Consider the following 45,543-nt stretch of genomic DNA (forward strand, 5'->3'; position numbering starts at 1 on the left):
ATATGGGGGATGAGCCCCGCCGCTGGCGGTGAACCGAGTGGCCTGTACCGCATCGACGTCACCGAGGGCCCTGGAAGCAGTGTGCGAATCGTCAACCGGCCGACCCCGGCAGCCCTTCGCGAGAGCGTGCAGGTCGCCGAACAGAACCTGGTTGGCCAATCTCGTGGCCTCGTCGGGGACAAGTCACCACGAGAGCACGAGTTCAACGTTCAAGTGCGAGCGCTTGACGCGTCAAAATCAGGCGCTTCCCTTGGCCTGCCGATACTCCTCGCGCTCTGCAGTTCGCTTCTCCAGCGCAGTATCAAGGGGGGCCTAATCGCCGTCGGAAACCTCACGTTGGGCGGAGGTGTCGAAACCGTGATGAACGCCGCCGAGCTGGCCGAGCTCGCGATGGAGAAGGGAGCCGAGACACTTCTGCTGCCGGTATCCGCACGCAAGCAGCTGTTCGAGGTGAGCGACGAGGTGGCCACGAAGCTCTCCTTCGTGTTCTACTCCGACGCTGTCGACGCTCTCGTCAAGTCGCTCGCTGACTAGTCCAGCAGGCGCGGCTCGACCCGTGCCGCGGCCCGCGCTCACCTGCCTCCGAGCGGGCGCGAGCCGCGGCATCCGTCACCCCTTCAATAAGCGAGCAACCCCTCAGTCCCCCTTCACGTTCACCACCGGCCGCAGCCTATGCCGCACCCGCACGAGCGACGCGGCATCCGCCATCACCCGGTCGATCGGCTTGTACGCCGCCGGGATCTCGTCGATGAACGCGTCGGTGTCGCGGAACTCGATGCTGGCCATTGCCTCCCGCAGCTGATCCTGCGCGAGGGTCCGCCGGGCGGCGGAGCGCGAGTACGTCCGGCCCGCACCGTGCGGCGAGGAATTCAGCGACATCCGATCACGCAGGCCCTGGGACCACGTACGACACGGTGCCCATCGAACCCGGGATCGGGCCCGACCGGCCGGCATCGGCCTGGATGGCGCCCTTCCGCGACACCCACACCCGCTTGCCGAAGTGCTCCTCGCTCTCGGTGAAGTTGTGGTGGCAGTTGATCCGCTCCCGCTCCTCCACCGGCGCGCCGACCCACACCGAGGCCTGCCGGATGACCCGGTCCATCATCTCCTCCCGGTTCAGCAGCGCGAAGTGCTGCGCCCACCGCAGCTCCGCGATGTACGGCGAGACGGCGGTCGCGACGACCTTGCGGTTCGCGTGGCCGGAACGTGGCACCAGCCGCCCGAATGCGCCGTGATCTGGGGGCAGCGAGACACACCTCAAGGTGGCTACCGTGACCGAATGTCCCCTACGACACCGGACGCTGAGCGATCGCGTCGAGCCGTCACACCCCCGCCTGCACCGAAGGGGTGGTACGTCGACTGGGAAGCAGAGCAGTGGCGCTGGTGGTCCGGGAATTCGTGGACCGAGCACGTACACCCGCGTCATCCCGATGCGCTCGAGACGTACCTCCCGGAAGGTGCGACTGAGACCCGCCTGACGACGGACCTGCGCGGCCGACTCCCGGCACAATCCCTGCTCGAACACCTCGCCGCATCGGACGCCGGCACCGTCGGCACCGCCTCACCTGTGGAGGAACTCCGCTCGTGGTACACCGGCGCGGTCGGCGAGCGGCATGTCGGATGGCTGCTCGAGCAGCTCGGCCCGGAGTGGACCGTGCTCCATTCCGTACCGGTGGGCACGGACGGGAGTGACATCGATCATGTGATCGTCGGTCCGCCGGGGGCATTCACGGTCAACACGAAGCACCATGCCGGCAAGTCGATCTGGGTGGCGGGCAACGTTCTGCAGGTGAACGGCCAGTACCAGCCGTACATCCGCAACGCTGTTCACGAGGCACGGCGTGCCCGACAGCTCCTGGGTCGGGAAAGCGGGCTGACCGTGGAGGTGACGGGAATCATCGTGCTCGTCGGCGCACGTCAGCTGACGATCAAGCAGGAGCCTGATCCGAGCGACGTGCGGATCCGAGTCGTTCGCGACGCTGAACTCCTCGGCGCACTGCAGCAGCGCAGGGCGTACAGCGACGCCCAGGTGCAGCGCATCGTCGAAGCTGCCGTGCGGCCGCAGACGTGGAGTTCACGCCGGCTCGTCGCTTCCGACCCGGCGGCATTGCTCACCGCGTTCTCCTCGCTCGAGCAGCGTCTGAACCAGAGTCGTGCGACGAGCGGATCGCGGCCCCGTGTCAGGCCGGCCGCAGCCGCTCGCCCGTCGCGCACCGCACCGTCCGCCAGCAGTACGAGCCGACGCCGGAAGCTCTGGGTCGAACTCGTTCGGACCGCACTGCTCGTCAGCGCCGCGATCATCGGGCTGAACTACCTCGCGGGCAATCTCGGAGGCGGGCAGTGACATCCGAAGCCGAGGTTCCGAGCCCCGAAGAGTCGATCGCGGTGCTCCACCGTCTGCTCGGCATCTGGCACGCACGTGACGGTGGCGCGAGCATTCCGTGGCTCGATGGGACTCCGATGCCCGGCGTGGCGATCCACGTGCAGGTCGAGCACATCGCCGAACTGACCGCCTCGGTCATCGAGCTGATCCGCAGCGACATCTACCTGTCCACTGCTCCACTCATCAGGCTCAGCCTCGAGTGCGCGGTCAACGCGGTCTGGTGGGCAAGGGATCCTTCGGGGGTTCGCGCTTCGATCCATGAGGCGGCTCGCCACAGCCGTCATCTTGCGAAGGCGATGACGCGCCTGCGACCGGACGCTCCCGCGGACACGGCAGCGATCGATCGGATCCTCAGTGCCAACGCCGACTTCGTGAAGATGGAGGCCCGAGTGTTCGAGCGCCGATGCAGGGCGATTCCCGATGGTCAGCGCCTCTACACGTATTACCGAATTCTCTCCGAGGCATCCCACGGTGGCGTGCCTCTCCTCAGCGAGTACTCCAGAAAGATCCCTGCGACGGTGTCCAACCCTGAGGGCATCGCGCTCGTCCAGCGGCCGCACTACCACCACCTCGAGTTCGCGCTCGGGGCGCAGGTGATCAGCTTCGCGTTGGGGCTCGCCGCGTGGGATTCGGTGCTTCCGTCGCATCCGGATGAGACGGAGCTCTACGAGCTCGCCGACTCGATCGGGCTCGGTGGGATGTTGCGTGGAGCGACCGGGCGAGCCGCGACGGCGTAGCTCTCCGTCCGTGCGGCGATACGAATTCGTGAGTTCAAGGCTGTATATCGGTACCGGATGGTACTCTGGTACCAAGGTATTCAGATGACGACATTCACCCCGATCAAGATTGATCCGGCCACCGACCGACTGGTCAGCGACGCTGCGCACGTGCTCGGAAGAACGAAGAAGGACATCGTCGCCGTCGCCGTCCGTGAGTTCATCGAGGCGCACCAAACGGAGCTGGCTGCCGGCGTCACCGCGACGGCCGATCGCTTGGCGAGGCCCCGTACGGAGCCGCCCCGCACACGCCTCCGCACGCTGCGCTCCCGGCTCAACGCGAATCGCGAAGAACTCGTCGCCGCGCTCGAGGAGCTGGGCGCCTCGAACGTCCGCGTCTTCGGGAGCGTCGCCCGCGGTGACGAGTCGCCGACCAGCGACGTCGACCTGCTCGTCGACCTGGCCGACGACGTCGGTATGTTCGGTCTCGGCACGATGCGCAGCACGGCCGAGCGGATCCTCGACGCCCCGGTCGACATCGTCCCGGCGTCGAGCCTGAAAGCGGATGTCGCTGAGATCGTGCTGCACGAAGCGAGACCCGTGTGAGCCGCTCGTCCCGCGCGCGCCTCGGCGACATCCTGGCCGCGTGCGCCGCAATCGAGGACTACAGCGCCCGATCAGACGACGATCCGATCGTGTTCGACGCGATCCGCATCCGTCTCGTCGAGATCGGAGAAGCCGTCAAGGACCTCGGCGCTTCCGTCACCTCGGCCGAGCCCGACATCCCCTGGGCCGAGATCGTCCGAATGCGGGACCAACTCGCGCACCGCTACTTCGACACCGCGCACAGCATCGTCATGACGACCGCGCGCAGCGACATCCCTCGCCTGAAGGCTGCGGTCGAGCGTTTCCTCGGCGCCGAGCAGGGCGGATAGACCACAGGAGCGCGATCGCGTCGGCCCAGCGCAGGCGAACCGCATGGGCGCTCGCGGTGATGGCTGGGGTGATGCTCGCGGCCATCGAAGGCTACCCTGCCTGGTCGGATGCCGTGGGCGGGCTGTTCGCGGTCTGACCGTGCGAACACCCACGGTGTCGGTCGCGCCCGCGAGAATGACCGCATGACTTCGGTCGCGAACCCGTTTCCGCACCCACCCTGCCCACCCGGGCGGGAGTGGTACGGGAACGGATCGAGTACATGGCACATTCGCCTCATCGCCGCCGCAAGGGCTGCACGCTCTGCAAGCCGCACCAGTGGCGCGGGCAGGGTCAGGCGCGCAAGGCGCCCTTCGCGGTGAACCGTCGGATCGGCGCGAAGCGCCGCTGGAAGCGGCACGACACCGACGAGCGCTGATCACCGGTAGTCGCCCCGCGGACCGACGCGGGGCGACCCCCTCCGATGCGTGGGCGGATCGTCGCGAGCGCGATGCCGTCGGCCCGACGCCGACGCGTGCCTCAGAGGATCCCCTGCGCAGAATCCCCGGTGCGGCCACCGCCCGCGCCGACTAGCGTCGAGGCATGGTCGACCCGATCGTCGCGACGTTCATCATCCTGGGGCTCGCGATGCTCGGGTTCGTGAGCGGCCGGATCCCCATCGCGCTCGTCGCCGTCGGCGTGGCGCTCGCGCTATGGGCGACCGGCGTGATCACCCTCCCCCAGGCGCTCGCCGGCTTCGGCGATCCGACGGTCATCTTCATCGCGACGCTGTTCGTCGTAAGCGAGGCACTCGACGCGACGGGCGTGACCGCGTGGGCGGGCCAACAGGTGATCGGCCGGGCCGGCACCGGCCGACGGCAGCTCACCGTCGTCATCGCCCTGATGGTGGCCGTGTTGAGCGCCTTCATCAGCCTGAACGGCGCCGTGGCCGCGCTGCTGCCCGTGGTCGTCGTGGTCGCCCTCAACGCGGGCATCGCCCCGTCGCGCCTGCTCATCCCGCTCGCCTTCTCGTCTCACGCCGGATCCCTGCTCGCCCTGACCGGCACCCCGGTGAACGTGCTCGTGTCGGATGCCGCTGCAGGAGCCGGCGGCAGGGCATTCGGGTACTTCGAGTTCGCGTTGGCCGGCCTCCCGCTGCTCGCGCTCAGCATCGCGATCCTCGTCGCGTTCGGCGACCGGCTGCTGCCCGACCGGAAGGCCGACCAGCTCACCGACACCGCTCCCGCCGATCCCGACGCCATGGCTCGCGAGTTCCGCCGCAGCTACGACGTGAGCCTCGACACCGGCACCTTCTACACGCCCGACGAGGGGGTCGCCGAGGTGATGATCACCCCGCGCTCGGTGTACATCGGCCGCAAGGTGTTCCCGGGCATGACGACCCTGCGCGAGAACCTGGTGATCATCGCGGTCAAGCGGAACGGCGAACGCCATCCGACGGCAACCGAGAAGGACGACCCGGAAGCGCTGCGCGCCGGCGACTCGCTGCTCGTGCGCGGTCCGTGGGATGCCCTCGAGCGGTACGTGCGACTCCCCGGCGTCATCCCGGTCACCGAGCCGCAGTCGCTGCGCCGGGCCGTGCCGCTCGGGCGCGGCGCGCGGCGCGCCATCGCCGTGCTCGGCGCCATGGTCGTACTGCTCGCCTCGGGACTCGTGCCGCCCGTCGTCGCGGGCCTGGTCGCGGCGGGTGCGCTCGTGCTCCTGCGCGTGCTCGACCTGCCGCAGGTGTGGCGGTCGATCCAGTGGAGCACGGTCGTGCTCATCGCCGGGCTGATCCCCCTGTCGACCGCGTTCATCGAGACCGGCGCCGCCGAGCTCGTGGCCGGCGCGCTGCTCCAGCTCGTCGGCACGGCGAGTCCGCATCTCGCGCTGCTGGCGATCTGCCTGCTCACCCTCGCGCTCGGGCAGGTGATCAGCAACACCGCGACGGTGCTCGTCATGATCCCGATCGCCGTCTCGGTCGCCGCCACCCTGGATGCCTCGGTGCAGCCGTTCATGATGGCGCTGACCGTCGTCGGCGCGGCCGCCTTCTTCACGCCGATCGCGACGCCCGTGAACCTCATGGTGATGGAGCCCGGCGGGTACCGCTTCGGCGACTACTGGCGCCTCGGCATCCCGCTCGCGCTGGCCTACGTGGTCGTCGCGGTGCTGTGGGTCCCGCTCATCTGGCCGTTCTGACCCCGGGACGCCGCGCGGCCGAGCGAGTGCTCGAACCGGTCAACGGCGCACCCGATAGCGCAGGTGCAGCACCCGGTCGCCCCGGATCACCACGTCGGGATCCTCCAACAGGTGCTGCGCCTCGACCGACCCGAAGTAGCGCTTGCCGGACCCGAACACGACGGGCGCGACATCCATTCGCACCTCGTCGACCAGGCCCGCGGCAAGCACCTGGCCGCCCACGTCGCCGGCAGCCACCTCGACCACGCGGTCACCCGCGAGCTCCTGCGCCTTCGCCACGGCCGCCCCGATGCCGTCGACGAAGTGGAACGGCGCCTCGGCATCCCACGCCTCGGGCGGCGGCCGGTGCGTCACGACGATCACGTGGTCGATCCCGCTCGGCGGCGTCCCGTCCCAGCCGTCCGTCAGGTCGAAGACGTGGCGGCCGGCGATCGTCACCCCGATCTCGTCCCAGTACGGCCGGACGTAGTCGAACGATGCCTGCGACACCGTCAATACGCCGCTCTCGTCCAACGGCACGTCGCCGCTGGTCAACCAGTCGAACAGCGGACCGGGCTGGTCGTGCTCGTCCGCGATGAAGCCGTCCACCGACACCGAGGCGTACATGACCACCTTGCCCACGGGATCCTCCTCTGGTTCGGGGTGGGAGATCGATCGGGCCGACCGCACCGGGTCAGGACGCCGCAGGGAGCCGACTCTGCGAGCGGAACGCGTCGATGTCGCGCCGTGCCAGCTGCACGGCCTCGCTCGCGAGGGACGCGACCCGCTGCGCCATCGCGAGCAGCCGCGCGCCGTGGTCCGCGTCGATCGCGGCGACGGTCTCGGTGGGGCTGCCGAGGCAGTGAGCCAGGTCGATCCGGGTGCGCTCCGACTCGGCCAGACGCGCCAGGGCCTCGGCGCCGATCCAGCCGGGGTGGCCGGCGATCGCGTCGCGGGCGGCGTCGAGCCGGTGGTCGGCGTCCTCGATCGCGTGGTGCATGTGGTGCGCGCCGCGCACGGGGCGCACGGGCTGAGTCGGGCGGCTCGCGCGCTCGCGGACCGATGCCAGCGCGGCATCCAGCGCCGCCCGCGCCTCGCGCACCCGGTTCAGGTGGGCGAACGGGTCGGTGTTGACGCCGGCGCCAGGGAGGTCGGCGAGCGCCGCTTGCAGCTCGGCGATCGCCTCGGCGACCCTGCGGGCGTGCGGCTCGACGGGCGCCGCGGCAAGCTCCCGGCGCGCGCCCTCGACGGTCGTGGCCAGCGCGGCCTCCGCCCGGAGCAGCTCGACCTCGAAGTCGTCCACGGCGTCGAGCAGGGTCGCGGCGCTACGCACCGAGGCAGCGGATGCCTCGAGCGCGACGCTCGCCGGCTCGAACTGTCCGGCGGCCCGCCGCCGCACGGCGACCCCGAGGCTGTGCTCGGCGAACCCGATCAGCTGCTCGGCCTCGGCCGGGTTCGCCGCGACCGGCGCGAGCGCCTCGCGGGCGTAGCGGACGGCGAGCCGGCCGATCGTGTCGCGCGCGTGCGGGATGCGGACGCGCAGGCGCTCCGCGTCGGCCCGCACGCCGGCGAAGACCTCGGGTGCGCGCCGCACGCGTGCGACCCGGTCGGCGAGCGCGGCGGCCTGCTGGTCGAGCACCTCCTCGACCTCGGCGCACAACTCGACCACCCGCGCGGCGCGGGTGCGCACCTCGTCGGCCGTGCCGGGGACCGCGTCACCGTTGCGGCGGTTCAGCCGGAACGCCTCGTTCAGCCGAACTCGCGCGGCGACGAGCGCCTCGCCGAGCGGCGCGGTCGCGTCGGCCCCGAGCTCCGCCTCGGCGAAGGCGAGCTCCTCGGCGGCGGCGCGGATGCGCTCATCGGCGGCGAACAGGGCCGATGCGGCCCGCTTCGCCGGAGCGGCGTCGCGGACCTCGAGTTCACGCGCCTCGCGGAGGCGCCGGAACCGGAATCCGGCCATAGTCCATGGTAGGCGCGCTGATCTGGGCGCGCCATGGAAGTCGGCGTGCCGATCGCGAAGCCAGACCAGAGGCAGCGGATGCGGCGCACAGGCCACGCGGCATCCGCTCGCCGTCGACGTCAGTCGAAGATGCCGTCGAGGATGCTGCCGATGACGAGGCCGCCGAGGATGCCGCCCATCATGTCGCCGCCGCCGCCGCGACGCCCGCCGCCCCAGCCCTGACCGGGGCCGCCCCACTGGTCGGGCCCCTGCGGCCGCGACGAGTCGATGTCGCGCCGCGCGAGCTGCAGGGCCTCGCCCGCGAGGTACGCGGCACGGCGGGCCATGCCCATCGCCTGCTCGCGGTGGTCCTCGTCGATCATGGTGGCGGTCGCCGCGGGCGTGCCGAGGAAGTGGTCGAGGTCGAGGCGGATGCGCTCGGCCTCGGCGAGCCGGGTGCGGGCGTCGGCGCCGATCCATCCGCGGTGCCCGGCGATGACGTCGCGGGCGACGGCGAGCTGCCGGTCGGCGTCGTCGATGGCGTGGTGCACGTGGTCGAGCGGCGGGATGGGGCGCGCCGCGCGTTCGCGAGCGGCGGCGATCGCGGCATCCAGCCCCGAATTCGCCTCGCGCAGGCGATCGAGGTGCGTGAACGGGTCGGTGTTGACGCCCGCCGGCGGCAGGTTCGCGAGGGCCGCCTGCAGCTCGGCGATGGCCTTCGCGACGCCGGGATTGTGCGGCTCCCTCAGCGCGACGGCGATGTCGCCGCGGGAGTCCTCGACGATCGCCGCGAGCGTCGACTCGGCCCGCAGCGCCTCGACCTCGAAGGTCTCCACGGCGTCGAGCAGGGTCGCGGCGCGCCGCACCGATTCAGCGGATGCCTCGAGCGCGAGGTTCGCCTGCTCCCGCTGCCCCGCCGCACGCCGCCGCTCGGCGACGCCAACGCCGTGCTCGGCGAAGCCGAGGAGCTGCTCGGCCTCGGCCGGGTTCGCCTCGACCTGGGCGAGCGCCTCGGGCGCGTAGCGGGCCGCGAGCCGGTCGACGGTCTCGCGGGCCTGCGGGATGCGCTCGCGGAGGAGCGTGACATCCCCACGGATGCCGGCGATGATCTCGGGAGCTCGCCGGGCCCGTGCGATGCGCTCGGCGAGCGCGGAGGTCTGGTCGTCGAGCACGTCCTCGGCCCACTCGCACAGCTGCACGATGCGCGCGTTGCGCGTGCGCAGCTCTTCGCGGGTGTCGGGGATCTCGTCGTGGTTCAGCTGGTGCAGGTGGAACGCCTCGCTGAGGTGCGTGCGGACGGTCGTGAGCGCCTGGGTCAGCGGCTTCGTCGCGTCGGCGCCGAGCTCGGCCTCGGCGAACACGAGCTCGTCGGAGGTCACACGGATGCGCTCATCGGCGGCGACCAGGGCGGACCGGGCGCGCTTGGCCAGGTCGGCGTCCTGCGCGTCGAGCTCCTGCTGCTCTTCCCGTTTGCGCTTGCCCCAGAACCCGGCCATGTGACGATCCTACGGTCGGCGGAGCGGGGGCTGCTGGGAGGGCGCTGCCTGAAGCGGCGGACCGCGGCTAGACCGTGCCCTCCGGCGGCCACACCCCGATGATGAGGCCCATCACGGCCACCGTGACGAGCTCGTGCCCGATGTTCATCGTGGTGAGCGCCGAGGGCCGGCCTTCGAACGCGTCGTGCGTGATGAACCGCGCCGCGGTGAAGCCCGCCCACAGGATGAACGCGGTGAACATCGCCGCCATCAGGTAGCTGCCGCCGTAGAAGTGCCACGCGATCGTCGACGCGCCCGCGAGCACCCACGCGGTCACGAAGCTGACGAGCACGGTGACCACGATCGGGCCGACGGCGCTCGAACCCGGCCGGTCCATGTCGACGTTCGCGAGCTTCGACCAGCGCGTGCCGAACACGCCCTTCGCGTACCAGATCGTGCCGACGACCATGCTCGACAGCGTCGCCAGCAGCACCGCCCAGTAGTTGATCTCGGGAACCGTCATCTCCGCCTCCTCGCCGCGACCGAGGCCGCTTGCCCAGGCGCTGCAGTCCGCAGCGCACGAGGTGTTGCTGGCCGCGAGCGTACTCCTCCCGCGGTGCTCGTGGGGGCGCAGCGCGCCGGATGCCGCGTGCCGCGCCGTGCCGCGGCATCCGCTCTAGGCTCTGGTCAGGGGTGCCCGATGACCAGACGGATGCCGAAGGCGCTGTACGAGCGCGAACTGCGCGCCTTGCAGGCGCAGCTCGTCGACATGCAGGCGTGGGTGCAGCAGACCGGCGCCCGGGTCGTGGTGATCTTCGAGGGGCGGGATGCCGCGGGCAAGGGCTCCGCGATCAAGCGCGTCAGCGAGTACCTGAATCCGCGCGTCACCCGCATCGTCGCGCTGCCCACGCCGAGCGAGCGCGACAAGACCCGGTGGTACTTCCAGCGGTACGTGCCGCACCTGCCGGCGGCGGGCGAGATGGTGCTCATGGACCGCTCCTGGTACAACCGCGCCGGCGTCGAACGCGTCATGGGGTACTGCACGAACGAGGAGTACCAGCGGTTCCTTCGGCAGGCGCCGATCTTCGAGCGGATGCTGGTCGAAGACGGCATCATCCTGCTGAAGTACTGGTTCAGCGTGTCCGACGTGGTGCAGGAGGAGCGGTTCCGCTCGCGGCTCGAGGACCCGATGCGGCGCTGGAAGCTCAGCCCCAACGACGTGATGTCGATCACGAAGTGGGAGGACTACTCGCGCGCGAAGGACACCATGTTCGTGCACACCGACATCGCCGAGGCACCCTGGTACGAGGTCGAGAGCGACGACAAGCGCGCCTCGCGGATCAACATGATCTCCCACCTGCTCTCGAAGGTGCCGTGGGAGCCCGTCGAGTGGGAGCCGATCGTGATCCCGCCGCGGCCGCCTGCCGGTGGGTACGAGCGCCCGCCCCGGGCGTGGACGAACTCGGTGCCGGATGTCGCGGCCGAGCTCGTGCGGCGGCACGCGGCGGGCGGTGCGAGCGGCGCTGGCAGCTGACGCGCTGCCCTGCGCTGCCGCCCGCTAACGGTCCGCTTCGGCGACCGGCATCCGGCATCCGGCATCCGGCATCCGGCATCCGGCATCCGGCATCCGGCATCCGGCATCCGGCATCCGAGCAGGGTCTCGCCCGCGATCTCGGTACCGAAGTACCGAAGTACCGGACCACCGCGCCGACGCGACTCGTTCACGCGCGCTCGCGGGGCGCGCGCCGGCAGCGCCGCGATGCCCAGGCTCCCGACGGGGAGCCAGGCGAGTGCCGCGCCGACCGCGATGCCGAGGTTGAACACACCGGGATGAGCGCGCCCGCGAAGCCGCGGTGCGGTCCGAGCGGGCCGCGGCCCGCGGCTGATGTCCCGCGGCTCGGCGGCCGGAGGCGGCTGAGCACGTCGGATGGCTGCGCCCGCGAGCTCGGGATGTCGGACGCCCTCCGTAGGTTCGGACCATGACGGCTCCGGTGCCCTTCGAGATCCACGTCGACGACGAGGTGCTTGACGACCTGCGCGCTCGGCTCCGGCGTGCACGGCTGCTCGACGACTCGCCACGGCGACCGTCCTCCGGCATGACCACGGCCTACCTCCGCGAGCTCGTCGACACCTGGATCGACTGGGACTGGCGCGCCCGCGAAGCGTGGCTGAACCGGCATCCGCAGTTCATCGCGCAGATCGACGACGCGAACGTGCACTTCGTGCACCAGCGCTCGGAGCATCCGGACGCGCCCGCGCTACTCGTGATGCACGGGTGGCCCCACACGTTCGCGATGCAGCTCGACTTCGCCGACCGGCTGCCCGACGTGCACGTCGTCGTCGCGAGCCTCCCGGGATTCGCGTTCTCGGCGCCGTACGCCGACGGCCCGATGACCGAGCACCGCATCGCGGCCACCATGCACCGGCTCATGACCGAGGTGCTCGGCTACGGGCGCTACGTCACCTACGGAGAGGATGTCACCGCGAACGTCAGCGACCTCATCGCCGCCAGCTATCCCGAGCACGTCGCGGGCATCGCCGCGACGCACGCGCACTTCCCCACGATCGCCGAGCGCGAGGCGCTCACCGACCCGGCCGAGGTGGCGTTCTTCGCTGCCCTCGCCGAGAAGCACGGCACGGACGGCGCGTACGGCCACGTGCAGGCGACGCGCCCGGACACGCTCGCGGTCGCTCTGAACGACTCCCCCGCGGGCCTGCTCGCCTGGATCGCCGAGAAGCTCGTCGAGTGGAGCGACACTCCGCCCGGCGATCCGTCGGCCGTGGAACGGCGCATCTCGCGCGACCGCATCCTCACCGAGGCGATGATCTACTGGGTCACCCAGTCGATCCAGTCGTCCTTCCGTCCGTACTACGAGGGAGCCGACACCCCGGATCCGATCCCTGCGACCGACGTGCCCGCCGCGGTCTGGGTGCAGCGGCACGAGGGCGACTATCCCGAGTCGCTCGCCCGCGCGCACTACCGAGACCTGCGGTGGTTCGACCGACTCGACGAGGGCGGTCACTTCGCGGCGGCCGAAGTGCCGGAGGACCTCGCCGACCGGATGCGGCGCTTCCTCGCCATGCTCGACTGATCGGCGCCGCGCCGTGCTGGTGGCCGCGGCTCAGTCGGGGCCGGCAGTGCCGTGCGCCTCACCGGCGCGTGCGACATGCGGATGCCACGGCCGCGGCATCCGTGCTGTCAACCGCCTGCCGCCCCACCGGGCCGCGTGCGAGCGTGGAGCAAACGGAAGGAGACACCGTGACCGACATCTCGACGGGCTTCCAGGACCCGGGCGACAACAAGGACGCCGACCGCGACCGCATCCCCATGACGCAGGTGGATGACGAGGAGGTCGCCAAGCACCGCACGACGACGGATGACGCGCCCTCGGGCGAGGGCACCGGGATCGGCGGCGAGCCGACGCGGCTGCCCGCCGACGACGAGGACTGACCGATTCGCGTGAAGGGGAGGGGCATCCGCCGGATGCCCCTCCCCCTCGATCAGCCGCGAGTCCGCCGAGCGCGACCGGTCAGTCGCCCTTCACGTTGACGATCTGCCGCAGCGTGTGCCGGATCGACACCAGCGACGCGGCATCCGCCATCACCCGGTCGATCGGCTTGTACGCGGCAGGGATCTCGTCGATGAAGGCGTCGGTGTCGCGGAACTCGATGCCGACCATCGCCTCCCGCAGCTGCTCGTGCGTGAACGTCGCCCGAGCCTTCGTGCGCGAGTAGTGCCGACCCGCACCGTGCGGCGACGAGTTCAGCGACATCGGGTGCCCGAGGCCCTCCACCACGTACGACGCGGTGCCCATCGAGCCCGGGATGAGCCCCGGCCGACCTGCGTCGGCCCTGATGGCGCCCTTCCGCGACACCCACACCCGCTTGCCGAAGTGCTCTTCGCTCTCGGTGAAGTTGTGGTGGCAGTTGATCCGCTCCCGCTCCTCCACCGGCACGCCGACCCACTCCGAGACCTGCCGGATGACCCGGTCCATCATCTCCTCGCGGTTCAGCAGCGCGAAGTGCTGCGCCCACTTGAGCTCGGCGATGTACCGCGTGAACTCCGGCGTGCCCTCGACGAGGTAGGCGAGGTCACGGTCGGGCAGCTCGATCCACCACTTCCGGCACAGCTCCTGCGCGACCCGGATGTGGTGCTGGGCGATCTTGTTGCCCACGCCCCGGCTTCCGGAGTGCAGGAACAGCCACACGTCATCCGTCTCGTCGAGGGAGACCTCGATGAAGTGGTTGCCGCTGCCGAGCGAGCCGAGCTGCTGCCGCCAGTTGCCGGCGTACCGCGCGGGGTCGAACCCCTTGGCCTCGGCGAGCGCCTCGAGCTCGGCGATGCGGGGCTCGGCGGTCGCGACGACCTTGCGGTTCGCCTTGCCCGCCGACAGCGGGATAGCGCGCTCGATCTGCTCTCGGACGACCTTGCGGTCGGCGGGCAGGTCGGCGGCGGTGAACTGGGTCCTGACGGCGATCATGCCGCAGCCGATGTCGACGCCGACCGCCGCCGGCATGATGGCGCCGAGCGTCGGGATGACGGACCCCACCGTGGCGCCGAGGCCCAGGTGCGCGTCGGGCATCAGCGCGAGGTGCGGGTAGATGAACGGCATCGTCGACGAGGTGCGGGCCTGCTCGACGGTCTTCTCGTCGATCAGGCTCGCCCACGACACGAGCCGTGCGGAGAGCTTCTCCATGTTCCTTTCCTGTCTGGTTGCGTTGCGATCGATTCGGATCGCGGAGCCCGAGGGCTCCCGTCGCGCGCAGACAGAAGAACACCCCGGGCCTCGGATGGCACGGGGTGACGGGATTCGCGGCGGAAGCCGCGGCGTCAGCGTGCCGGGTCGAGCACCTGCTCGAGATTGCGAAGCAGGCCGATGACGGGGCGCTTCGCGGGCTCGATGAAGGACTGGCGATTCGTGCGCTGCAGGTACACGGCTCGTCCTTCCTCGTGCAGGTCTCCGGGATCGCTGCGCGGGATGCGCAGCCTTGCGACCCTAGCGGTCGGCCGGGATCGCCGTCAACGCGACCCGCGATCCGCGACCGGCGGCGCCGACACCGACGCGCGCGAAATGAGCTTCGTCTCGAGGGTGTGGCGCGAGCGCGGCGTGGTCTTGCCGTCGATGAGGGAGAGCAGGGTCGCCGCGGCCGTCTTGCCGAGTTCGTGCATGGGCTGCTCGATCATCGTCAGCGGCGGATCCATGACCGCGGCCCACGAGCTGTCGTCGAAGCCGATGAGCGACACGTCGGCCGGGTAAGCGAGGCCCGCGGCGCGCACCGCGCGCAGCGACCCGGTCATGGCGTCGGTCTCGGTGCAGAACACCGCGGTCGCCCGCTCGGGCAGCGCCAGCATGCGCGTCACCTCGTCGGTGGCCCGCGACTCGGTCTTCTCGCCGACCATCACCAGGTCGGGGTCGAAGGGGATCCCCGCGTCGTCGAGCGCGTCGAGGTAGCCGCGGAGGCGTTCCGCGTCGGTCCAGAGGTTGCGGGATGCCGCGGCGAGCAGCTCGCGACGGGTCGCCGGCCGCCCCTCGGTCGTGGGGCCCCAGACGAAGCCGATGCGGGTATGGCCCGCCCGGATCAGGGAATCGACGGCCTCGCGGGCCGCCTCGCGGTTGTCGATCACGACCGCATCGAGGTCGAGGTGCGAGACCTCGCGGTCGACGAGCACCACGGGGATGCCGCGCTCGATCGCCGCCGTCAGGTGCGCGACATCCGCTCGCTCGACCGCCGCCGAGGCGACGATGACGCCGTCGACGCGCTTGTCGATGAGCACGTTCATGGCGGCGATCTCCTCGCTGAGCGACTCGTGCGTGCTCAGCACGATCGTGTCGAAGCCGCGCTCCCGCGACGTGTCGGAGATGCCGCGGACCACGCCGGCGAAGAACGGGTTGCCGATGTCGGCGACGATGACGCCGAGCGTGTGCGTGACGCCCGTCGACATGCTGCGCGCGAGCGCGTTCGCCCGGTAGCCCAGCTGCTCGGCCGCGGCGAGCACGCGCTCGCGGAGCTCGGGGCTCACGTAGCCGTAGCCGCCGAGCGTGCGGGCGGCGGTCGCGCGGCCGACGCCGGCGGTCGCGGCGACCTCGGAGATGGTGGGCGGGCTGGGTGTTCGCTCGCGTTCCGCCATGCTCCCGTGCCGCCCTTTCACCCGTGCGCCTCGACTGTCGCCATGGTAGCCGCGACGGGCTCGGCGGCGAGGGTGACGGGAGGGCCGGACGGACGGGCGCGACCGAACGCGCCCTCGACGAAGCACTGGTCGTACGCGGCGTCCGCCCCGGCGGCGAGCGCGGCCGCGAGTCGGTCACGCGACGGCGGCGAGGCGCGCGTCCATCCGCTGCCGAGCAGCGAGACGACGAACCCCGCCAGGAACGCATCCCCGCAGCCCATGGTGTCGACGATCGTGGCCGGGTCCTCGACGAGCCGCGCCGGCGCGGCGACGGTCAGCGTGCCGTCGGTGACGACGGCGCCGTCCGTACCCCGGGTCGCGAGGGCGACGGATGCCCCGCGGTCGACGGCCCGCGCGAGGAGCGCCTCCGTCTCGTCGAGCCCGAGGTGCGAGCACGACAGCAGCACCAGGTCGGCGTGCGGCGCCACCAGGTCGAGGTAGGCGTCGGTCCGGAACTCGTCCTCGCTCGACAGGTCGAACGACACGAGCGCACCGGTGCCCGCGAGCTTCGGCAGCTGCGACTCGCTGCGCGAGTACACGCTCGAGTGCACGAGGTCGAAGCCCGCCGCGTAGGCGAGGAGGTCGTCGTCGAGCTCGAGCGGCGAGCGGACGGTGACGCCGCCGCCGTTCCAGCCGAGGAACGTGCGCTCGCCGTCCTCGACGCGCAGGGTCGACACCCCGCTCTCCCCCGCCCGGACGACGCACCGGCCGACGTCGACACCCTCCGCCGCGATCGCCTCCCGCAGCAGCGCGCCCGCCTCGTCGTCGCCGAAGACGCCGAGGTAGCCGGCGTCGGCGCCGAGGCGGTGGGCGAACACGGCGACGTTGACGCTGTTGCCGCCGGGGTAGTCGAGGCCGCGGTCGAGGAAGCGATCGACGATGTTGTCGCCGAAGCCGAGTACGCGCATGTGCGTCTCCTGAGGACGGGGTGGTCGAGGGGTGGTCGAGGTCGACGGATGCCTCGCGGCGCGGTCACCGGCCACGAGGCATCCGTCGGCGCGGCTCAGTAGTCGAGCACGCGGTAGTAGCGACGCAGGTCGAGGGAGTGCTCGCGCACCCGCTCGAGGTGCTTCGACACCCGGCCCATGACCGTGTCGAGCACCAGCGGCGCCAGGAGCCCGCGGAACTCGGGGCTGATGCCCTCGAGCGGGTAGTCCTTCGTGTCGAACACGGTCACGTCCTTCGAGATGCGCTTGGCGAACCGCTCGACGCGGTCGGTGAGCGCGCGGGTCTCGTCCTCGCCCTGGAAGACGATGACGCTCGTGTCCTCCTCGAGCAGCTCGAGCGAGCCGTGGAAGAACTCGGCGCTGTGCACGCGCGTGGTGCGCAGCCACTGCATCTCCTCGAGGATGCACATCGAGTAGAGGTAGGTGAAGCCCCACAGGTTCCCGCCGCCGACGAGGAAGTGGTAGTCGGTGCCGGCGTGCGCCTCGGCGAAGGCGGATGCCGCGGGCTCGGCCTGCTCGGCGACCTGCACGAGCACGTCGGGCAGCACCTGCAGCTCGTCGGCGAACCGCTCGTAGCCCTCGAACTCGCCGCGCTCCGAGAGCAGGCGGGTCATGAACAGGAGCATCTGCATGTCGAACGGCCAGGTCTTCGGCTCCGACACGAGTGCGATGTCGACCGCCTGCGCGATGGGCGACTCGGGGTAGCCCGTGAAGCCGATCGTGGTCACGCCGCGCTGCTTGCAGTACTCGATCGCGCGCAGGCTGTCGTCGGTGGTGCCCGAGACGGACGTGAAGATCGCGACGGAGTCGGCGCCGAGCGTCGCGTCGCCGGACTCGATGAGCTCGGCGGCGATGACCGCGCGCACCGGCAGCGTCGAGCTGCGGCGGGCGAGGTGCTCGTACGGCCACATCGCGGCGTACGTGCCGCCGGCGCCGATGAGGAAGAGGTTGGCGAAGCCCTCGGCGCGGAGGCGGTCGACGACCTCCTCGATCTGCGGGCGGAGCGCGACGGCGCTGGCCGTCTGCGCTCGGAAGGTGGTCTCGTCGAAGCCGAGCAGCGTGGTCTCGAGCATGGTGGTCCTTTCGATGCGGAACCGGCAGGTCGTCGTGATCTGGTACCGGTATCAGGTCGGCATCATGCTGACATACGCCGTTCGGGGCGTCAACAACATCGGCGAGTCCGGCAAGGGTCACACATCGTCGTAATCCCCTGTGATCGGCGCTTTTTATGTGCATATATCGCCCAGTCGCGCCCGCAACCCCGTTACGGCGATGTATCGATCGCGATTCGCGCGAGAAAAACTCTGGTACCGGTATCAGATTCTGTGTAAAGTCATGCCCCACCAAGCAAGTCCGCGTCACACCTCGATCCAACGGCGGGTCGCCGGAGCGTCCACCTCCGGTCTGGTCCGACCTTCGCCTCGACCAAAAGGAAGACCATGCACGCACCGAGAATCACCGCAGTCACCGCCCTCGCCGCGGCATCCGCGCTCGCTCTCGCCGGATGCGCCGGAGGCAACGCCGCCCCGGCTGCCGACATCAACGCCGAGCCGGAGTACGCCGGCACCCTCAGCATCCTCACGAAGTTCGGCGGCGACCCGCTCGGCCCGTACTTCGAGACCCTCGCGGCGGAGTACGAGGAGCTCCACCCCGACGTGACCGTCGAGCTCATCCAGGAGACCGACCAGAGCGTCAAGGACAAGACGAAGACGCTCACCGCATCCGGCGCCCTGCCCGACATCTACTTCACCTGGACCGGCAACTGGGCGCAGAACTTCATCGACGGCGGCCTCGCCGCCGACCTGACCGAGGTCATCGCCCCCGGCACCGAGTGGGGCGACACCTTCGGCGAGGCCCCGCTCAGCGCCTTCGAGGTGGACGGGAAGTACTACGGCATCCCGCTTTACAACAACGGCAAGTTCATGGGCTACAACACCGCGATCTTCGAGGAGGTCGGCATCGAGGTCCCCACCACGTTCGAGGAGCTCATCGAGAGCTGCGCGCCCCTCCGCGCCGCCGGCTACGAGCCGATCGCGTTCGGCAACAAGGACGGCTGGCCGGCCCTGCACTACCTGCAGCAGCTCTTCGCGTACAACGTGCCCGCCGACGTGCTGCAGGACGACTTCTCGCCCGCGACCGCGACCCTCGACCACCCGGGCTACGTCGCCTCGCTCGAGCAGTTCAAGACGCTCGTCGACGAGTGCACCGACACCGGCACGGGCACGAACGGCGTGCTCTACACGACCGCGCAGGAAGCGCTCGCCGGCGGTCGGGCCGCGATGTACTACCAGGAGATCCTCGAGTTCGACACCGTCACGGCCGAGGGAAACACCCTCACGCCGGAGGAGTTCGGCATCTTCCCGCTGCCCGTCCCCGAGGGCGCGGAGGGCGACCCCGAGGCGATCGAGGGTTCTCCCGAGGGCTACCTCATCAACGCCAGGTCGCCCCGCGCCGCCCTCGCGGTGGACTTCATGAAGTTCGCCACCACCCTCGAGAACGCCACGACCCTCTCGTCGCCGCCCTACGGCCAGCCGAGCACCGTGGTCGGCGCGGTCACCCCCGAGACGTCGAGCGTCGCCGTCTACGACGGCATCACCAAGGTGAACGAGGCCTCCGACCTCGTCATCTGGCTCGACACCGTGACCGTGCCCGAGGTCGCCGACGCCTGGCTCGCCGGCGGCGAGGCCCTCATCAGCGGCGGCTCGACGCCCGAGCAGATCCTCGAGAGCGTGCGGAATGCTTCTGACGCAGCCCAGTGAGCGCGTCGGCGCGGTGCCGGTGGCACAGGCCGCCGGCACCCCGCCGGGCCGCCGCGTCCGACTCCCGCGCCGCGGCATCCGTCGCCTCGCCGGCCTGGCATGGATCCTGCCGGCGCTGGTGGTCCTCGCCGTCTTCGTGTACCTGCCGCTCGTGCAGAACCTCGGGTTCTCCACGATGGAGTGGGACATCTACAGCGGCAGCCAGGAGTTCATCGGGGCCGACAACTACGCCAAGCTCGTGCGCGACCCGATCTTCTGGTCGTCGCTCGGCAACAACGTGCTCTACGCGGTGATCTCGCTCGCCTTCCAGGTGTTCGGCGCGATCGTGCTCGCCGCGATCATCGAGGGCATCCGCAGCGACCGCTGGCGCCGCAGCCTGCGCGCGATCTACTTCGTGCCGTCCGCGATCTCGCTCACCGTCGCCGGGCTCCTCTTCTACTTCATCTACGAACCCAACCTCGGGCTGCTCAACCACGTGCTCGAGCAGATCGGCCTGGCCGCGTGGGCGCAGCCGTGGCTCGGACAGGAGAGCACCGCCATGGTCGCCGTCATCGCCATGAGCCAGTGGCAGGGATTCGGCTACTCGACGCTGCTCTTCGCGGTCGCGATCCAGCGGATCCCCTCCGAGCTCTACGAGGCCGCCGCGATCGACGGCATCGGCACGATCCGCCGCTTCTTCACGATCACCCTGCCCCTCGTGCGCGAGATGACCGGGCTCATGATCATCGTCACCATCTCGGGCGCGTTCCAGGTCTTCAACGAGGTCATGGTCATGACCTCGGGCGGCCCGAACAACTCCACCCAGGTGCTCGGCACGTGGCTCTACCGCAACGGGTTCGTGCGCAACGACTTCGGCTACGCCGCGGCCACCGCGACCGTCATCTTCGTCGTCACGCTCGCGATCGCGCTCGTGCAGCTCTGGATCAACCGCCGCAGAAGGGTGGAATGGTGACCCGTCTCTCGTTCGCCGGCACGGTCGGTCGCGTCTTCGTCTGGAGCTTCCTGCTCTGCCTCGTCGTGGTCGTCGTCTACCCGCTCACCTGGATGGTGCTGAACGGCTTCAAGACCAACGCCGAGCTGTTCGGCAACCCGTTCGCGCTGCCGCTGCAGTGGGGCTGGGACAACTACGCGGCCGCATGGAACCGCGGCGTCAGCAACTACCTCACGACGAGCATCCTCGTCACGGTCACCTCGACGATCGCGACCGTGTTCATCAGCGCCTGGGCGGCCTACGGCCTCACCCGGGTGAACATCCCGCTGTCGCGGACGTGGGCGGCCGTCATCCTCGGCGGGCTCATGCTCGCCCCGACCGTCGCGCTCGTGCCGCTCGTGAAGATGTTCCAGTCGATGGGCCTGTACAACACCTTCTGGGCGCTGCTCATCCTGTACACCGCGTTCCGCATCCCGTTCACGACGTTCCTCATCCGGGCGTACATGATCGACCTCCCCCGCGAGGTCGACGAGGCGGCCGAGGTCGACGGCGCCAGCCGGTGGACCGCGTTCTGGCGCGTCATCCTGCCCATGTGCCGGCCGATCATCATCTCGGTCGTGATCCTGCACATCCTCTTCGCCTGGAACGAGTACCTGTTCGCGATGGTCTTCACGAGCGGCACCGAGATGCAGACGCTCCCGGTGGGACTCACGAGCCTCATGAGCAAGCACGGCACCGACTACCCGGTCGTGTTCGCCGGCATGGTCATCGCCGCGCTGCCCGTCGTCGTGCTGTTCTTCGCCTGCCAGCGGTACTTCATCAAGGGCCTCGCCGACGGGATCGGCAAGTGAGCGGCATCCGCCTCGACCGGATCACCGGGTCGAACTTCTCGTACCAGCACCTGCCGTTCGACCGGTTCCTCGACGACATGGTCGACCTCGGCCGCGAACGCGTCGAACTCTGGGGCATCGCGCCGCACCTGCACGTGCCGCACGTGAGCGCCGAGGAGGCCCGCGGCATCCGTCGCCGGCTCGCCGATCGCGGCCTCGCGGTGCAGTGCCTGACGCCCGAGCAGGTGATCTACCCCGTGAACGTCGCCTCGCCCGTGCCGTGGCTGCGGGCGTCGAGCATCGCGATGTTCCGCCGCGCGGCCGAGCTGTGCGGCGAACTCGGGTCGCCCATGCTGTTCCTGACGCCCGGGCGGGGCTTCGAAGACGAGTCGACGGATGTCGCGTGGCGGCGTTCGGTCGACGCGATCGGCGAGATCGCCGCCTATGCCGCCACGCTCGGGCTCGAGTGCGTGCTCGAACCGCTGCAGCGGGTCGAGTCGAACCTCGTCAACGACGCCGCCACCCTGGCGCGCATGCTCGACGAGGTCGACGCGCCCAACCTCGGGGCGGCGCTCGACACCGTCGCGATGGCCGTCGCGGGCGACACCGTCGACGACTACTTCGACGCCCTGGGCGGTCGGATCCGCCACGTGCACCTCGTCGACGGCACGCCGGCCGGGCACCTCGCCTGGGGCGACGGCGACCTGCCGCTCGGCGAGATCCTCGCCGCCCTCGCCCGCCGCGGCTACGGCGGCTTCGCCACGTTCGAGCTCTTCGGCGACGGCACCTACGCGTTCGACCCGCGACCCGCACTCGAGCAGTGCCTCGCCGCCGTGGAGCGCGAGCTCGCGGCGCGTTCCGCCGCCTGACCTCGCGGCGCCGCGCCATCCGGGCGGCACCGCCACGACCCCACCACCACGAAAGGACCACCATGCTGAACTTCGACGAGGCCCGCTTCCTCGGCATCCAGGCCGGCGCCGTCGCGCTCGCCGGCCCCATCGACGCGTTCATCCGCGAACGCCTCGACGCCGGGGCTGCGAACGTCTTCTTCCTCGGCTCGGGCGGTGCCGGGATCCTCATGCAGCCGGCGGTGCGGCTGCTGCAGACCCGGTCCACGTTCCCGACGTTCCACGAGATGCCCGCCGAGCTCGTCGAGACCGGGTCGGTGCACCTCGGCCCCGGCTCGATCGTCGTGATCCCGTCGCTCTCGGGCACGACCGCCGAGAGCATCCGCGTGCTCGAATACGCCCAGGAGCGCGGCGCCACCGTGCTCACCCTCACCGGGCACGCCGACACGCCCCTCGCCGAGCGGGCCGATCGGAACCTCACGACGTTCGCCGCCGACGACACCTCGAGCGAGACGTTCACGGTGCAGTCGCTGCTCATCGCGCTGTCGATCATGCGCGCCCGCGGCGAGTTCGACGACTACGACGCCGTGCTCGCCCAGCTCGCCACCCTGCCGGACGCGCTGCTCGGCGTGAAGCGCTCGTTCGAGCCGCGCGCGGCCGAGCTCGCGCGCGTCATCGCCGGGTCGGACTACCACGTGATCACGGGCGCCGGCGCGAGCTGGCCGGAGGCGTTCTACTACGGCATGTGCATCCTCGAGGAGATGCAGTGGATCCGCACGCGGCCCGTCCACGCCTCGGACTTCTTCCACGGCACGCTCGAGCTGCTCGAGCCGGGCGTGAGCGTCATCGCACTGAAGGGCGAGGATGCCGGCCGCGCCCTCGTCGAGCGGGTCGAGGCGTTCGTGCCGCGCATCACCGACACCCTGCAGGTGATCGACACCGCAGACTTCGAGCTGCTCGGCTTCACCCCGGAGGTGCGCGCGCTCCTGGCGCCCGCGCTGCTCGCGACCGCCCTCGAGCGGCTGAGCGCCCACCTCGAGGTGCTCCGCGACCACCCGCTCACGACGCGCCGCTACTACCGGCAGCTGCAGTACTGAGACCGACCGGGAACGCATGATGCGCGCCTCCCGCGGATCGAGCGGCCTCGTCGTCGCGACGGTCGGCGACAACACGATCGACCGGTACGTCGGCGATGAGTCCGCCCGGTTCGCGGGCGGCAACGCGTTCAACGTCGCCGCGCAGCTCGCGATGCGCGGGGGCACCGTCGCCTACTTCGGTGCCGTGGGCGCCGACGCGCACGCGCGCACGATCACGCGCGGTCTCCATCGCGCCGGGATCGACCCGGCCGGCCTCGTGACGCTGCCCGGGACGACCGCCGTCACGACCATCCGAGTGACCGACGGCGACCGCGTCTTCGAGCACGAGGACTTCGGCGTGACGGCGGACTACTTCCCGAGCGATGCGCAGCTCGAGCGGCTGGCGGGGGCCCGCTGGGTGCACGTCGGCATGCTGCCCCGAGCCGACGAGCTCCGCGCGCAGCTGCGTTGGCGGCGGGACGCCCGCGGCAGCGGGCCGATCGTCAGCCAGGACTGCGCCGTCTCCACGGGCTTCACCGAACTCGACGTCGCCTTCGGGTCGGTCGGCGAGGACGGCGATGCCCGCGCCTGGGCCATCGCCGCCCTCGAGGGCGGCGCCCGGTTCGCGGTCGTGACGCGCGGCGCCGCCGGCGCCGTCGCGACGGACGGCTCGGCGTGGTTCGCGCAGCGCGCGATGCCGACCGACGTCGTCGACACCACCGGCGCCGGCGACGCCTTCATCGCGGGCTACCTCGATGCCCGCGTGGGCGGACTGGGGCAGGAGGTCGCCCTGGAGCGCGGCGCCCGCTGGGCCGCGGCCGCCTGCCGGCACCACGGCGGCTGGCCGGGCGCCTCGGCGTCGGCCGAGAGCGCGGCGCTCGCCGACCACGCCTGAGCGAGCGCGGCGCGGCGCGGCCCGCCCGTCCGGGTCAGATCCACCCCTGCTGCCACGCGATCTCGGCGGCCTCGTGCCGCGAGGCGGCGCCGAGCTTCGTCATCGCCGACGAGAGGTAGTTGCGCACGGTGCCCGGCGCGAGGTGGAGCCGATCGGCGATCTGCACCACGCTCATCGTCGACCGGCTGAAGCGGAGCGTGTCGAGCTCGCGGTCGGTGAGCGGGCAGCGCTCGGCGGTGAGCGCGGTCGCGGCGATCTCCGGGTCGATGTAGCGGCGGCCCGCGGCCACGTCGCGGATGACGTGTGCGAGCTCCTCGGCGGGCGTCGACTTCGGCACGAACCCCGACACGCGAGCCGCGAGCGCGCGGCGCAGCACGCCCGGCCGTGCGTGCCGCGTCACGATCACGACCCGCGTCGGCACCGTCGCGAGGATGCGCGTGGCCGCCTCGATCCCGTCGGCTCCGGGCATCTCGAGGTCGAGCAGGCACACGTCGGGCCGGGTCGCCGCCGCCTGCTCGATCGCCGCGAGGCCGTTGTCGACGCTCGCGACCACCTCGATGTCCGGCTCCAGGCCGAGCAGCGCCGCGAGCGCGCCCCTGATGAGGTGCTCGTCGTCGGCGATGAGCAGACGGATGCCGCCACCCGCCGCGTCCGCGCCGGTGCTCATTCGCCCACCCCGGCCGTGGCGCCGACCGCGACCGGCACGGTCGCCCGGAGCACGAACCGCTCGCCCGTCGCCACAGGCCCCGCGTCGAGGCGTCCGCCGACCGCGGCGAGTCGCTCCCGCAGCCCGGCGAGTCCGCTGCCCGGCACCCGCCGCGCGGCATCCGTCACCGCCCCCTCGGCCGTCGCGCCGTCCCGAGCGGGGTCCGGAGCGGGGTCGGCGACGCCGTCGTTCTCGATCTCGAGCGTCACCCGGCCGTCCGCGGCCGCGAGCGCGAACCGCACGTGCGACGCCTCGCTGTGCCGCAGGATGTTCGTCGTCGCCTCGCGCACCACCGACGCGAGCACGGTCCGCGTCGCGGCATCCGTCGGCAGGTCGCCCACGTGCAGCTCGCACCGTGCCCCCGCGGCGGCGAGCACCTCGCGGGCGTTCTCGAGCTCGTCATCGAGGGCGACCTCGCGGTAGCCGGCGACGAGGCGGCGGGTCTCCTCGAGGGCCTGCTTCGCGATCAGGCGGGTCTCGTGCACGTGCTCGCGCGCGGCATCCGGATCGATCGAGAGGAGCCGCTCGGCGAGCTCGGACTTCAGCGAGATGACCTGCAGGTGGTGGCCCTGGATGTCGTGCAGGTCGGAGGCGAACCGCAGCCGCTCCTGCGCGACCGCGAGCTCGGCGGCCGCGCGGCGGTGACGGTCGAGCTCGACCACGATCTGCCACCACCAGAGGCTCGTGAGGACCATGAACGGCAGCAATGCCGAGTAGAACAGGAGCACGCCGGCGCCCGGCCCGGCGCCCGCCTCGACGCCGCGGCCGATCACTCCCGCCAGCAGCGGATGGCACGCCGTGAGCGCCGCGCCCCCGACGATCAGCGCCCAGCGCGCCGACTTCGGCAGGAGGGCCGCGACCAGGCAGATCGCGACCCACAGCGGCAGCGCGCCGAGCAGCGACCCTCCCGGGGCGACGAGGCCGATCACCCATGCGGCTCCCGCCGGCGCGAGCAGCGCCACCGTCCACCCGGTCGCGGGCAACCCGCCACCGCGGCCGACGCGCAGGAACCACGCGTACCGCACCTGCACCACGACCGACAGGAGCACCGCCACGACGAGCGCCACGGTCTCCGGATCCGCTCCGTCCGCCATCGCCTCGGCGAGCGCGAGCAGGAGGAACCCGTCGAGCAGGATGAGCACGAAGACGATCGAGCTGAGCGTGTAGAGCCAGGTGGCGTGGACTCCGCGGGCGGAGTCGCGTGGTGGAGCCATGCCGCCGAGCGTACGCCCATGACATATGTCACGGTCCTGCGTGCGCGATCGCCCGTCAACCGGTGACGCCGCGACACTGGGCAGGATCGGCGCGCGACGCGAGGCTGGAGGCATGATCGAAGCGCTCCAGGACTTCACCTCCTCCCTCCCCGTCTTCCTCCAGTGGTTCGGGGTCATGCTCGCCGCCGCCATCCCGTTCGTCGAGTCGTACGCCGGCGCCGTCATCGGCGTGCTCGCCGGCCTCAACCCGGTCGTCGCGATCATCGCGGCGATCGTCGGCAACTTCGTCTCCATGGTCGTGGTGGTGCTGAGCGCCCACCGCGTGCGCACCCGCGTCGCCGCCGGCCGCGGGGACGACCTCGACGGCGACCCGGTCGAGGAGTCGCCGCGACGCCGGCGGCTCCGCGAACGGTTCGACCGCTACGGCGTGCCCGGCGTGAGCCTGCTCGGGCAGACGATCCTGCCGAGCCAGATCACCTCCGCGGCGATGGTGTCGTTCGGCGCGTCGAAGAACGCGGTGATCCTCTGGCAGACGATCTCGATCGTCATGTGGGGCGTTGCGTTCGGCGTCCTCGCCACGCTGGGCGTGTCGGTGCTGCGCTGACCCCCGACCGGATGGCCGTCGCGCCGCGCCGTCACCCGCCGAGCGAGCGGCGGGCCACCCGGTACTTCTCGACGAGGCGGAGCTGCGTCTCGTAGTCGAGCCGACGCAGGCGCCAGCGCGCCGTGTTGTCGTCGATGTCGGCGAGCTTCACCCGCCGGGCCGCGTCGTGGGCGCGGATCCGCGCGTAGTACTCCTCGGCCGCGACTCCCGGCGAGCGCGTCAGCAGCCGGACGACCTCGATGACGTCGGGCCGGACCCCGGCCTCGAAGAGCTCCTGCGCGGTCACGGGCGTGTCCTCGAGCACGTCGTGCAGCCAGGCCGCCGCCGCCTCCAGGGGGTGCGTCGCGGGGTCGAACCGCTCGGCCATGCGACCCGGGTGGTCGATGTAGGGCGCGCCGCCCCGGTCGAGCTGCCCGCGGTGCGCGACGAACGCGATGCCCTTCGCGAGCGCGACCTGCTCGACGGCCTCCGTCCCGGCCAGTGCAGGGGGCTCCGCGACGGCGGGCTCGGGCTCGGGGTCGGCGTCGGGTGCGGTCTCGCGCTCGGTGTCGTCGACGGATGCCGCCGGCTCGGACTCGTCGACGGACGCCGCGGGGGCGGCGTGCACGAACGTCGAGCGTCGCGACTCCGAGGCGGTCGTCTCGGCGTCCTCCGTCATGGCCTCCGCGTCATCGTCTCGCTCGGGCTGCGGGTCCTCATCCACGTCGTCTCCGGCCTCCTCCTCCGCCTCCGCGATCGGGTCCCGCCCGCGGACGGGCCGCACGAACCCGAGTTCCGCCTCGAGCTCGCCGAGCTCGCGGTCGTCGAGCTCCAGCAGCGACCGGCCGCCCTCGCTGCTGCGGCGGTCGAACCAGTCGTGGTCGACCTCGTCCATCCGCACGCCGTCGCGCGTGGTGAAGTAGCGGCGGCGCGCGCCATCCGTCACCGCGATGATGACCGCGTCGAACTCGCCGCTCGGCTCGACGCTGCTGAGGAAGTACCGGCGCCGGTCGACGACCGACCGGCGGGCGGGCACGCTCGGCACCTCGATCGGCTGCGCGTGCGCGCCGGTCCGGCCTTCGGCGTGCGACGGCGTCACCGGCGCGCGCACGTCCGCGGGCGCGCCCGGTGTCGGGGCGAGGTCGTCGTCGGCGAGGTCGGTCATCCGGACTCCTGGTGGCAGCGGGGGTGTGCGGAGCGGAGGGGTGGGAAGCGGATCGGGGTGGCGGGATGGGGGCCCGCAGGAGCGATGCTACGACGTCGCGACGCGGATGTCGCGGAATGAACGCGTGCTCGCGGCATCCGCTCGCCGGCCGCTATGCTCGCCGGCAGTGACACGGGGTGCCGCCCCACCCGCCGAGCGGGATGAAGCGGCTGAGATCACACCCGTCGAACCTGATCTAGTTCGGACTAGCGAAGGGATGTCGCCATGCGCGCACGTCTGTCCATCGACCCTGCCCACCAGTCGGCCGTGCCGGCATCCGACGCGGATGCCACGGCCCACGAGACCGCGGCGGAGACCGCCGCACGCCTCCTCGGCGCCCTGCGCGAGCAGTCGCCGCTCACCCACTGCATCACCAACAGCGTGGTGACGAACGTCACCGCCAACGTGCTCCTCGCGATCGGCGCCGCCCCCGCGATGGTCGACCTCACCGGCGAGGCCGGCGCGTTCGCCCGCGTCGCGGGCGGCCTGCTCGTGAACCTCGGCACGCCGCAGCCCGAACAGCGCGACGCGGCCCGCGAGGCCGTCGCCGCCGCCGCGGAGGCGGGCACGCCGTGGGTGCTCGACCCGGTCGCGGTCGGCGCACTGCCCGTGCGGACGGCGCTGGCCCGGGAACTGCTCGCGGCACGGCCGACGGCGATCCGCGGCAATGCGTCGGAGATCCTCGCGCTCGCGGGGGCCGGCGCGGGCGGGCGCGGGGTCGACGCCGCCGACGGCACGGATGCCGCGGCCGGCGCCGCCGCGGAGCTGGCTGCGACGCACGGGTCGGTCGTGGCGGTCTCGGGGTCGGTCGACCTCATCACCGACGGCGTCCGCACCGCGCGGATCGCCAACGGCGACGCGCTGCTCACGCGCATCACGGGCGGAGGGTGCGCGCTCGGCGCGGTGACCGCGGCGTTCCTCGCGACGGCCCGCACGACCGGCGACGATGCGTTCGACGCGACCGTCGCCGCGACCGCGGTCTACACGGTCGCCGCCGAACTCGCCTCCGGGCGGGCCGACGACCACGCCCCACTGGGTCCCGGCACGTTCGGCGTCCGCTTCCTCGACGCCCTGGCCGCCGTCGACGCCGCCGACCTGCGGGCCCGCGCGCACCTCACGGTGACCCGCGCCGCCGCGCACGCCGACGCCGCGCACGCGGTCGCCGCCGTCGCGGCCGGAGCCCGCGCGTGAGCGCCCGCCGCGCGCTCGACCTGTCCCTCACCCTCGTCACGGATGCCGCGCAGTGCGGCGCCCGCGGCGTGGCATCCGTCGTCGCCGACGCCGTCGCGGGCGGCGTGCGCACGGTGCAACTGCGCGACAAGGCCGCCTCCGACGCCGAGGTGCTCCGGCAGCTCGAGGCGCTCGCCGACGCGATCGACGGCCGTGCGACGCTGCTCGTGAACGACCGGCTCGAGGTGGCCGCGGCCGCCCGCCGTGCCGGAGTGCCCGTCGACGGCGTGCACCTCGGCCAGGGCGACGTCCCGGTCCTCCGCGCACGCGACGTCCTCGGCGCCGACGCGATCGTGGGCCTGACCGCGAACACGGCCGCGCACCTCGAGGCGGTCGAGCGGATGCCGCGCGGCACCGTCGACTACCTCGGCGTCGGCGTCATCCGCCCCACCGCGACCAAGCCCGACCACCCGCCGGCACTCGGCATCGAGGGATTCGCGCGGATCGCCGCGGCCAGCCCGCTGCCCTGCGTCGCGATCGGCGGGGTGCGAGCGGACGACGTCGCGGACCTTCGGGCTGCGGGCGCGGCGGGCGTGGCCGTGGTGTCGGCCGTCTGCGCCGCCGCGGACCCGCGGGCCGCCGCGCAGAAGTTCGCGCGCGCGTGGACGAGCCTCGAGCGGCGCCCGGCTGCGTCGGGTGCGGCCCGACCACTGCAGGCGACGGTGCCGCGCGTGCTCAGCATCGCCGGCAGCGACCCCTCCGGCGGCGCCGGCATCCAGGCCGACCTCAAGGCGATCGCCGCATCGGGCGGGTACGGCATGGCCGTCATCACGGCCCTCACCGCCCAGAACACCCGCGGGGTCCGCGCCGTGCACGTGCCGCCCGCGACGTTCCTCGCCGAGCAGCTCGACGCGATCGCCGACGACATCACCGTCGACGCGGTGAAGATCGGCATGCTCGCCAACGCGGAGGTGATCCGCACGGTCGGCGACTGGCTCGCACGCACGCGCCCGCCCGTGGTCGTGCTCGACCCCGTCATGCTCGCCACGAGCGGCGACCGCCTGCTCGACGCCGACGCCGAGGCGGCGCTGCGCGACCTGCTCGCCCACGCCGACCTCGTCACGCCGAACCTCGCCGAGCTCGCCGTGCTCGCGGGCGCCGACGCGCCAGCCGGCACATGGTCGGAGGCGATCGCGCAGGCCGAGGCGCTCTCGGCGACCACCGGCGTGCGGGTGCTCGCGAAGGGCGGGCACCTGGGCGGCGCCGACGCGCCCGACGCGCTCGTCGACGCGGCATCCGCTCGCCTCGTCGAGTACCCGGGCGAGCGCATCGCGACGACCGCGACCCACGGCACGGGCTGCTCGCTGTCGTCGGCGATCGCCACGCGACGCGCCGCGACCGGCGACTGGGAGACCGCCGTTGCCGAGGCGCGCCGCTGGCTGCGCGAGTCGCTGCGCCACGGCGAGACGCTGCAGGTCGGCGGCGGCCACGGGCCCGTGCACCACTTCGCCGGGCTGTGGGCGCGCGGCGGACTCGCCACCGCCCCGACGCCCGCCGAGGTCGAGACCGACTGGTGGGAGGGCATCGCGGACGTGCGCCGCGGCATCGACGAACTGCCGTTCATCCGCGCGCTCGCCGACGGCACGCTCGAGCGCGAGCCGTTCCGGTTCTACCTCGCGCAGGACGCGCTCTACCTGCGCGACTACGCGCGCGTGCTCGCCGTGGCAGCGGGGCTGGCACCGGATGCCACGGCGCAGGCGTTCTGGGCGAGGTCGGCCGAGGGCGCCATCGCGGGCGAGCTCGAGCTGCACCGGTCCTGGCTCGGCCGGACGACCGCGCCGCCCGACCCGGCACCCGCGACAACCGCGTACCTCGACCACCTCGCTGCGGCCGGCGCGCGCGGCGACTACCCGGTGCTCATCGCCGCGCTGCTGCCGTGCTTCCAGCTGTACGCCGACCTCGGCGCGCGCCTCGCGGCCGGCGAGTTCGGCCCCGCGGCGCTCGACCCCGCGCACCCGTACGCGTCATGGCTCGCGACCTACGCCGACCCGGGCTTCGCCGTCGCGAACCGCCAGGCGATCGACCTCGTGACGGCGACCGCGGCGCGCGCGACGCCCGAGGTACGCGAGCGGATGCGGCGCGCCTACCGGCGCTCGTCGGAGCACGAACACGCGTTCTTCGCGGCGCCGCTCGCGGCGTCGGCGACCGCGCCCGGGGAGGGGGTGCCCGCATGAGCGCCACGACCGCGACCGGCGCGCCCGCGGCATCCGCTCACCCCACCGAGCCGCCGCACGACCCGGCGCGCACCCGGCGTGCGGTCACGGCCGCGTCGCTCGGCACGGTGCTCGAGTGGTACGACTTCTTCCTCTACGGCACGGCGGCGGCGCTCGTGTTCCCGGTGCTGTTCTTCCCCGGCGAGGATCCGCTCACGGGCGTGCTGCTCTCGTTCGCCGTCTACGCGACCGGGTTCGTCGCCCGGCCGCTCGGCGGGCTCGTCTCCGGGTACTTCGGCGACCGCATCGGCCGACGGCGCACCCTCATCGCCACGCTGCTCGTCATGGGGGTCGCGACCGCGCTCATCGGGCTGCTGCCCACGCACGCCCAGGTCGGGGCGCTCGCGCCCATGCTGCTCGTCGGGCTGCGGCTCGTGCAGGGCGCCGCGACCGGCGGCGAGTGGTCGGGCGCCGTGCTGCTCGCCCTCGAGCACGCCCCGAGCCGGCGGGGGCTGCGCGGCGGGTTCATCTCGAGCGCCGTGTACGTCGGGCTGGTCCTCGGCAACCTCGCGTTCGTCGTGCTCGTCGCGGTGCTCGACGAGGCGGCGCTGCTCGCGTGGGGATGGCGCGTGCCGTTCGTCGCGAGTCTCGTGCTCCTCGCCGTGGCGGCGTACCTGCGGTGGCGCGTCGACGAGTCGCCCGAGTTCGCCGCGGTCCTCCGCGACGGACGCCGCGCCCGGCGCCCGCTCGTCGAGGCCGTGCGCCGGCCCCGCAACGTGCTCGCCGTGTTCCTCGTGCGGCTCGGCCAGAACACGAGCTTCTACGTCATCTCGGTGTTCTGCCTCGGCTACGCCTCGACCGTGCTCGGCATGCCGCGATGGGTGACGCTCACCGCGCTGCTGGCGGGTGCGACGGTCGCGGCCGTGCTCTGCCCGCTGTGGGGCGCGCTCGGCGACCGCGTCGGACCGCGCCGGGTCGTGCTCGTCGCGCTCGGCGGACTCGGCGTGCTCGCCGTGCCGCTGTTCGTCGTGCTCGACACGGGTTCGGCGGCGCTCGTCATCGCCGTCGTCACGCTCGCGATCGGCTTCGTGAACGCCGCGGCGGACGGGGTGCAGCCCGCGTGGTTCGCGTCGCTGTTCGACGTGCGCGTGCGGTACTCGGGCATCACGATCGGGCGCGAGGCCGCGTCGATCGTCGGCGGCGGGCTCGCCCCGCTCGCGGCGACCGCGCTGCTCGCCGCGACCGGGCACTGGTGGCCGATCGCCGCGCTCATGCTCGGCAGCGCGGTGTTCGGCGTGCTCGGCGCCGCGCTCGCCCGGTCCGTGGCCGCTCCGCGCGCCTAGCGCGCCCGGCCACCGCCGTGGGCACCGCCCGCCAAGGGAGACGCGGCAAGCGCGGCCGTCACCGCCCGAGGAGCGCGTGCGGAGGCGTCGCGAGCCCCTCGACGACGGATGCGGCCGGGTCCTCGCCGAGCTCGACGATGCGGTTCGCCGCGTCGACGTGCACGATGCGCGGCGCGAAGCCCGCGGCATCCGTCGACTCGACCGAGGCCCACGAGATCACGATCACGAGATCGCCCGGCGCCGCCAGCCGCGCCGCCGCCCCGTTGATGCCCAGCACGCCCGAGCCGCGCTCGCCCGCGATCGTGTACGTCTCGAAGCGTGCTCCGGTGTTGATGTTCACCACCGTGACCAGCTCGCCGGGCAGCAGGTCGGCGGCCTCGAGCAGGTCGACGTCGATCGTGATCGAGCCGACGTAGTGCAGGTCGGCGTGGGTCACGGTCACGCGGTGGATCTTCGACTTCAGCATCGTGCGGGAGAAGCGGGTCATGCTCCGATCCTGCCGCGTCGCCGCCGCACGCTACGCCGGACGCTCCTCCTCGAGACGCACCGAGCCCCTGCCGATCCACGCCGTGACGTCGACCTTGTGGTTCTCGGCGTCGGCGAGCGTCCACCAGTCGGGTGCCTCGGAGTCGTCGACCAGGTGACCGCCCGCGGCGAGCGCCGCCTCGATGCGGGCCTGCACGAGGTCGTACGGCACGCAGACGTCGACGTGCATACGTCCGCGGTTCGGGCGCACCGCGTCGGTCGGCTGCAGGAACACCGACGAGCTCCGGCGCAGCGGGTCGACGAGGTGCGTGTCGTTCGGACGCACGTACCCGAGCACCGCCTGCCAGAACGGCGTCACGTCGGCCGACTCGGGCGACGCGACCGCGGTCTGCACGACCTGGAGGGCCTCGACATCCGCGGCCAGCCCGTGCTCGCGCGCCACCGCCGAGATGCGCCGTGCGACGTCGAGGTCGCGGGTGCTGAGGTTCCGGATGTCGCGGCTGATGAGCTTCACGGCGACTCCCTCGTGCCGCAGGTCGATGTCGGGCTCGTGGCGGACGACCTCGTCGAGCGCCGTGATCGCCGCGACGAACCGAACACCGACCGCATACGACCCGGTTCGGAAGAACGCGTGGGCGCCCCAGTACAGCACCCGCCAGTCGTCGGTGCCGTCGGCGTCGTGGAACTGCTCCGGGGTGATCGGGTCGGGCGCGGCATCCATGCGGCCATGTTCGCGTGCCCCGCCGACACCGACGACCGCGTGGGGGGCGGACGGTCGCCGGGCCGACCGGGGAGCTACCGGGTGAGGCTCGCGCGCTGCTCGACGAGCGGGCACGTGAACGGGTCGCGTTCGCCGAGGCCGACCCGGTTGATGTACCGCAGCACGATCCCGTAGCTCTGCCAGAGACCGGTGACCGTGTACGCGACTCCGCGCTCCCGGCAGTACGCGGCGATGAGGGGCGCGGCGCGACCCAGGTGCGGACGCGGCATCGACGGGAACAGGTGATGCTCGACCTGGTAGTTGAGGCCGCCCATCATGAAGTCGAGCACCCGGTTCCCGCGGATGTTGCGGCTCATGAGCACCTGTCGCCGGAGGAAGTCGAGCTTCAGGCTCTTCGGCACCAGCGGCATCCCCTTGTGGTTCGGGGCGAACGACATGCCCATGTAGACGCCGAACACGCCGAGCTGCACGGCGAGGAACGCCGCCGCGACGCCCGGCGAGAGCACGAGGAAGACGAGCGCGACATACCCGACGATGCGGACGCCGAGGAACGCGATCTCGACGGGGCGGCGCGCGACGGGCGCGCGCTGGAACACGCGGCGCACGCTCGACGCGTGCAGCGACAGCCCCTCGAGCAGCAGGATCGGAAAGAAGAACGCGCCCTGGTGCGACATGACCCACCGCACGAGCGGCGTCCGGGCCTTCGCGGCCCGGTCGGGCGTGACGGCGATCACGGGCAGGTCGATGTCGGGGTCGACGCCGACCTGGTTCGGATTCGCGTGGTGGCGCGTGTGCTTGTGCTGCCACCAGCCGTAGCTCATGCCGACGAAGAAGTCGCCGAGGATGAGGCTGATCCAGTCGTTCCAACGCCCCGACCGGAAGATCTGCCGGTGGGCGGCGTCGTGCCCGAGGAACGCGGTCTGCGTGAACAGCACCGCGAAGGCGACGGCGGTGAGCAGTTGCCACCAGGTGTCGCCGATCCAGATGAACGCCGCGATCACGGCGATGTAGGCGAGCGGGATCACGCTGAGCTTCGTCCAGTAGTACCCGTATCGTCGGCGCATGAGCCCGGCGGACTTCACGAGCCGCGCCAGGTCGGTGAAGTCGCTGTTCGCCGCGACTCGATCGCCTCGACGTGCCTTCGTCGCGATGGTGGCCGCGGATGCCGCGGCAGGTGATGTTCCGGTCATTCCGGACCTGCTTCCCCGCACGACCTCGTGCGTGGGCGACCCGGGATTCCTCGACGTTCGGGTTCACTCTGACCCGCCGCTTTCAGGCTACGCGGGAAGCGGCCCGCCGAACCGGATACACGAGGGATTCTCAGGTCGCGGGTCGGCGTCGGCGGCCGGGTCGGTGTCGGTGCCAGCCTCCGCGGCGGCCTCGGCGTCGCCGGGAAGTGAAACTGTGAGCCCCCACATCTTCCCGGCCTACGCTCCGGAGATGAGCACATCCCATCTGCCGCCCGCCGGCACCCGCGCATCGGCACGTCGATGACCGACGCGGCGGCCCCGCCCGCCGACCCCGAGCCGTTCGCCCCGTTCGCCGTGGATCACATCCTCGTCAACGACCTCCCCTCGACCCTCGGCACCATCGAGGCTCCCGAGCGGTACACCGTCAGCGCCGTCTTCACGCGCCGACCGCTCCCGCAGGAACTCGACCTGCTCGCCTCACCGGAGATCGACGCCCGCCTCAGCGAGGCCGGGTACCGCACGGTCACCCTCCGCGCCGCCGATCGCCGCCTGCTCATCGAGAACACCAACCTCGCCGAGCTCCGCGAGGGGCTCGCCGAACTCATCGGCTCGCTGCTCGACGAGATCGGGGCCGGCGTGGCCACGACCCGCTCGGCCCAGGCGAGGGATGCCGCGGAGCTGGCCGCCCGCGCCGCCGAACGCGCGCACCACGTGCTCACCGAGGTCGAGCGGGTCGACTTCTCGCCACGGCGTCCGCCGAACTACAGCTGACACCCGCCCGGCGGAGCGGTGCGCCTGCGCCGCCCCGCCGGGCGAACGGTCTCGCCACGTCTCCCGTGAGCGGGCGTCAGGCGCCGGCCGGCTCGCCCTTCAACTCGGAGTAGCGCTGCGCGTGCACCTGCGCCAGGTCGATCGACCCGGTCAGCAGGGCCTCGGCGCACTCGCGCGCGGCCTCGTCGAGCTCGACCTCGCGGTGGCGCCCCTCGGTCGTGGCCTGCAGGGCGCGCTTCAGGCGGTCCCGGTCTTCGTAGATCATGGTCTCCTCTTCTCGGTCGTCGGAGCGATCATGACGCCGTCGTCAACCGGTGAGACGAGAACATACCGCCCGGGAGCGGTCGATGCCAAGGGCCGGCGCGCCGCTCAGGCGGCGAGGCGCTCGGCTCGCGCGAGGTTCGCCACGAGCTCGTCGCGGGTCTGCGGCACGACGTACGCGGGCTGGTCGCGCTCGACGCGCCAGCTCTCCGCGAGCGGGCCCACGTTCACGGTGTCGAAGCCGAACCGGTCGTACAGCTCGGTGACGAACGCGACGGCGTCGTCGTGGTCGCTCGAGGTCGCGAGCGCCCGGCGTCCGGGCGTGCCCGCGGGCGTGCCATCCGTCGTGATGTCCTTCGCCATGATGTGGTTGAACCCCTTCACCACGCGGCTGGTGGGCAGGTGCTCCTGCAGGAGGCCGGACACCGTCGCTCGCCCCTCGTCGATGGCGGCGATGCGGCCGTCGCGCTCCCAGTAGTAGTTGTTCGTGTCGATCACGATCTTCCCCGCGAGCGGCTCGACCGGGATGTCGCGGTACGCCTTGAGCGGCACGGTCACGACGACGACGTCGCCCGCCGCACCCGCTTCCTCCGCGGTGGCCGCCCGCGCCCGGGGGCCGAGCTCCGCGACGAGGTCGGCGAGCGTCTCCGGCCCGCGCGAGTTGGCGATCACGACGTCGTACCCGTTCGCCACGGCCGCGCGCGCGACCTGGCTGCCGATGTTGCCTGCTCCGATGATTCCGAGTGTGGTCATGGTGTCAGGCAACGGATGCCGCGGCCGTCCTCTTCCCGATCCGCGCCGATCCGCTCCGATCCCCAGCCGCCGCTCAGCCCAGCAGGGCGCCGACGGATGCCGGCCCTGCCGGCGGCATCCGCTCGCTCATCGCACCACGTCGAAGACCTGCTTGACGACCCCGTTCGAGTACACCTCGTGCTCGACGAGCTTCAGCGAGCCCTGCTCGCGGCCGGTGAAGAGGCGCTTGCCCTCGCCGAGCACGACGGGGAACACCAGCAGGTGGTACCGGTCGACGAGACCCGCCTCGGCGAGACCTGCGCGAGGGTCGGGCTCGCGTGCACGATGATGGTGCCCTCGCCGTCGCCCTGCTTGAGGGCGGCGACCTCGTCGAGCGAGCGAAGCACGGTCGTGTTGTTCCACTCGGGGTCAGCGATGGTCGACGAGACGACGTACTTCGGCATGGCGTTGTAGACGTCGAACTCGTCCATGGCCGGCCAGACCGGGGCGAATTCGTCATAGCTGACGCGGCCCAGCAGCATGGCGCCGGCCTCATCCTGCTCGCGGCCCTTGATCTCGTACATCTCCTCGACGAAGGGCACCTCGTTGAAGGTCCAGCCCGCCCGCGGGTGCTCGCCACCGCCGGGCGAGTCGACGACGCCGTCGAGGGTCATGAACTCGGTGACGATGAGGGTGCGCATGGCGGTCTCCATTCGGTATCGGTCCGGGGCGGTCCGTCCGCCCCTCACTCTGGACGTCGAACGGCACCGCCGGGAATCGACACGCGCGACGCGAATCGCGCCGGCGGGGGCTCCACTCCCCCACCGGCGCGACATCCGTTCTCGCGTTCGACCCCGACGTCAGGCCGCGAGCAGCTCCAGCGTGTCGATCACGCGGTTCGAGAAGCCCCACTCGTTGTCGTACCAGGCGACGACCTTGACGTGCTTCCCGTCGACGCGGGTGAGCTCGGCGTCGAAGATCGACGAGTGCGGGTTGCCGACGATGTCGCTCGAGACGAGCGGCTCCTCGGAGTACTCGAGCACGCCCGCGAGTTCGCCCTCGGCGGCCGCACGGTACGCGGCGAGCACCTCGTCGCGCGTGACGTCCTTCGACACGGTCGCGTTGAGCTCGACGATCGAGCCGACCGGCACGGGCACGCGCATCGCGTCGCCGTTGAGCTTGCCGTCGAGCTGCGGCAGCACGAGGCCGATGGCCTTCGCGGCACCCGTCGACGAGGGCACGATGTTCTCGGCGGCGGCACGGGCGCGGCGCGCGTCGGAGTGCGGGGCGTCCTGCAGGTTCTGGTCCTGCGTGTACGCGTGGATCGTCGTCATGAACCCGTGCTCGATGCCGGCGAGGTCGTCGAGGACCTTCGCGAGCGGGGCGAGCGCGTTCGTGGTGCAGGACGCGTTCGAGATGACGGTGTGCGCGGATGCGTCGTACGCGTCGGTGTTCACGCCGTAGGCGAGCGTGACATCCGCACCCTTCGACGGGGCGCTCACGAGCACCTTCTTCGCGCCCGCGGCGAGGTGGGCGCGCGCGGCCTCGGCGTCGGTGAAGCGGCCGGTCGACTCGAGCACGATGTCGACGTCGAGCTCCCCCCAGGGCAGCTTCGCCGGGTCGCGCTCGGCGAGCACCTTCACGCGGTGACCGTCGATGACGAGCACGTCGCCGTCGACCTCGACCGAACGGCCGAAGCGGCCGCCGACGGTGTCGTACTTGAGCAGCCGCGCGAGGGCGGCGGGGTCGGTGAGGTCGTTCACGGCGACGACCTCGAGGGTCGAGTCGCGCTCGAGGAGGGCGCGCAGGGTGTTGCGGCCGATGCGTCCGAAGCCGTTGACGGCGATGCGGGTCATTGCGAGGTGTTCCTTTCTCGACTCGCGGCATCAGGACCACGAGGTTTTCGGGACCACTCTGGACCGCGGCATCCGCTCTCGGAAGTGGCTTGCAAGACAGCGTGCGCAAGGATCTCGCCAATGGTCCGATCCAGCTCGCGATCACCCGGCTTCGGCGGGTCGTCACGGGAGGCGCATGGGCCGCACCGAGGCGACTCGGAGGCGAGGCACAGACTCGCCCGACACGATGGGAGGATGCGACCCTCCCGAGCCGCCGCCGTCCTGCTGTTCGCCTATGCGGGGCTGGTGCTCTGGGCGACCCTCGGCTCGGTGCCGCGGGCGGGCCTGGGCAACCAATCGCCGAACGGCGTGCTCGACTGGCGTCTCTGGCTCGAGCCGTCCACTTGGACGACCGGCCTCGAGACCGAGCTGATGCTCAACGTGCTCATGTTCGTGCCCCTCGGCGCGTTGCTCGCGTTCGCCCTGCGCGGCGTGTCGTTCATGGTTCCGGTCGTGATGGCCGCGGGCTTCAGCCTCGCCATCGAGCTCGCGCAGATCCCCTTGGCCGACCGCATCTCCGACCCGCGGGACCTCCTCGCCAACACGGTAGGCGCCCTCATCGGCGTCGTCGGCGCCCGCACCATCGACGCCGCGGTGCGCCTCGCGACTCGCGTACTGCGTCCCCGGCCGGTCGAACCCGCCGCACCGGTCGCGCGCGCCCGTCCGGCGGCGCCGGTCGCGCGCGCCGCCGGACGCACGGGCGAGCTCCGCGACGCCGGACGCACGGGCGAGCTCACGGCGAGCCGCTCAGGGCGCTGATCCCCGGCATCCGCTCGGTCGGATGCCTTTCTCAGGAGCCGCACGCCCGAATGGCACCGTTCTCAGGACGACACGCCGCCCACCGCCGCGACACGCCGACGACCTCCTGAAAACGGCACCGCGCAACGACACCGGGCAACGGCACCGCGCAACGACACCGCGACGGCGCGGCCGGGTCAGGCGGCGAACGTGTGGCGGTACTCCGACGGCGACGTGCCGAGGATGCGCTGGAAGTGCAGGCGCAGGTTGGCGCCCGTGCCGAGCCCGACCTGCGCGGCGATCTGCTCGACGCCGAGGTCGGTGCGCTCGAGCAGCTCGCGCGCGAGGTCGATGCGCGCCCGCAGGATCCACTGCATGGGCGTGTAGCCGGTGTCGTCGACGAAGCGCCGTGAGAACGTGCGCGGCGACACGGTCGCGTTGCGCGCGAGGTCCTCGAGCGTGATCGGCTCGTGCAGGTGCTCGAGCGCCCACTGCCGGGTGGCCGCGAACACGTCGCCGAGCGGCTCGGGCAGCGCCCGCGGCACGTACTGCGCCTGCCCGCCGCTGCGGTAGGGCGCCGCGACGAGCCGGCGCGCCGCGTGGTTCGACACGGCGACGCCGTGGTCGCGTCGCACGAGGTGCAGGCAGAGGTCGATGCCGGATGCCGCGCCGGCCGACGTCAGCACCTGCCCCTCGTCGACGAACAGCACGTTCTCGTCGACGTTGACGAGCGGATGCCGCGCCCGCAGCGCCCGCGTGTAGTGCCAGTGCGTCGTGGCCCGCCGCCCGTCGAGCAGGCCGGTCGCGGCGAGCGCGAACGCCCCCGTGGAGATCGCCGCGATCCGCGCGCCGCGGGCGTGCGCGGCCAGGAGCGCGTCGACGACGTCGGCCGGCGGGTCCTCGCGGTCGGGGTGCCGGTACCCCGGGATGAAGATCGTCTCGGCCCATTCGAACGCCTCGAGCCCGTCGGCGACGTGGTACGAGAGCCCGTCGCCGCCGGTCACGGGGCCCGGGCGGGCGCCGCACACGCGCACCTCGTAGGGCATGCTCGCCCGGGTGGTGAAGGTCTGCGCGGGGATGCCCACGTCGAGCGGCTTCGCACCCTCGAGCACGAGCACGGCGACGCGGTGGTTGGTCCTCGTCATGTGGCAAGGATGCCACCGGCCGCAAGGATCCCGCAGCGGGAGTCAGCGCGCCTGCGGCCACCAGCCGGGCATGAGCGTCGCGATGCGCGCAGCGGATGCCGCGGCATCCGTCTCGTCGCCCATCGCCCACGTCTCGATCGCCCCGACGAGTCCGCCGGCGACGTACGCGGCCGCCTCGTCGATCGCGGCGGCGGCGACCGGTGCGCCGGGCACGCCCTGGGCGCGCCACACCTCGAGCGCGAGCCGGGCGCGCCGCCGCATCCGCTCGTCGAGGGCCGTGCGGAACACGCCGCGGCTCGCCGAGCCGAACAACGCCCGGTAGCCCGCACGCTCGACCGCGACGTGGTCGAGCACCCTCGTGAGCGAGTCGAGGTAGCGTTCGGCGACGTGCTCGGCCGTCTCGCCGGCCGGCTCGACGTCGACCGCGGTGAGCCGGTCGAGGTCCTGGGTGAAGACGGCGAGCGCGAACGCGTGCACGCTCGGCGCGTGCGCGTAGAACGTCGTGCGGTGCACGCCCGCCTCGCGGCAGAGGCGCGCGACGGTGATCGCGTCGAGCGGGTCGTGCTCGAGCAGCCGCAGCAGCGCGTCGGTGAGCGCGGCCCGGGTGCGCCGCTGCCGGGGGTCGTCGAGCGTCGGGTCGGGGCCGGTCTCGCTCATGCCGTCACCCTATCCGCGGCTCGCCGCACGCTCGGGACCGCCCGGTAGAGTCCGTCCCGGAGGTGCGCATGGACGACGAACTGGTCCTGGTGACGGGCGGCACGGGGTTCGTGGCCCTCCACTGCATCGTGCGACTCCTCGCCGAGGGCACGCGCGTGCGGGCGACCGTGCGGCATCCGCAGCGGGCCGACGACCTGCGTGCGCTCGTGCGGCTGGCGGGGGCCGATCCGGCCGGGCTCGAGGTCGCGACGGCCGACCTGCTCGACGACGCGGGCTGGCCGACGGGCGTGCAGGGGGCCACGCACGTGCTGCACGTGGCCTCGCCGTTCCCGGCGCGCCAGCCGAAGGACGAGGACGAGCTCATCGTGCCCGCCCGCGACGGGGCGCTGCGGGTGCTGCGCGCGGCCCGCGATGCGGGAGTGCGGCGGGTGGTGCTGACGTCGTCGTTCGCGGCGATCGGCTACGGGACGCATCCCGGCCGCCGGTTCACCGAGGAGGACTGGACCGACCCGTCGTCGCCGACGATCACGCCGTACGTGCGGTCGAAGACGCTGGCCGAGCGCGCGGCGTGGGACTTCGTGGGTCGGGAGGGCGGCGACCTCGAGCTGGCGACGGTGAACCCGGTCGGCATCTTCGGTCCGGCGATCGGGACCGACCTCTCGGCCTCGCTCGAGCTGCTGCTGGCGCTGCTCGAGGGGAAGTATCCGGCGGTGCCGCGCGGCACGGTGAACGCGGTCGACGTGCGCGACGTCGCCGACCTGCACGTGCGCGCGATGCGGCATCCGGATGCCGCGGGCGAACGGTTCCTCGCCGTGTCGGGCGACGCGTTCGAGTACCGCGAGCTGTCGTTGCTCATGCGCGCCGCCCTCGGCGACCGGGCCCGCCGTGCGACGACGCGGGTGCTGCCCGACTGGGTGGTCCGCGCCGCGGCCCCCTTCGTCGGGGAGGCGCGGACGATCGCCGCCGAACTCGGCCAGCGCGTCGACGCGTCGCACGAGAAGGCGACGCGTCTGCTCGGCTGGACGCCGCGCTCGCGCGAGGAGGCCGTGCTGGCCGCGGCGCGGAGCCTCGTCGACCTCGGGCTCGTCCGGACCTGACCCCGGCCCGCCGGGGGCGGCGTCGAACGGGCGAGCGGATGCCGCGACGCGAGGCCGCGGCATCCGCTCGGGGGTGCGCATCGGGCGCCGGCTCAGCTCTCGTAGTGCGCGAGCCCCGCGGTCTCGCCGCCGTCGGCGACGAACTCGGCGCCGGTCGAGAAGCTCGACTCGTCGCTCGCGAGGAACAGGATGAGGTTCGACAGCTCGATGGGCTCGCCGACGCGGTGCAGCGCGACGTGGTTCTGCGGCGTTTCGAGCTCCTCGGTCATGGGGGTGCGGATGACGCCCGGGTGCACCGAGTTCACGCGGATGTTGTAGCGCCCGAGGTCGAGCGCGGCGTTCTTCGTGAGGCCGCGCACGCCGAACTTCGCGGCGTTGTAGCCGGGCAGCGCCTCGTAGCCCTGCAGGCCGGCGGTCGAGGAGATGTTGATGATCGAGCCGGCGCCCGACTCCTTCAGCGCGGGGATCGCGGCCTTGATGCCGTAGAACACGCCGGTGAGGTTGATGTCGATGATCTTCTGCCAGGCGTCGATCGGGTACTCCTCGATCGAGCCGAAGTTGGCGATGCCGGCGTTGTTCACCACGATGTCGAGCCGCCCGAACGCCTCGGTCGCCGCCGCGACGGCCGACTCCCACTGGGCGTAGTCGGTCACGTCGAGGTGCACGTACCGCGCGTGCTCGTCGCCGAGTTCGGCCGCGAGCGTCGCGCCCTCGTCGTCGAGCAGGTCGCCGATCACCACCTTCGCGCCCTCCGCCACGAGCAGGCGGGCGTGCGACGCCCCCATGCCCCGTGCTCCACCGCTGATGAGTGCGACCTTGCCGCTGACGCGTGCCATGTTGACGCTCCTTGTCTCGCCGCGGGCGATCGGCCCGCGGCATCCGTTGCCTTCTGGGCCCGGGGTCGGATGGCTCCGGGTACACGTCTAATCTACATGTGTCGATTACGTCTTGGCTGGGTGCGCGCTGGGATTGTCAAGCGCTGGCCGCGACGAGCGGATGCTGCGAGCGTGGAGGGTCCACCGAGGAGAGGAGCGACCATGAGCGACATCCCACCCGAAGAGGACCGCGAGGACCGCACGGGCACCGCGGGCGACGACGGCCAGGACGGCGCCGGCAGCCAGGGCACGATCCCCGACGCGCCGGACGGCGTCGGCGTCGGCGTCACCGAGGAGAAGAACACGTTCGAGCCCGAGGAGGACCCGGACGTCACGGGCGTGCACGAGTGAACGCCGACGGGGGCCCGCCGTGGCGGCGGGCCCCCGTCGCACGCCGGGAACGGGTCGCGGCTAGGCCGTGACGGGCGCCCACGCGCCCGTGCCGACCGCCTCGGGCGCGTCGATCGCCGCGAACCGGTCGACGCGGAACGACGCGAGCACCGGCGACGGCGTTCCCGTCACGATCTCCTCGGCGAGCAGCTCGCCGAGGATGAGACCGAGCGTCGCGCCGGAGTGCGTGAACAGCGTGTAGAGGCCCGGGATCGCGGGGACCGCACCGGCGACCGGCTCGCCGTCGCCCGGGATCGGCTTGAGACCCGCGCCGACGCGCTCCGCCGTGAGGCGGGGGTTGCCCGCGAGCACCTCGGAGGCCGCGTCGAGCAGGCCCTGCACCGCCTCGTCGGGCACCGTGACGGTGCCGTCGTCGGCGACCGCGACGGACTTCTCGGCCCAGTCGGCGTCGAGCACGAGCCGGCCGTCGGGCGTGGGGCGCACGGCCACGCGGGGCGTGTTGAGCACGGTGCGCACCTCGACGTCGACCGGGTCGGTGAACAGCACGAAGGCGGCCGGCGTGGCATCCGGCACGGCGACGCCGAGGGCGGCGAGCTGCGCCGGCACGTCGCCGCCCGTCGCCAGCACGACCCGCTCGGCGGGCACCCGGGTGCCGTCGCCGAGGATCACGCCCGCCGCCGCGCCGTCCCGCACGTCGACGCGCACGTCGCCCGCACGCTCGACGACGGTCGCGCCGTCGGCGACGGCCTCCTCGACGAGTGCCGCGATGAGGTCGGGCAGGCTCACCCAACCCTCGCCGGCGTTGAAGATCGCGCCCTCCTCCGCGACCGAGGCCGGGTCGACGTCGGGCGCGACCGAGGCCACGTCGTGGCGCTCGACCCACACGGCGTCGTAGCCGCCCGCGCGCTCGAACGCGAAGGTCTGCCGCAGGCTCTCCCCCGGGCCCGCCCACTTCATCGCGCCGTCGAACCGCAGGTAGCTGCCGCTCTCCGGGTGACGGACGCTCCAGGTGCGGTAGCGGTCGAGCGCGAGCAGGCGCAGGTAGTGGTAGGCCGGCGAACGGTCGCCGGACGAGTTCAGCCAGGCGATGGAACGGCCGGACGCGCCGTCGGCCAGCGCACCGGCCGTGACGAGGGTGACTGGCGCGCCGGCCCGCGCGAGGTGCGCGGCCGTCGAGGCGCCGAGGATGCCGCCGCCGATGACGACGACGGGCTTCGGTTCGGTTGCAGACATGGGTGATGTTCCTTCTCAGGTGGTTCGGGTGATCGGTGCGATGCGCGGTCAGGCGGTGACGGATGCCGCGGCGTGCGCCTGCTCGATGAGCTCGAGCACGGCGACCGCGTCGGACGGGTCCACTGGCACGGGCGCGCCGTCGCGGATCGCGGCGTCGAGGAGGCGGTAGAACTCGCCGTAGTCCCCGCGATCGGTCGGGACGGGCCGGGCGGCGCCGTCGACGCCGAGCACGCCCCAGCGCGCTTCGGGCGTCTCGCCGAAGCCGGGGTCGGTCGGCAGCGCGCCCGCGATGAGCGCGGGCTCCTGGCCGTCGAGGCCCCAGCTCGTGTACCCCGCGCGGGAGCCCAGCACGTGGAAGCGCGGGCCGAAGACGGGCGCGACGGCGTTCATCCAGAGGTGCGACCGCGTGCCCGACTCGTGCCGGAGAGCGACGAACACGTCGTCGTCGGCCGCGGCGCCGGGGCGCCGGCGATCGATCTCGGCGGTCAGCTCCGCGACCGGACCGAACAGCTGCACCGCCTGGTCGACGAGGTGCGTGCCGAGGTCGTAGAGGATGCCGCCGCCCTCCGCGGGCGTCGCCTCGGTCTTCCACGAGGCGGGCGGCTGCGGCTTCCACCACTCGAAGCGCGACTCGAAGCGGCGCACCTCGCCGAGCGCGTCGGACTCCACGAGTCGACGCACCGTGCGGAAGTCGCCGTCCCATCGGCGGTTCTGGAACACCGTCAGCGTCCGGCCGAGCCGCGCCGCCTTCGCGATGAGCGCCCGGCCCTCGTCGGCGGTGACGGCGAACGGCTTGTCGACGACGACATCGAGGCCCGCGTCGAGCGCCGCATCGGCGAGCGTCGCGTGCGTGCCGCTCGGCGAGCCGATCACGACGAGGTCGAGCCGGTCGGCCGTCGCCCA

General features: G+C 72.2%; 46 protein-coding genes, 2 pseudogenes and 1 riboswitch (1 of these 49 only partly in view). Of the genes and pseudogenes, 24 read left to right on the plus strand and 24 right to left on the minus strand.

Annotated elements, in window-relative coordinates; all coding sequences use genetic code 11:
• Positions 1–534, plus strand: the 3' portion of a protein-coding gene (gene brxL / locus M1L56_RS07700; protein ID WP_248598776.1) for a BREX system Lon protease-like protein BrxL. It extends 1,515 nt beyond the left edge of the window; only the last 534 of its 2,049 coding nucleotides appear in the window; the start codon falls outside the window, past its left edge; its stop codon occupies positions 532–534.
• Positions 535–636: 102 nt separating this feature from the next.
• Here the strand turns inward: brxL and M1L56_RS07705 are convergent.
• A pseudogene (locus M1L56_RS07705) lies at positions 637–1,159 on the minus strand (RtcB family protein); the annotation flags it as partial.
• Between the two features lie 120 nt (positions 1,160–1,279).
• Between M1L56_RS07705 and M1L56_RS07710 the strand changes: the two are divergent.
• From M1L56_RS07710 to M1L56_RS07735, 6 genes are all read left to right on the plus strand, one after another.
• On the plus strand, positions 1,280–2,344 hold the full coding sequence (locus tag M1L56_RS07710) for an NERD domain-containing protein (protein ID WP_248598777.1): 1,065 nt from the start codon (positions 1,280–1,282) through the stop codon (positions 2,342–2,344).
• Complete coding sequence (locus M1L56_RS07715; protein ID WP_248598778.1) at positions 2,341–3,120, plus strand: hypothetical protein; 780 nt, start codon at positions 2,341–2,343, stop codon at positions 3,118–3,120. Before M1L56_RS07710 ends, M1L56_RS07715 begins: the two co-directional genes overlap by 4 nt.
• An 84-nt stretch (positions 3,121–3,204) precedes the next feature.
• The gene (locus M1L56_RS07720) at positions 3,205–3,705 is read left to right on the plus strand and encodes a nucleotidyltransferase family protein (protein ID WP_248598779.1); all 501 of its coding nucleotides are present in this window, start codon (positions 3,205–3,207) and stop codon (positions 3,703–3,705) included.
• Positions 3,702–4,034, plus strand: a complete 333-nt coding sequence (locus M1L56_RS07725) for a HepT-like ribonuclease domain-containing protein (RefSeq protein ID WP_308198832.1) — start codon at positions 3,702–3,704, stop codon at positions 4,032–4,034. Before M1L56_RS07720 ends, M1L56_RS07725 begins: the two co-directional genes overlap by 4 nt.
• 260 nt (positions 4,035–4,294) lie before the next feature.
• The gene (locus M1L56_RS07730; protein WP_248598781.1) at positions 4,295–4,450 is read left to right on the plus strand and encodes a hypothetical protein; all 156 of its coding nucleotides are present in this window, start codon (positions 4,295–4,297) and stop codon (positions 4,448–4,450) included.
• 164 nt (positions 4,451–4,614) lie between these two features.
• On the plus strand, positions 4,615–6,207 hold the full coding sequence (locus tag M1L56_RS07735) for an SLC13 family permease (protein WP_248598782.1): 1,593 nt from the start codon (positions 4,615–4,617) through the stop codon (positions 6,205–6,207).
• A gap of 39 nt (positions 6,208–6,246) precedes the next feature.
• Here the strand turns inward: M1L56_RS07735 and M1L56_RS07740 are convergent, their stop codons facing one another.
• The 4 genes from M1L56_RS07740 to M1L56_RS07755 all read right to left on the minus strand — a co-directional run bounded on the left by M1L56_RS07740 (position 6,247) and on the right by M1L56_RS07755 (position 10,123).
• A complete protein-coding gene (locus M1L56_RS07740) occupies positions 6,247–6,828 on the minus strand; it encodes a dihydrofolate reductase family protein (RefSeq protein WP_248598783.1) in 582 nt (193 codons plus the stop codon).
• Between the two features lie 52 nt (positions 6,829–6,880).
• The gene (locus tag M1L56_RS07745; protein WP_248598784.1) at positions 6,881–8,146 is read right to left on the minus strand and encodes a hypothetical protein; all 1,266 of its coding nucleotides are present in this window, start codon (positions 8,144–8,146) and stop codon (positions 6,881–6,883) included.
• A gap of 119 nt (positions 8,147–8,265) precedes the next feature.
• Positions 8,266–9,621 (minus strand): hypothetical protein, encoded by a 1,356-nt coding sequence (locus M1L56_RS07750; RefSeq protein ID WP_248598785.1) that lies wholly within the window; start codon positions 9,619–9,621, stop codon positions 8,266–8,268.
• 67 nt (positions 9,622–9,688) lie between these two features.
• Positions 9,689–10,123: a DUF1761 domain-containing protein gene (locus tag M1L56_RS07755; RefSeq protein WP_067945552.1), complete on the minus strand. Its 435-nt coding sequence runs from the start codon at positions 10,121–10,123 to the stop codon at positions 9,689–9,691.
• Between the two features lie 177 nt (positions 10,124–10,300).
• Between M1L56_RS07755 and ppk2 the strand changes: the two genes are divergently transcribed.
• The 3 genes from ppk2 (at position 10,301) to M1L56_RS07770 (ending at position 13,051) form a co-directional block, all read left to right on the plus strand.
• A complete protein-coding gene (ppk2, locus tag M1L56_RS07760) occupies positions 10,301–11,134 on the plus strand; it encodes a polyphosphate kinase 2 (RefSeq protein ID WP_248598786.1) in 834 nt (277 codons plus the stop codon).
• A 445-nt stretch (positions 11,135–11,579) separates the two neighbouring features.
• Entirely contained in the window at positions 11,580–12,692 is a 1,113-nt protein-coding gene (locus tag M1L56_RS07765) for an epoxide hydrolase family protein (RefSeq protein ID WP_248598787.1), read from the plus strand.
• 167 nt (positions 12,693–12,859) lie between these two features.
• Positions 12,860–13,051 carry a hypothetical protein gene (locus M1L56_RS07770; RefSeq protein ID WP_248598788.1) on the plus strand — a complete coding sequence of 64 codons (192 nt, stop codon included), beginning with the start codon at positions 12,860–12,862 and terminating at the stop codon, positions 13,049–13,051.
• Positions 13,052–13,130: 79 nt separating this feature from the next.
• Here M1L56_RS07770 and M1L56_RS07775 read toward each other — a convergent pair whose 3' ends face one another.
• From M1L56_RS07775 to M1L56_RS07790, 4 genes are all read right to left on the minus strand, one after another.
• On the minus strand, positions 13,131–14,297 hold the full coding sequence (locus tag M1L56_RS07775) for an RtcB family protein (protein ID WP_248598789.1): 1,167 nt from the start codon (positions 14,295–14,297) through the stop codon (positions 13,131–13,133).
• A gap of 323 nt (positions 14,298–14,620) precedes the next feature.
• Positions 14,621–15,730, minus strand: a complete 1,110-nt coding sequence (locus tag M1L56_RS07780) for a LacI family DNA-binding transcriptional regulator (RefSeq protein WP_248598790.1) — start codon at positions 15,728–15,730, stop codon at positions 14,621–14,623.
• A gap of 17 nt (positions 15,731–15,747) precedes the next feature.
• Positions 15,748–16,677 carry a PfkB family carbohydrate kinase gene (locus tag M1L56_RS07785; protein ID WP_248598791.1) on the minus strand — a complete coding sequence of 310 codons (930 nt, stop codon included), beginning with the start codon at positions 16,675–16,677 and terminating at the stop codon, positions 15,748–15,750.
• Between the two features lie 95 nt (positions 16,678–16,772).
• Positions 16,773–17,789 carry an SIS domain-containing protein gene (locus tag M1L56_RS07790; RefSeq protein WP_231878504.1) on the minus strand — a complete coding sequence of 339 codons (1,017 nt, stop codon included), beginning with the start codon at positions 17,787–17,789 and terminating at the stop codon, positions 16,773–16,775.
• 366 nt (positions 17,790–18,155) lie between these two features.
• Between M1L56_RS07790 and M1L56_RS07795 the strand changes: the two genes are divergently transcribed.
• The 6 genes from M1L56_RS07795 to M1L56_RS07820 all read left to right on the plus strand — a co-directional run bounded on the left by M1L56_RS07795 (position 18,156) and on the right by M1L56_RS07820 (position 24,055).
• Complete coding sequence (locus tag M1L56_RS07795; protein ID WP_248598792.1) at positions 18,156–19,475, plus strand: ABC transporter substrate-binding protein; 1,320 nt, start codon at positions 18,156–18,158, stop codon at positions 19,473–19,475.
• Positions 19,453–20,427 carry a carbohydrate ABC transporter permease gene (locus M1L56_RS07800; protein WP_248598793.1) on the plus strand — a complete coding sequence of 325 codons (975 nt, stop codon included), beginning with the start codon at positions 19,453–19,455 and terminating at the stop codon, positions 20,425–20,427. Before M1L56_RS07795 ends, M1L56_RS07800 begins: the two co-directional genes overlap by 23 nt.
• Positions 20,421–21,257, plus strand: coding sequence for a carbohydrate ABC transporter permease (locus M1L56_RS07805; RefSeq protein ID WP_067945569.1), 837 nt, complete (start codon positions 20,421–20,423; stop codon positions 21,255–21,257). The genes M1L56_RS07800 and M1L56_RS07805 overlap by 7 nt, the downstream gene beginning before the upstream one ends.
• Positions 21,254–22,105: a TIM barrel protein gene (locus tag M1L56_RS07810; protein WP_248598794.1), complete on the plus strand. Its 852-nt coding sequence runs from the start codon at positions 21,254–21,256 to the stop codon at positions 22,103–22,105. Before M1L56_RS07805 ends, M1L56_RS07810 begins: the two co-directional genes overlap by 4 nt.
• 62 nt (positions 22,106–22,167) lie before the next feature.
• Entirely contained in the window at positions 22,168–23,181 is a 1,014-nt protein-coding gene (locus M1L56_RS07815; protein WP_248598795.1) for an SIS domain-containing protein, read from the plus strand.
• Positions 23,182–23,197: 16 nt separating this feature from the next.
• Entirely contained in the window at positions 23,198–24,055 is an 858-nt protein-coding gene (locus tag M1L56_RS07820) for a PfkB family carbohydrate kinase (protein ID WP_248598796.1), read from the plus strand.
• A 34-nt stretch (positions 24,056–24,089) separates the two neighbouring features.
• On the opposite strand, the gene M1L56_RS07825 is transcribed toward M1L56_RS07820, so the two are convergent.
• Together M1L56_RS07825 and M1L56_RS07830 are read right to left on the minus strand one after the other, a co-directional pair.
• Positions 24,090–24,722: a DNA-binding response regulator gene (locus M1L56_RS07825; RefSeq protein WP_248598797.1), complete on the minus strand. Its 633-nt coding sequence runs from the start codon at positions 24,720–24,722 to the stop codon at positions 24,090–24,092.
• Positions 24,719–25,975, minus strand: a complete 1,257-nt coding sequence (locus M1L56_RS07830; protein WP_248598798.1) for a sensor histidine kinase — start codon at positions 25,973–25,975, stop codon at positions 24,719–24,721. Before M1L56_RS07830 ends, M1L56_RS07825 begins: the two co-directional genes overlap by 4 nt.
• Before the next feature lie 112 nt (positions 25,976–26,087).
• Here M1L56_RS07830 and M1L56_RS07835 point away from each other — a divergent pair, with 112 nt between their 5' ends.
• Positions 26,088–26,579, plus strand: coding sequence for a hypothetical protein (locus tag M1L56_RS07835; RefSeq protein WP_248598799.1), 492 nt, complete (start codon positions 26,088–26,090; stop codon positions 26,577–26,579).
• Between the two features lie 31 nt (positions 26,580–26,610).
• Here M1L56_RS07835 and M1L56_RS07840 read toward each other — a convergent pair whose 3' ends face one another.
• Complete coding sequence (locus tag M1L56_RS07840) at positions 26,611–27,723, minus strand: hypothetical protein (protein ID WP_248598800.1); 1,113 nt, start codon at positions 27,721–27,723, stop codon at positions 26,611–26,613.
• Positions 27,724–27,885: 162 nt separating this feature from the next.
• Positions 27,886–27,997, plus strand: a riboswitch (TPP riboswitch).
• On the opposite strand from M1L56_RS07840, the gene thiM reads away from it, so the two are divergent.
• The 3 genes from thiM to M1L56_RS07855 all read left to right on the plus strand — a co-directional run bounded on the left by thiM (position 27,988) and on the right by M1L56_RS07855 (position 32,488).
• Entirely contained in the window at positions 27,988–28,953 is a 966-nt protein-coding gene (thiM, locus tag M1L56_RS07845) for a hydroxyethylthiazole kinase (RefSeq protein WP_248598801.1), read from the plus strand. Its footprint overlaps the riboswitch before it by 10 nt.
• Positions 28,950–31,166, plus strand: coding sequence for a bifunctional hydroxymethylpyrimidine kinase/phosphomethylpyrimidine kinase (locus M1L56_RS07850; protein WP_248598802.1), 2,217 nt, complete (start codon positions 28,950–28,952; stop codon positions 31,164–31,166). Before thiM ends, M1L56_RS07850 begins: the two co-directional genes overlap by 4 nt.
• Positions 31,163–32,488 (plus strand): MFS transporter, encoded by a 1,326-nt coding sequence (locus M1L56_RS07855; protein ID WP_248598803.1) that lies wholly within the window; start codon positions 31,163–31,165, stop codon positions 32,486–32,488. Before M1L56_RS07850 ends, M1L56_RS07855 begins: the two co-directional genes overlap by 4 nt.
• 58 nt (positions 32,489–32,546) lie before the next feature.
• On the opposite strand, the gene panD is transcribed toward M1L56_RS07855, so the two are convergent.
• The 3 genes from panD to M1L56_RS07870 all read right to left on the minus strand — a co-directional run bounded on the left by panD (position 32,547) and on the right by M1L56_RS07870 (position 34,885).
• Entirely contained in the window at positions 32,547–32,975 is a 429-nt protein-coding gene (panD, locus tag M1L56_RS07860; protein ID WP_248598804.1) for an aspartate 1-decarboxylase, read from the minus strand.
• Positions 32,976–33,005: 30 nt separating this feature from the next.
• Positions 33,006–33,695, minus strand: coding sequence for a VOC family protein (locus M1L56_RS07865; protein WP_248598805.1), 690 nt, complete (start codon positions 33,693–33,695; stop codon positions 33,006–33,008).
• A 74-nt stretch (positions 33,696–33,769) separates the two neighbouring features.
• The gene (locus tag M1L56_RS07870; RefSeq protein ID WP_248598806.1) at positions 33,770–34,885 is read right to left on the minus strand and encodes an acyl-CoA desaturase; all 1,116 of its coding nucleotides are present in this window, start codon (positions 34,883–34,885) and stop codon (positions 33,770–33,772) included.
• 300 nt (positions 34,886–35,185) lie between these two features.
• Here M1L56_RS07870 and M1L56_RS07875 point away from each other — a divergent pair, with 300 nt between their 5' ends.
• Entirely contained in the window at positions 35,186–35,656 is a 471-nt protein-coding gene (locus M1L56_RS07875; protein WP_248598807.1) for a hypothetical protein, read from the plus strand.
• 76 nt (positions 35,657–35,732) lie between these two features.
• On the opposite strand, the gene M1L56_RS07880 is transcribed toward M1L56_RS07875, so the two are convergent.
• From M1L56_RS07880 to gap, 4 genes and pseudogenes are all read right to left on the minus strand, one after another.
• The gene (locus M1L56_RS07880) at positions 35,733–35,921 is read right to left on the minus strand and encodes a hypothetical protein (RefSeq protein WP_067947467.1); all 189 of its coding nucleotides are present in this window, start codon (positions 35,919–35,921) and stop codon (positions 35,733–35,735) included.
• Positions 35,922–36,025: 104 nt separating this feature from the next.
• Positions 36,026–36,670, minus strand: a complete 645-nt coding sequence (locus M1L56_RS07885) for an NADPH-dependent F420 reductase (RefSeq protein WP_248598808.1) — start codon at positions 36,668–36,670, stop codon at positions 36,026–36,028.
• 126 nt (positions 36,671–36,796) lie between these two features.
• Positions 36,797–37,485: pseudogene (locus tag M1L56_RS07890) on the minus strand (dihydrofolate reductase family protein).
• Between the two features lie 24 nt (positions 37,486–37,509).
• Positions 37,510–38,505 (minus strand): type I glyceraldehyde-3-phosphate dehydrogenase, encoded by a 996-nt coding sequence (gene gap / locus M1L56_RS07895; RefSeq protein WP_248598809.1) that lies wholly within the window; start codon positions 38,503–38,505, stop codon positions 37,510–37,512.
• A 234-nt stretch (positions 38,506–38,739) separates the two neighbouring features.
• Between gap and M1L56_RS07900 the strand changes: the two genes are divergently transcribed.
• Positions 38,740–39,303 carry a VanZ family protein gene (locus M1L56_RS07900; RefSeq protein WP_248598810.1) on the plus strand — a complete coding sequence of 188 codons (564 nt, stop codon included), beginning with the start codon at positions 38,740–38,742 and terminating at the stop codon, positions 39,301–39,303.
• Between the two features lie 176 nt (positions 39,304–39,479).
• Here M1L56_RS07900 and M1L56_RS07905 read toward each other — a convergent pair whose 3' ends face one another.
• Positions 39,480–40,427, minus strand: coding sequence for a GlxA family transcriptional regulator (locus tag M1L56_RS07905; protein WP_067947459.1), 948 nt, complete (start codon positions 40,425–40,427; stop codon positions 39,480–39,482).
• Between the two features lie 42 nt (positions 40,428–40,469).
• Entirely contained in the window at positions 40,470–41,084 is a 615-nt protein-coding gene (locus tag M1L56_RS07910) for a TetR/AcrR family transcriptional regulator (protein ID WP_248598811.1), read from the minus strand.
• A 68-nt stretch (positions 41,085–41,152) separates the two neighbouring features.
• On the opposite strand from M1L56_RS07910, the gene M1L56_RS07915 reads away from it, so the two are divergent.
• Positions 41,153–42,181 (plus strand): NAD-dependent epimerase/dehydratase family protein, encoded by a 1,029-nt coding sequence (locus M1L56_RS07915; protein WP_248598812.1) that lies wholly within the window; start codon positions 41,153–41,155, stop codon positions 42,179–42,181.
• 92 nt (positions 42,182–42,273) lie between these two features.
• Here M1L56_RS07915 and M1L56_RS07920 read toward each other — a convergent pair whose 3' ends face one another.
• Positions 42,274–43,017: a glucose 1-dehydrogenase gene (locus M1L56_RS07920; RefSeq protein ID WP_067947453.1), complete on the minus strand. Its 744-nt coding sequence runs from the start codon at positions 43,015–43,017 to the stop codon at positions 42,274–42,276.
• Positions 43,018–43,218: 201 nt separating this feature from the next.
• Between M1L56_RS07920 and M1L56_RS07925 the strand changes: the two genes are divergently transcribed.
• Complete coding sequence (locus tag M1L56_RS07925) at positions 43,219–43,407, plus strand: hypothetical protein (protein ID WP_067947451.1); 189 nt, start codon at positions 43,219–43,221, stop codon at positions 43,405–43,407.
• A gap of 60 nt (positions 43,408–43,467) precedes the next feature.
• Here the strand turns inward: M1L56_RS07925 and M1L56_RS07930 are convergent, their stop codons facing one another.
• Together M1L56_RS07930 and M1L56_RS07935 are read right to left on the minus strand one after the other, a co-directional pair.
• Positions 43,468–44,640 carry an FAD-binding oxidoreductase gene (locus M1L56_RS07930; RefSeq protein WP_248598813.1) on the minus strand — a complete coding sequence of 391 codons (1,173 nt, stop codon included), beginning with the start codon at positions 44,638–44,640 and terminating at the stop codon, positions 43,468–43,470.
• Positions 44,641–44,688: 48 nt separating this feature from the next.
• Positions 44,689–45,543: Gfo/Idh/MocA family oxidoreductase (locus M1L56_RS07935; RefSeq protein WP_248598814.1), on the minus strand; the 855-nt coding region annotated here is incomplete at its 5' end.

The sequence above is a fragment of the Agromyces sp. C10 genome (genome assembly GCF_023217995.1).
Lineage (GTDB): Bacteria > Actinomycetota > Actinomycetes > Actinomycetales > Microbacteriaceae > Agromyces > Agromyces indicus.

What these genes read in the sequence shown, in the direction of transcription:
- M1L56_RS07855 (WP_248598803.1), top strand. Translation starts at nt 31,163, where the DNA reads ATGAGCGCCACGACCGCGACCGGCGCGCCCGCGGCATCCGCTCACCCC.
- M1L56_RS07775 (WP_248598789.1), bottom strand. Translation starts at nt 14,297, where the DNA reads ATGGAGAAGCTCTCCGCACGGCTCGTGTCGTGGGCGAGCCTGATCGAC.
- M1L56_RS07765 (WP_248598787.1), top strand. Translation starts at nt 11,580, where the DNA reads ATGACGGCTCCGGTGCCCTTCGAGATCCACGTCGACGACGAGGTGCTT.
- M1L56_RS07920 (WP_067947453.1), bottom strand. Translation starts at nt 43,017, where the DNA reads ATGGCACGCGTCAGCGGCAAGGTCGCACTCATCAGCGGTGGAGCACGG.
- M1L56_RS07790 (WP_231878504.1), bottom strand. Translation starts at nt 17,789, where the DNA reads ATGCTCGAGACCACGCTGCTCGGCTTCGACGAGACCACCTTCCGAGCG.
- M1L56_RS07885 (WP_248598808.1), bottom strand. Translation starts at nt 36,670, where the DNA reads ATGACCACACTCGGAATCATCGGAGCAGGCAACATCGGCAGCCAGGTC.
- M1L56_RS07735 (WP_248598782.1), top strand. Translation starts at nt 4,615, where the DNA reads ATGGTCGACCCGATCGTCGCGACGTTCATCATCCTGGGGCTCGCGATG.
- panD (WP_248598804.1), bottom strand. Translation starts at nt 32,975, where the DNA reads ATGACCCGCTTCTCCCGCACGATGCTGAAGTCGAAGATCCACCGCGTG.
- M1L56_RS07870 (WP_248598806.1), bottom strand. Translation starts at nt 34,885, where the DNA reads ATGACCGGAACATCACCTGCCGCGGCATCCGCGGCCACCATCGCGACG.
- M1L56_RS07755 (WP_067945552.1), bottom strand. Translation starts at nt 10,123, where the DNA reads ATGACGGTTCCCGAGATCAACTACTGGGCGGTGCTGCTGGCGACGCTG.
- M1L56_RS07720 (WP_248598779.1), top strand. Translation starts at nt 3,205, where the DNA reads ATGACGACATTCACCCCGATCAAGATTGATCCGGCCACCGACCGACTG.
- M1L56_RS07815 (WP_248598795.1), top strand. Translation starts at nt 22,168, where the DNA reads ATGCTGAACTTCGACGAGGCCCGCTTCCTCGGCATCCAGGCCGGCGCC.
- M1L56_RS07905 (WP_067947459.1), bottom strand. Translation starts at nt 40,427, where the DNA reads ATGACGAGGACCAACCACCGCGTCGCCGTGCTCGTGCTCGAGGGTGCG.
- thiM (WP_248598801.1), top strand. Translation starts at nt 27,988, where the DNA reads ATGCGCGCACGTCTGTCCATCGACCCTGCCCACCAGTCGGCCGTGCCG.
- M1L56_RS07925 (WP_067947451.1), top strand. Translation starts at nt 43,219, where the DNA reads ATGAGCGACATCCCACCCGAAGAGGACCGCGAGGACCGCACGGGCACC.
- M1L56_RS07750 (WP_248598785.1), bottom strand. Translation starts at nt 9,621, where the DNA reads ATGGCCGGGTTCTGGGGCAAGCGCAAACGGGAAGAGCAGCAGGAGCTC.
- M1L56_RS07915 (WP_248598812.1), top strand. Translation starts at nt 41,153, where the DNA reads ATGGACGACGAACTGGTCCTGGTGACGGGCGGCACGGGGTTCGTGGCC.
- M1L56_RS07825 (WP_248598797.1), bottom strand. Translation starts at nt 24,722, where the DNA reads ATGAGCACCGGCGCGGACGCGGCGGGTGGCGGCATCCGTCTGCTCATC.
- gap (WP_248598809.1), bottom strand. Translation starts at nt 38,505, where the DNA reads ATGACCCGCATCGCCGTCAACGGCTTCGGACGCATCGGCCGCAACACC.
- M1L56_RS07930 (WP_248598813.1), bottom strand. Translation starts at nt 44,640, where the DNA reads ATGTCTGCAACCGAACCGAAGCCCGTCGTCGTCATCGGCGGCGGCATC.
- M1L56_RS07840 (WP_248598800.1), bottom strand. Translation starts at nt 27,723, where the DNA reads ATGACCGACCTCGCCGACGACGACCTCGCCCCGACACCGGGCGCGCCC.
- M1L56_RS07800 (WP_248598793.1), top strand. Translation starts at nt 19,453, where the DNA reads ATGCTTCTGACGCAGCCCAGTGAGCGCGTCGGCGCGGTGCCGGTGGCA.
- M1L56_RS07780 (WP_248598790.1), bottom strand. Translation starts at nt 15,730, where the DNA reads ATGGCGGAACGCGAGCGAACACCCAGCCCGCCCACCATCTCCGAGGTC.
- M1L56_RS07805 (WP_067945569.1), top strand. Translation starts at nt 20,421, where the DNA reads ATGGTGACCCGTCTCTCGTTCGCCGGCACGGTCGGTCGCGTCTTCGTC.
- M1L56_RS07710 (WP_248598777.1), top strand. Translation starts at nt 1,280, where the DNA reads ATGTCCCCTACGACACCGGACGCTGAGCGATCGCGTCGAGCCGTCACA.
- M1L56_RS07785 (WP_248598791.1), bottom strand. Translation starts at nt 16,677, where the DNA reads ATGCGCGTACTCGGCTTCGGCGACAACATCGTCGATCGCTTCCTCGAC.
- M1L56_RS07875 (WP_248598807.1), top strand. Translation starts at nt 35,186, where the DNA reads ATGACCGACGCGGCGGCCCCGCCCGCCGACCCCGAGCCGTTCGCCCCG.
- M1L56_RS07865 (WP_248598805.1), bottom strand. Translation starts at nt 33,695, where the DNA reads ATGGATGCCGCGCCCGACCCGATCACCCCGGAGCAGTTCCACGACGCC.
- M1L56_RS07910 (WP_248598811.1), bottom strand. Translation starts at nt 41,084, where the DNA reads ATGAGCGAGACCGGCCCCGACCCGACGCTCGACGACCCCCGGCAGCGG.
- M1L56_RS07730 (WP_248598781.1), top strand. Translation starts at nt 4,295, where the DNA reads ATGGCACATTCGCCTCATCGCCGCCGCAAGGGCTGCACGCTCTGCAAG.
- M1L56_RS07900 (WP_248598810.1), top strand. Translation starts at nt 38,740, where the DNA reads ATGCGACCCTCCCGAGCCGCCGCCGTCCTGCTGTTCGCCTATGCGGGG.
- M1L56_RS07795 (WP_248598792.1), top strand. Translation starts at nt 18,156, where the DNA reads ATGCACGCACCGAGAATCACCGCAGTCACCGCCCTCGCCGCGGCATCC.
- M1L56_RS07835 (WP_248598799.1), top strand. Translation starts at nt 26,088, where the DNA reads ATGATCGAAGCGCTCCAGGACTTCACCTCCTCCCTCCCCGTCTTCCTC.
- M1L56_RS07880 (WP_067947467.1), bottom strand. Translation starts at nt 35,921, where the DNA reads ATGATCTACGAAGACCGGGACCGCCTGAAGCGCGCCCTGCAGGCCACG.
- M1L56_RS07820 (WP_248598796.1), top strand. Translation starts at nt 23,198, where the DNA reads ATGATGCGCGCCTCCCGCGGATCGAGCGGCCTCGTCGTCGCGACGGTC.
- M1L56_RS07745 (WP_248598784.1), bottom strand. Translation starts at nt 8,146, where the DNA reads ATGGCCGGATTCCGGTTCCGGCGCCTCCGCGAGGCGCGTGAACTCGAG.
- M1L56_RS07830 (WP_248598798.1), bottom strand. Translation starts at nt 25,975, where the DNA reads ATGGCTCCACCACGCGACTCCGCCCGCGGAGTCCACGCCACCTGGCTC.
- ppk2 (WP_248598786.1), top strand. Translation starts at nt 10,301, where the DNA reads ATGACCAGACGGATGCCGAAGGCGCTGTACGAGCGCGAACTGCGCGCC.